Raw genomic sequence first — 56,679 nt, forward strand, 5'->3', positions numbered from 1 at the left:
CTATACCGCGTCGGCTGGTTTCTACCTCAGGTAATTCAGGCATCTCATCTCCTCAACGTAGCGCAGAAACAAAAAACCCGGCCGGAGCCGGGTTTTTCGCAAGAACACCAAAATTACTTAATTTTGGCTTCTTTGTAGATCACGTGCTGACGTACAACCGGATCGAACTTTTTCAGTTCCAGTTTCTCAGGTTTAGTACGTTTGTTCTTCGTGGTGGTATAGAAGTGACCTGTACCAGCAGAGGAAACCAGCTTGATCTTCTCACGAATACCTTTAGCCATGATTCAGTTCCTTAGTACTTCTCACCACGGGCGCGGATTTCGGCCAGAACCGTATCGATGCCCTTTTTATCAATAACACGCATACCTTTAGCAGATACACGCAGAGTAACGAAGCGCTTCTCGCTCTCAACCCAGAAACGGTGAGAGTGCAGGTTCGGCAGGAAACGGCGTTTCGTCGCGTTCATTGCGTGGGAACGGTTGTTACCGGTCACCGGACGCTTTCCAGTTACCTGGCAGACTCGTGACATTTCTATTCTCCAAAAATCAAATCAGCTCGAGCTTTAAAAACTAGGTTTTGGCCGCCTCGTCAGGCCTTAGCCCGCCCAGGCGAGTTCCATGTGAACCCGCTAAGCTGGCCCAAACGCCAAACCCGAGATTCTCAAAGGTGGCGTAGTATACGCCGCTAAGCCGAAGTGCTCAAGTCCCGAACAGATAAAGATCCCTCCGGATCGCGCAAAAACGCCGGATTTCTGCCCAGTTGACGCCGCGAATTACAGCCAGCCGCGCTCAGCGAAAGAGGTAAACTCGCCGTGACCAATCACCAGATGATCTAATAAGCGGATATTCAGCAGCGCGCAGGCCTGCGCCACCTTGCTGGTAATCTCACGATCGGCACGGCTCGGTTCCGCCATGCCGGACGGATGATTGTGCGCCAGTATCACCGCCGCCGCGTTGAGCTTTAGCGCCTCACGCACGATTTCACGCGGATGCACTTCCACGCTGGCAATGGAGCCGGAAAACATCTTCTGCGCCTGCAAAACGCGGTGCTGGTTATCCAGAAACAGCGCCATAAAGATTTCACGCTCCTGATGTGCCAGCACGCTTTGCAGGTAGTGGCGCGTGACCTGCGGATTCTCCATCACATTTTCGCGCGCCAGCTGGCTGGCAAAAAAGCGCCGCCCCAGTTCCGCAATGGCGTGCAGTTGCGTCATTTTGGCGCTGCCGACGCCCTTTATCTGCCCCAGCTCCTCTTTACTGGCGGTCATGATGCGATACAGCGAACCGAATTCATTCAGCATCAGCCGCGCCAGCCCCATGACGCTGTTGCCGCGCGTGCCGGTGCGTAAAAAGATCGCCAGCAGTTCGGCATCGCTTAGCGCCTCGGCGCCCAGCAGCGTCAGTTTTTCCCGTGGTGCCAGTTCCGTCATCGTTCCGCCCTCCCTGCAATGCCGCCATTTTGCGCCGGTGCATTGCAGGCCACCAGCGGCGCGTGACAAATTCCAGAGCCGGCTCGCAAAGGGCGCAGGCAGTGAAAAGGCGGGTCGCCGATTTTGTGATAAAGTTGCCTGCATCTGTCGCGCCAGGCGCGGCACTCTGCGTTGAAGTGAGGCAAACAACATGATGGGATTAGCCGGAAAAAAAATTCTGCTGGGCGTCAGTGGCGGCATCGCGGCCTATAAAGCACCGGAACTGGTGCGCCGTCTGCGCGATCGCGGCGCGGATGTCCGCGTGATGATGACCGATGCGGCCAAAGCCTTTATTACGCCGCTCAGCCTGCAGGCGGTTTCCGGCTATCCGGTGTTTGATGACCTGCTCGACCCGGCGGCCGAAGCGGCAATGGGCCATATCGAACTGGCAAAATGGGCCGATTTGATTGTGCTTGCGCCCGCAACCGCCGATCTGATTGCACGCATTACCGCTGGCATGGCAAACGACCTGGTCACCACCGCCTGCCTGGCCAGCGCGGCACCGGTCGCCATCGTGCCGGCCATGAACCAGCAGATGTACCGCGCGGCAGTAACGCAGGAGAATCTGCAGCGTCTGGCGCAGCGCGGCGTGCTGGTGTGGGGACCGGACAGCGGCAGTCAGGCGTGCGGTGATATCGGCCCGGGCCGTATGCTGGACCCGCTGGCCATCGTTGCGCATGCGCTGGAGTGGGCCGCGCCCGTCAACGATCTGCAACATCTCAACATTATGATCACCGCCGGTCCGACGCGTGAAGCGCTGGATCCGGTGCGCTATATCAGCAATCACAGCTCCGGCAAGATGGGCTATGCGGTTGCCGCGGCAGCGGCGAAGCGCGGCGCAAACGTGACGCTGGTTTCCGGTCCGGTGAACTTAGCCACGCCCGCCGGCGTGACGCGCATTGATGTTAACAGCGCCCTGGAGATGGAAGCGGCGGTGATGGCGCAAATCAGCCAACAAGATATTTTCATTGCCAGCGCAGCCGTGGCAGACTACCGGGCGGCAAACATTGCCGCAGAGAAAATTAAAAAACAGGGTGGCGATGATAACGTCACGCTGCAGCTGGTGAAGAACCCGGATATTGTCGCAGGTGTCGCGGCACTCAAAGTGCAGCGCCCTTTCGTGGTGGGATTTGCTGCCGAAACCCAGAATGTGGAAGAATACGCGCGGCAAAAACGGGTGCGGAAAAACCTGGACCTGATTTGCGCCAATGATGTGGCGCAGGCCGGGCAGGGCTTCAATAGCGACACCAATGCTCTTCACCTTTTTTGGCAGGAGGGAGAGAAAGTCTTACCGCTCAGTGATAAGACGCTCCTTGGCCAACAATTAATAGACGAGATTGTCAGCCGTTATGATGAAAAAAATCGACGTAAAAATACTTGATGCGCGCGTAGGCAAGGAATTTCCACTACCCACCTATGCGACCTCTGGCTCCGCGGGTCTCGATCTGCGCGCCTGCCTTGATGACGCAGTGGAAATCGCACAAGGCATGACCACGCTGGTGCCAACCGGCCTGGCGATTCACATTGCCGATCCGTCACTGGCCGCCGTCATCCTGCCGCGCTCCGGTCTCGGTCACAAACACGGCATCGTACTGGGTAACCTGGTGGGGCTGATTGACTCCGACTATCAGGGCCAGCTGATGGTTTCAGTGTGGAACCGTGGCCAGGATAGCTTCACGCTGCAGCCTGGCGATCGCCTGGCCCAGCTGGTGTTTGTACCGGTGGTGCAGGCCGAATTTAACCTGGTGGAAGATTTTGACGCCAGCGATCGCGGCGCAGGCGGTTTCGGTCACTCTGGCCGTCAGTAATACGTTCACTTTTCGCATAGCCATCTTTTTATTTCTTGTCGCCACAGGCCGCTTTATCTGTGGCAGATAAGGCAGTATTGCCTGTTTTTGGTGAATTTCAGGGGTGTTGAAGGTCATGGCAGAAAAAAAAGTCGCGAAACGGAATCGTCGCGAAGAGATTTTGCAGGCGCTGGCGCAAATGCTGGAGTCGGGCGATGGCAGTCAGCGTATCACCACCGCCAAGCTGGCCGCCAATGTCGGCGTTTCGGAAGCGGCGTTATATCGCCACTTTCCCAGCAAAACGCGCATGTTTGATAGCCTGATTGAATTTATTGAAGACAGTCTGATTACCCGCATCAATCTGATCCTGAAAGATGAAAAAGAGACGATGGCGCGTCTGCGTCTGATCGTGCAATTGCTGCTGGGATTTGGTGAGCGTAATCCAGGGCTGACGCGCATCCTGACCGGCCACGCGCTGATGTTCGAACAGGACCGCCTGCAGGGGCGCATTAATCAGCTGTTTGAGCGTATCGAAGTTCAGCTGCGCCAGGTGATGAAAGAGAAGAAGATGCGCGACGGCGAAGGTTTCCAGACTGATGAGACGCTGCTCGCCAGCCAGCTGCTGGCGTTCTGCGAAGGTTTGCTGTCACGCTATGTGCGCTCGGAGTTCCGTTATCGTCCGACCGCCGATTTCGACAGCCGCTGGCCGCTGATTGCCGCACAGCTGGTTTAATACGCACAGCGGATTTATCGCGCAATAAATTGCGCCGCTACGCTATCGTGCGGCGCTGACTATCGCGGCAAAAACTCAAGACCTGACTTTTTGCGATACGCCCCGTCCTTCGCCACCTGGTGCGCATCAATGCGCACCCTACGCCCAGGCATCCTGCGACTGTGGGGCGCCATTCATGGCGACCGCGGCAAACCTTAAATACCGTACTCTTTGCGATACGCCTTCACCTTCGCCAGATGGTCGGCCATCTCTGGCTTCTCCGCCAGGTAATCAATCAGCTCGCTCAGCGTGATGATCGCGGTGACCTTGCACTGATAATCGCGCTCCACTTCCTGAATCGCGGAAATCTCGCCACGGCCACGCTCCTGGCGGTCGAGCGAAATCAGCACGCCGGCCAGCGTGGCGTTATGGGCGCTAATGATGTCCATCGATTCACGAATTGCCGTGCCGGCGGTGATCACATCATCGACCAGCATCACTTTGCCCTGCAGCGGACTGCCCACCAGTAAACCGCCTTCGCCGTGATCTTTGGCCTCTTTACGGTTAAAACAGTACGGCACATCGCGGTCATGATGATCGGCCAGCGCCACGGCGGTAGTGGTCGCAATCGGAATGCCTTTGTAGGCCGGGCCAAACAGCAGGTCGAAATCGACGCCGCCATCCACCAGCGCCTGCGCATAGAAACGGCCCAGCAGCGCTAAATCGCGCCCGGTATTGAACAGACCGGCATTAAAGAAATAGGGACTTTTGCGGCCGGACTTCAGGGTGAACTCACCAAACTTTAATACCCCTTTGTTCAGGGCGAACTCAATAAACTGACGCTGCCAGGCTTTCATTTCTCACTCCTCAAATAAAGAAAAGGCGACTCTGTGGTCGCCTGTTACATCAATCAATTAACGCCGCTTTCTGCGCCTGAATCAGCTGCTCAATGCCGCCGCGCGCCAGCGCCAGCAGCTGCAACAATTCGTCATGGCTGAACGGCTCGCCTTCTGCGGTGCCCTGCACCTCAATCATGCGGCCATCTTCGGTCATCACCACATTCATATCCGTTTCAGCGGCAGAGTCTTCGACATACTCTAAATCACACACCGCTTCACCGGCCACGATGCCGACCGAGATCGCCGCCACCATGCCTTTCAGCGGGCTGGCTTTCAGTTTACCGGCTGCCACCAGCGCGTTCAGCGCATCCGCCAGCGCAACGCAGGCACCGGTGATTGCCGCGGTGCGCGTGCCGCCGTCGGCCTGAATTACGTCGCAGTCCAGCGTGATGGTGAATTCACCCAGCGCCTGCAGATCAACCGCCGCACGCAGCGAGCGGGCGATAAGGCGCTGGATTTCCAGCGTACGTCCGCCCTGCTTGCCTTTGGCGGCTTCACGCGCCATGCGGCTGTGCGTCGAACGCGGCAGCATGCCATATTCTGCGGTTACCCAGCCCTGACCTTTGCCTTTGAGAAAACGCGGCACGCCCTCTTCAACGGTCGCGGTGCACAGGACTTTGGTTTCGCCGAACTCGACAAGAACCGAGCCTTCCGCATGTTTGGTAAAGTGACGAGTGAGGGTGACGGGACGCACTTCAGAAGTGCTACGGCCTGCTGGACGCATGGTTTCTCTCCGGCTTGCTTGGGTTTGGCTGCGCATTATACGGACTTCACAGGCGGCTGTCCTGCCCGCGTGCAGGCAGCGCGTGTTACAGCGCCGCGCACACCAGCGAGTCGATACGCGTCACCGGTTGTGTCGCAAAACGATGTTTAAACTTGTCGCGCAGCGCGTTAATGCTTTCGGAGCTGGCCCGATCCGCCGGATGAAGCAGTACCAGTACCTTGCGATTGCCCTGCGGGCTGCGGCCATCGTAAATCGTCAGCGGCGAGGGAAAGTGCGGCGTGATGTCGCGTTCAGCAAACTGCGACCAGCCCGCTGCGCCAGCGGAGGACGGCAGATCAAACCACAGCGTGGTTTGCATCATCATCTCGCCGGCCCCGCACACGGCTACGGGCGCGGTATGCGGCGGAATAACCTGCGGGGTGGGCGGAGAAGTCTGACATCCGCTTAACATCATGGCGAAGCCCAGCGGCCTCATCCATTTATTCAACATCTTAGCCTCAGAAGTTGCCTGTCTCATCTGTCACAGCATAGGCCGCCGATGACCATTCCGTCATCATTTTTGCTTTCAGCTGCAGCAGGCTTTCATCTGTCGGATAGAGAGTCAGCGCCTGACGCAGCAGCCTGCGCGAGCGCTGATAGTGACGCAGATGCCACTCAATCATCACCGCATTCCGGAACACGTTGAGATCGTTATGGCGCTCCAGCCACAGCGATGACTGCTGCACAAAGCGCGCCAGCAGGCGCTCATCCCGCGTCTGGTTGTAGCGCATCAGGCAATGCACCATTTCGCCAAACTCATAGCGCTCGCCCTGAATCCACGGATTCCACAGCTGATCGCGTGAAGGATACGAGAGAAACTGACCGCGCTCCGCCTGGGTGAGCAGCGCGTTGGTCTGCAGGCCGCTGAAGAAAAACAGCATCAGCGCAATCGCGCCGCCGGCCATGTTCAGGCGCAGCATGCGCGACGGCAGCCCCGGCGTCGCAGGTTCAATCATTGATCGATCTTCGGGCTGACGTAACGCCAGATGGGTAAGCAGCATCAGCAGCCACAGATGCGGCAGCGATTGATAGAGCGGAAACTCGACCATGGTGTGCAGCATGACGGGCAGCGTCAGACTCCACAGCATCAGGCGCTGCGGCTGACTGCGCCAGCGCCACAGCGGCGTCAGCCATGCCAGCAACACGGCGGTGAAGCCTACCATCGGCAAAACACCGCCTTCCACCCAGCTATACAGCCACTCGTTATGGGGATGGGTGGCGTTGAAATCTTTCAGGTGGATCGCGTCCACCATGCGTATCCGCGAAAAATGATACTCAAACTGACCAAAGCCCCAGCCGCTGAACGGTTTTTCCATAATCATGCGCAGCGTGTATTCCAGCAGCTGCTGGCGCGCCAGGTCGGACGACGCAAATTCACGCATGCCCGGCGCTAATTCATTGCGCAGCAGCAGGGCGCACAGCACGGCCAGCGCCATCACCATGACAATCCTGATGATTACCGCGCGCTGGCGACGATCGCACACCAGCAGCATCACCAGCAGCGCCAGCGCAAAGCCAAACGCACCGGTACGCGACTGCGTCAGAAGCAGCGCCAGGCTGTTGATCAGCACTGCCGGCAGTAGTAAGAAACGGTGCCTGATGTCAGATTGCAGACAGAGCCAGACCGTTGCCGCCAGACCGGTCGCCAGAAAGCTGGCCAGCAAATTGAACTGCTGAAAAATACCGTAAGGGCGAATCTGGCCGGCGTGATAACGAAACTCCATCAGCGTTTGCAGCTGGGCCGGAAAACAGGTTTGCGCAATCGCCAGCAGCGCCTGCAAGGTGCTGAGCAATACGATGCCGGCAATGATTTGCTGACGCTGCTGCCAGAGCTGCGGCATCAGGCCGAGCAGCAGCCACATAATGAGTATGGCGCTGAGCCCCAGTAGCCGGATAACGCCGGTCAGCAGTCCGTTATCGTTCTCCTGCAGGATCACCGCCAGCGCAAAGCAAAACAGCATCAGCAACAGCGCATGCGTCATGACGTTGTCATCAATTAAATCGCGCGGCTGGCGCCAGTTCTTCAACAGCAGCGTGGCCGCCAGCAGCGCGAGGCAGCCTGCAGTGAGCAAATTCAGCGGCAGATCAAAGCCATTGCCACCACTGTTGGGCAGATAAATCAGCGTGGGGAGGAAACAGATTAGACAGGCCAGCGAAGCGAAAGGGAAAGAAGCGACTTTCTCACCGCACTGTCCCCAACGCCGCCGCTGCAGAAATTGCTGCATCAGCAAAGGCGGCGTGACGCGCGGGTCTCGTCCGGACAGATACCACGACATAAAACAGAGAAAGAGCATAGCAAACCCAATTGCCGAAACAGGCCAAAAACTGTCTCGTTGAATAATGGTTGATAGACTTTGGCTACAGAAAATGTACGGCCAAAAAGCTGTGAATGGTGTGAAAACCCCCGTGAATCATGGTGATTCACACAGCTGTGATGATGAAAAATATTTTCAAACACCGTTAATCTGTATCGCTGCAGGTTAAGCCGATCTCCCTCTGATAAGTGTTTAACTTTAACCATCATAAAAAGATTAATTAACATTAATATCAATAACGCGGATTAAAGCATCATCAAGGCAGGCTGATCAGCAATGTTGCTGAAGCATTGAATTCACCACCGCTCAGCGGTTGTCCTTTCTTTTTCACCGGGAACACGGTGATGACCTCTGAAGCCATGCCGTTGATTAACCGGACAGCAGAAGTGCCCATCGGTTTGAGCAATTGTCCTTTATGTTTAACCGCAATGCCCAGATCAGGATAGTTGGTGGCGATGAGTTCATTCGAGAAAGAGGGGGTTCCGGCGACTAAGCGTAAATTGACTTCCTGATTTAATGCAGAACTGCATTTAACTTCTAACGGCACATCTTTGTAGTTGGCGGTATTGGACACTGATTCAGAAACGGAGCTTACCGCGATGCGGTCAAATTCAACGTTAATATCCGTGCCGTTATTGATATCGCAGACAATGGGTACCGGGATGATAATGCCGTGAGGTCCGATAACGATTTTTAGCAAGGGTTTTTCGGGTCTCGGAGGATAAGGCGGGCTCATATAACCAATCGTATAAATGGTCACCATCTCTACATCAGGCGGGACAAAAATCGCTCCACCGATAATATCTTTTTTTATAATAAAATCAGTTAAAAGAAATGAAGAAGCCGAAAAAACATCATGAATCATTCCCAGCCCAGGCTTTATTGTCCCACGACCAGGATTTTTATATCTACGGTCCTCGAAAGTCATTGGATAAGGATACCAGCTTGGAGCATAGCCTTGCACCTTCACATCAACATCATCAGTGAGTTTATAATAACCGATATTTGTAGATGAAGGGATAAAATGTGCACCCAGATCAGCCTCAATAAGTAAGTTATACCATTCATATTTACCGGGATTATTACATATGCCAGAAACCCCCCCTAATGATTCATCAAAGAATAACCTGCCGTGTACTCCTTTTACAGGAGATATGCTGTGGCTAGCCAAACGGCCAGATGTCAACACCATTACCGCTAAGGGGTCGGTCCAGCAGGCATAATCAAGACCAGCATGAGCCTGACCGGAGAAGGTGCTCATAAAAATAAATTTTATAATAAATAACACGCATTTTCTTCGCGACAATTTGGTTTTCATAACATAAATACGCATATCCAGTTAAAATAATAAAGACACTTAGCAATTAACAATTGGCTTTGAATTTACTCAGGACACATCCAGCCGTACTAGTCTTCATAAATTCGGCCCATCTTCTTTTTAATTTATTACATTACTGTGACAATTACCGTGGCTGAAGCAGTAAACTCACCACCGGAAAGTTTCGCACCTTTCCTTTTAACCGGCGAGAGTGTAATAGTTTCCAGGGCTTCGCCATTAACCAGCTTTACAGGTGAAGGTTGGTAAGGTTTCATTAGCTGCCCACGGTGAAACACTGCCACACCTAAATCCTTATTACTGGTAGCAATCAGGTCGCTGGAGAAATCGGTTACCCCAGTCGCTAACTGGATTGCTGCGTCCTGATTAAGGAGAGAGTTGCACTTTATGTGCAGGGGTACGTCCTGGCTATATTTGTCATTTACTGGTGCATCAGGAATTTCACTAACCACCATACGACCAAACTCAACATTTAAAGCATTACCTTCATTAATATTACAAACTATCGGCACAGGAATAACAACCCCAAGAGGATCGGTAATAATATGAGCCAAAGGCTTGTCTGGCCGCGGAGGAAGCGGCACAAAAAATCTGTCAACGGAATATAAAGTTGCTACAACTATATTACCTGGTATCACTACTGCCCCACCGATAACATCACGTCGCAATTTAAAATATATAGTTTCGCTCGAAAAGTCTGGACTTTGTGATGAGACATTTCTGCCAACAGGAACGAATGCATCTATAACTCGCATTATATCGTCATTAAAAGTTACGGGAAGATATTTACGACGAGTGCCCGCATTTGTTAAAATCAAGACAGCCACATCAATATCATCAGTTAATTTATAATACCTATTGTTCTGATCAGAAGGAGTTAGCAATGGACCCATGTCACCTTCCAACCAAAGAACATCTGAAAGATTACCCGGAGGCCGCGTGATTTTGCTCTTATTACAAATAACAGGGAATATGCGGGGTAATAAAGTCCTATTGCCCAGGGAGCTTTCTGCACCTTTCTTATAACTATTGAATTTTAACGCCTTAGTATCAAGAACCATTAATTGAGTCGGTTCAGTCCAGCAAGATTCTTCTAACCCTGCTATAGCACTATTCATTCTTATCAAAATAAAACATAAGAAACCGAAAAATATAATTTTACTCATTTGTATAACCATAAGTTATTTTTTACAAATCACCGACGGATTCGCATTATTGCCAATCACATAACGCACATTCTGCAGACGATAAATCCAGCCGTAATTGACATGGCCGGGCGCCAGGCCGGCGGAGATATAGCGTTCAATATTCTGTGGTGAGGCACGATTAGCGAGGTTGTAGGAGATAGCAGTGGTTTCGCTGCGCAGCGCGGCGCCGGAGAAGCTGTGGCGCAGCTCAAAAGAGACGTCTACCGGTTCGCGGCGCTGCAGTTGCTGTTGTGGCGAGTAATAACTGATCATGCCGCTGTAATTGCCGGTGGCCTGAAACAGACTGTTTTGCACTTTCCACTGCCCATGCGACACCACCAGCTGTCCCGCCTCTCTGGAAATCAGAATCGAATCTGCTTCACAATGAGGGATACGGCGCGACAGCTGATAAATCAGGATAGCCGCCAGTACCAGCGCCAGCATCAGTAATCCCCCCTGCAACACCCAGGTTACTCGGCGACGAAATATATGGCTGACCGACATAACGCATCCTTCTGCTCGATGGGGTTTTGACAGATAAACCAGCTGTAACGGTCAGCCAGCTTGGTGCGGTTGATATAGATGTGGCGTTCCTCTTCGGCCAGCTGGATAAAGCGCGCCATGCTGTCACTCACCAGCTGCAGGTTTTGATCGATCTCTTCACGCTCGGTGGCGCTGAAGTCGTCCTGGATATACCACTGCCGGCCCTGCACGTGGCGATAGGGTGCATAGGTCACAGTCACCACGTCGCGAATCTCCAGCACCTTAATACCGAGTAAGGCCAGCACCAGTAACAACACCGCGCTGATCAACATGCCGATTAACACCAGCCCGGAACGGCTGCGTGGTGCCGCAGCGGTCGTTTCCTCCTCCACGGTGGCGGTGGCTGGCGGCTGCACCATCACCGGCAGCGGCGCCGTGTGCACATGAGTGGTCACCAGCGGCTGAATACGTGCTTCCGACGCAATGCGCGCTTCTTCTACGGCTTCAGCCAGCGGTAAACAGGCTTCCACCCGCACCGACTCATGCAGCCGGTAGCCCTGACGATGAACGGTGACAAAGGTTTCTCCTTCAACCCGCAGTTGCAGAAACTGCTTGCGCAGCATCGATAGCATCTGGCGCAGCGAGTTTTCCGTCACGTGCACCCCCTGGCTACGCCAGCCTTCATCCAGCAGCGTTTCGTGGCTAATGACCTCACCCGGCTTTTGCAGAAACAGCGCCAGGCAGCGTGCGCTGCTCTGGTTGAGCAGCAGCTCGTTATCATGCCGATCGCGCAACAGGCGCCGATCCGGGTCAAACGTGATATGTTGATTTATCAACCACATAACAGGCACTCAGGGATAGTTCAGATAAAAAGTAGCAATCGCCGATACGTTGCCAGGCTCAATGGTGCGCTCGGCAATCGCGCTCGCCGAAGCCTGCAGCCAGGCACTGAACTGCAGCTGGTTGTCGCCCTGCTGCAGCGGAAAATGCATCACGCCGCGGTTAATGGGCACCAGCTTTCCGTCCGCATCACTCAGGCCAATGGCCACGCCTTTGGCACCGGCATCACCGGCCAGCGCCAGCAGATCGGGCTGCTCGGCATCGGCAATACCGTTGAACACCAGCTCGACGTCTTTACCCAGTTCGGTATCACAACTGCTCAGACGCATCACCAGCGGACGCGCCGGCGTGCGCGGATTCTGATACAGCGATTTCGCAACGATATCGCCAAAGTTGAGCTCCAGCTGCTGCTGATCCGGCTCCAGAGAACAGGGTTCCGCCACCAGCGTGCCGTGCAGCTGCATCTCTATCGCCTGTGCCTGTGACACCAGCAGCCATCCCAGTACCAGCATTACTCCCGCTCTCATCGCCTCTCCTTACTGATATTCCAGCAGCAGCGCCGCGCTGGCGGTGAACTCCCCACCCTCCAGCGTCACGCCCGGCTGCTGTACCGGCACCGCGCCGAGATCGAGTGTGCCGGGGAAAACAATCGGCAACGTGCTGTTGACCGCCAGCGGCTTGCTGGCCAGATAAAAGCGAATACCCAGCGCACTCACACTGCTGAGCAGCGCACTGCTGTCGAATCCGGAAGCGGTACCGGTCAGACGCACCTGCAATGCCGCACCCGGATCCTCGGTGCACTTGACCGGTATCGCCTTACGCTGCAGATAGTTGACGCCATCGATCTTTTTCACGCTCAGCGCATCGCCAAACTCAATCATCAGGCTCTGGTTGTCATTCAGCGTGCAGGGCGGATTCTCAATCAGCGTACCGTGCAGGCGCAGCTCCACCGCATGCAGCGGCCAGCAGATGCACAGCAGCAGGCTACCGATCAGCAGCCTGCTGTAATACTTCATCAACGGAACAAGTCGATGCTTAGTCATAGTTCACCTGTAACTGACCGCTGGCTGACCAGGCACCCGGCTGCAGCGGCAGCGCGGTGCGTTCCTCTACCGTCAGCCAGCTCAGCACATTGCTACCGGCGCTGAGCGGCACGCGCAGATTGCGGAAGGTGGGCGGCAGCGGCTGATGGTTCTCATCAAACAATTGCAGGCCCACGCCGTCAGAGCCCTGTACGCGAATCAGCTGCGGGTCGGCCAGACTTTGCGGGGCAAAAAAGTCGATGCTGATGGACGGCACATGTTGCAGCCATAGCGGATCGGCGACATTGCGGATACTGTACGGACAGTCCTGCAAATGCAGCGTTAACGCCTGCTTCATCACCTGCTCGCCGACCTGTTGCAGCGCGGCGGTCGGCGTGGTATCGAGGCCAGCCGCCTGATCATTGTTACCGACGTCAAGCCAGCATGGACTCTCCTGCAGCGCGCCATACACATGCACCACGCCGTTGGTTGCTGCCTGCAAAGTCAGGCTCAACAGCGTCAGCACCAGCAACAGCACACGCATCGCTTACTGCTCCACCTTGTTACTGACGACGCTGCAGCTGTCGCCGGCACACTTCAGCGCCAGCGTTGGACGGCCGCCGTAGTCGTTGATGTAGGTTAATAGCGGCGCGCTGCCCAGTTCTGCTGCGTTCACGCCCAGATCGATACTGGTTTTTGGCGCGACCATGACCGGTTCAAAGCTCTTCTTCAGCGACTGGCCTTTCGCTGGCTGTGCATCCACCAGCGTAATGAAGTAAGGCGTGGGATTATTCAGCTGGTAGCGTGCACCCTTGCGCGTCAGCGTCAGTTTTTCCTGCCATGGCGTCACCACTGACGGATTGCTCACCACGATCGCTTCCGGGCGATAGAACAGCTTGATACGCGTCTGCAACGCGATTTGCAGCACGTTGCTCTTCTCGCTGCGCGGCGGGATTTCACGCATGCTGAAATAGAACACCGATTCACGATCCTGTGGCAGCGCCTTGATGGCGGGCAGCGCCTGCACTTTCACCACGCTGCGTTCGCCCGGTTCGACGCGCTGCACCGGCGGCAGCAGCACCAGCGGTGACGTAATTTTTTTACCGCTGCTGTCTTCAATCCAGCCCTGCGCCAGATAAGGCAGCTGCTTGTTTTCATTGCTGATATTCAGTGAGACGTTTTTTTCGTTACCGTTAAAAATGACCCGGGTGCGATCAAGCGCAATCGCCGCGTGAGCCTGCAGCGATAGCGTCAGCGTGGAGAGCAGCAAGGCGCTGCTCAGCGTTTTTACCAGCATGATTAACTCTTTCCTTACGTTGAAGAAGCAGGCGCTGCGCGGCGCGTGCAAAGTAATAACAAGTTCTGTCCTTCGTCGAGCAACTGCTGCGGCAGAGGATCGGGCAATGCCAGCTGACACTGGGTTTCGCCGTTCCAGCGCACATCCATGCTGGCACCGGCCTCAATGCCACTCAGCCATACCAGGCCGTCATCATCCAGAATGCCCACTTCGCGTCCGTTACTCTGGACGCTGGCACCAAAGGGCGGCCAGCTACCATCTTCCAGCCGGATGGCGGCCATGGCTTTGATACCTTTAATCACACCAAAACGCCGGTAACCGATGGCACCTTCGGTCAGGGTGATCTGGGTTACCGGGCGCGACGCTTCCACGTTGTCGGCCAGTCCGGTGACATCGATACTGGCGGTGTTGCGGTAGTAGCTGTTCACATCCGAAATCACCGCTTTGCCAAAGAAATTGGTATACGTGTTACTGCCACCACCGTTGACCGGCACGCCGGAGACGCCATCGGTATCGACCATCAGACGCGTGCTGCCGGGCATGCCCAGCCGGTGCAGCGCCGCGCCCTGCGGCGTGAGCGTTAAACCGCCCTGCAGTGACAGGCTGGCGCTGCGGTACTGTCCCTGCTGCGCGCTGGCGCTGGCCGTCATGCTGGTCAGACTGCCCTGATGACTGTAAAACCCGCTGAACGACTGACGGCGATCGTTATTGAGGCCGGCGCTCAGGCTGTAGCTGTTATTACTGTCCAGCCGGTCATAAAAACTGGCCGAGTGGGTGGTTTGCTTACCGCTGGTTTGCTGGCTGTAGCTCAGGCTACTGTCACCGCCAATCGGCATACTGAAGTTGAGGTAAACGCTGTCATCGTTTTTGCCGTTATATTGCGTCCGGTTGAGCGACAGACTTAAACTCAGATTCTTAAACCGGCCGACATCAAAGTAGCGCGAAGTGGAAAAGCTCCAGCGATCCAGCGGGGCACGATCCCAATAGGTCTGATGGCTGTAGCTGAGGTAACTACTCAGGTTCAGGCTGCGAAAGTGCTTGTTGAGCGTAATGGTGTAGAGCTCTTTACTGTTAGAAACCTGCTGGTTGCGATAACGCGCGTCGAGATACTGCGGCAGACTCATAAAGTTGCGCTGCGAAAAGCGGTAGCCGGCAAACGTCACCTGACCATCAAGTTCCTCGAAGCGTTTGGAATAGCTCAGGCGATAAGAGCCGCCGCTTTTGTTGCCCTGCTGCGGTAAGCCAGCCTGTGACTGGGTGGCATCAAACGAAATGGCGCCCAGCAACAGCAGATCGCGTCCCAGACCCATCGATAACGCTTTGTAATTGCCTGCGGCCAGCCCGCCGCCGTACATCGACCAGCCGTTACTGATCCCCCAGGAGAATTCGCCGGTGGCAAATGTGGGGCCCTGCGTTTTGTGCTCTTCGCTGCCCGGTTTGCCGCTGGCGAATTTGTAACGCACGCGGCCCGGACGTGTCAGATACGGGATGGTGGCGGTATCGACGCTAAAGGTCTGCACGCTGCCGTCCTGCTCCTCGACGCGCACGTCAAGCTGGCCGGAGACGGCATCATTGAGATCCTGAATCCGAAATGGACCGGCAGCCACCTGCGATTCATAAATCACCCGTCCCTGCTGGCTAATGGTGACTTTGGCGTTGGTTTTGGCGATACCGGTTACTTCCGGCGCATAGCCACGCAGGTTGGGCGGCAGCATGTTGTCATCGCTGGTGATCGCCGCACCAAGATAGCGAAAGCTGTCAAACATGCCGGAATCGAGATAGTTCTCGCCCAGCGTGGCTTTCGCCTGGAGAGAAGGCAGCGGCCGATAGGCGTAAAAGCGTGTCCAGGTGAATTCCTGGCGATGGCTGCCCGTGCCACGATTTTGCTGCATCTGCCAGTCCGCACGCAGGCGCCAGGCACCGGCGTTAACGCCACCGGTGCCGTTGCCGCTCACACTCTGGCTTTTAGCGCCGTATTGCGCACGCGTAGTGGAGGCAAACAGGTTGTAATCCATTAACAGGCCCGGGACGCCGTTATCCCAGCGAGACGGCGGTTCCCAGTTGGCGGCGCTGTACTCCAGCCATGCTTGTGGAATGGTGATGTTGAGGCGAGATTCACCCAGATTGCCGCGCACCTGCATACCGGAGATGGAATCCACCGCCAGACACTGGCCATCCTGCAGCCACGACGCGTTTTTCAGCACTTCCGGTTTCAGCGCCAGTTTATCCACCATTTCGGGTGTCAGGCAGGGCAGACTTTCATTCGGCGCGTTTTCGGGCGCGTAGTAGCGCACCAGCATTTCCGGAATCTGCGTCTGGTTGACGCGCAGCTCCATCATGTATTCGCCCGGCATGATGTAGCCAGCCTGAGCAAACTGCGACAGATCGATGTTTTGCCGATCGTTGAGATCAAGGATATCGGTGTTGAATGACACTGCACCGGCAGCGAAGAGCGGAGCACTGTAGCCGAGGGCTAACATTAACGCCACGCTGAGCGGCGTCAGCCTGATACGCTGCCTGCGCACGCATGAGGCTGGCGCAGTTAATGAAGCCTTTTTCATGGCAAGCGGTGTCCGTAAACCGTGAAAGATCAGTTGTAATTAATGTGAAAACGAATCGCGGCGGCGTAACTCCCGCTGTGCAGTTGCTGCTGGTTGCTGACCAGCGTGAGCCGATAACGCAGGTCGTGCTGCTGCGTCAGATGCTGATCGATCGGCTGCGCCTCACCGGGAGCAATGGTGTTGCCCTGCGTATCCGTAATCATCAGCTCTACCCCTTTGGCATCGCCATACACAGCAAAACGCTGCTGACCCGGCGGGCCATCGTGGTCAAAGGTGATAGAAAAGGTGCGTGCCACGCCTCCCGACGCGCTGTACTCCACCGGACAATTCACCAGCTGGATAGAGAAGGGAAAACCCGGCCCTTTACCGTCACGTTGCAGGCGCGCCAGCGGCAGCACCCCCATCGCGATGGTTTGTTCAGCATCATCGACCTTAATGGCGCAGGCACCCTGATGAATGGCGCCGCGTAACGCAACGCGGCCGCGGTCGATCAACTGTTCGGCGCGGCAGTCATTGATGAAAAGCACCGATGCCGAAACTATCGCCGCAGGCATAAAACGACTCATCGCCGCAGTTCCTTAAGCGAAAAGATAGAGTGGCGGGCAAGGAAGCCCGCCAGTCTCTGACCATTACTGATAGTTCAGTGCGAAGTCAGCCACGCTCTGGAATTCGCCCGGGACGATAGTCTCAGAAGCGCCGCCACCCTGCAGGAAGGCTGCGAAGGAGAGCTGGTTGTTGCCGTCCATCAGTTTTTGCGCTGGTGTGGCGGTACCCAGTTCAATTTCGGTATCGCCGAAGTTGATGCCGATCGCCGCGCCTGATGCAGTACCGGTGATAGCCAGTTTGCCCGGGATAACCTGAGAGCCAGTACCGGCAAAGGTCACGGTCACTTCTTTCTTCGTTGCGGTGTCGCAGTTTTCCAGTTTGATCTGGAATGGACGCGGTGTAGAACGGCCACCGTCTTTCAGCGCCAGGTTGGAAATCTGACCCAGCTCAACCGTCTGATCGACTGAACCTGGTTCGATGGAGCATGGCGCATCAACAATCGCACCTTTAAACGTCACAGTACCGTTACCTTCACCTGCTGCCATCGCAGAACCCGCCACCAGAGACATAGACAGACCTAAAGCCACAACGATTTTGTTCATGTTCATTTGCTGATTTCCATTTAGGTGAATAAAACAAGGAGCGCGTTCTGCGTCGGTCTTATTCAATTTGCTGTGTATAGAAAAATTTAATTACTTATATTTTTCCTGATGGCCGTCCACATCATTTTTGTGGTTGTCGTCCTCAAGTGGTGCCAACGATAGAGATCAATTTTGCCCTGCGCAACGGTATTTTCGTTATATATGATCAAAAACAACACTCACAAATCCATTATGTTTTAACGGTTATTAAAGCCATTTAAATCAATGGATTGACACAATTCACAGCTTTGCATCAGTGTTTTAATGATTTTAATCAAGGGAAAAACCCTGCCCGTTCACAAGCTGGCGATAATTACCGCAGGTCAATTCACGCAGTAGCTATTTTTTCGCCAGATTAAAACGTTATTTATCTCTGCATTCACAACCTTGATATTTTTATCGCCTGAAAACATCGGTCAATAACAATAAACGCGATTGTTAAAGGCCTGGCACCCTGCTGTGCGTTTACGCCTATCATGCCGGGAGCACCCTCGCTATAATTCGAAGAACATTTCCTGAATGAGTAGAAGCTTATGATCCGCAGTATGACCGCATACGCCCGCCGTGAAGCCAAAGGCAGCTGGGGCAGCGCCGCCTGGGAACTGCGTTCCGTCAACCAGCGTTACCTCGAAACCTATATCCGCCTGCCGGAGCAGTTTCGCAGCCTGGAGCCGGTGATTCGCGAACGCATCCGCAACCGCCTGACGCGCGGCAAAATCGAGTGCAACCTGCGCTTCGACGCCGATGCCAGCGCCCAGGGTGAGCTGCAGCTGAATGAGTCGCTGGCTAAACAGCTGGTGCAGGCGGCGAACTGGGTGAAGATGCAGAGTGATGAAGGCGCAATTAACCCGCTGGATATTCTGCGCTGGCCGGGCGTGATGACCGCGCAGGAGCAGGATCTGGACGCCATCAACGCGGAACTGCTGGCGGCGCTGGATGGCGCGCTGGACGATTTCATCATTGCGCGTGAAAGTGAAGGCAACGCGCTGAAAGCGCTGATCGAACAGCGGCTGCAGGGCGTGACCGAGCAGGTCAGTAAAGTACGTGCGCAGATGCCAGAAGTGCTGAAATGGCAGCGCGAGCGTCTGGTGAGCAAGCTGGAAGAAGCTGAGGTACAGCTGGAGAACAATCGCCTTGAGCAGGAACTGGTGATGATGGCCCAGCGTATTGATGTAGCCGAAGAGCTGGATCGCCTCGATGCGCACGTAAAAGAGACTTACAACATTCTGAAGAAGAAAGAAGCCGTCGGCCGTCGCCTCGACTTTATGATGCAGGAGTTCAATCGCGAGTCGAACACCTTGGCATCGAAATCGATTAATGCGGACATTACCGCCTCAGCGATTGAGCTTAAGGTGTTGATCGAGCAGATGCGCGAGCAGATTCAGAACATCGAGTAACGCTTATCTCTGTAAAGCCCTGCTCAGGGCTTTATCTTTCCTTGCTAACAGCAGCCATTACGCCGGTTTGTATAGCGCCTGGTTGCTGGATCGCACGGTTTTACGGCCTGCCGCAGGTATGCGGTGAGATTTTGCTGCACACCGTAGCCATAGGGTAAGCCTGATTGAGCTATAACGCTTCCATATAGACACAATAGTGTCTGAGCATGGCTTTTTTAGCGTCAAATGGACATTACTGTGTCTGGAACTGGCTTGCAGAAGCTACCAGTTGCAGTGGTAGACCAATATTTAATTTTCGCAATGTAAGGATTATTGCCTGAATGATGAACAACTGTGTCTGTTACTGACCGAAAATGACATATAAATCTGGCCAGCCAATCCACCAACCTATTGTTTTTAAGCAGTTTAAACCCAATCCGATTTCATTCTCACGCCAGTTAGTGCACGATCCATCAATCATCTGAATCCTGAAGATTGCAGAGTTTACATATCTTATACGGCACTATTTGCTAAAGTGCCGGTCGTAATAACTACAGTTGTACCGCACCGGGAACCATGGACCGACTTCTTCGCGCGTTACATTCACTCCTGACATGAAGGCGCTATGAAGAAAACCGGGCAGTTCTGTTCCAAACTTTTGCATCCCCGCTACTGGTTTACCTGGTTCGGGCTGGCAGTGCTCTGGCTGCTGGTGCAGCTCCCCTATCCTTTATTAATCCGGCTGGGTGCGACAGCGGGCCGGCTATCACGCCACTTCCTGAAGCGGCGCGAACGCATCACGCGGCGTAACATCGAACTCTGCTTCCCGCACATTAATGAAGCCGAGAAAGAGATGATGATTGCCGGCAATTTTGAGTCGCTGGGCATGGCGCTGGCGGAAACCGGCATCGCCTGGTTCTGGTCCGATGCGCGCGTGCGTCAACTTTTTCAGGTGCACGGCATCGCCAATCTTCAGCATGCGCAGAGCCAGCAGCGCGGCGTGATGGTGATTGGCGTGCACTTTATGTCGCTGGAGCTGGGTGGCCGTATCACCGGACTGTGCCAGCCGATGATGGCCATGTATCGCCCGCACAATAATCAGGCGATGGAGTGGGCGCAAACCAAAGGGCGCATGCGATCCAATAAAGCAATGATTGATCGACGCGATCTGCGCGGCATGGTTCAGGCGCTGAAACAGGGCGAAGCCGTCTGGTTCGCGCCGGATCAGGACTACGGCCCGAAAGGCAGCGTGTTTGCTCCACTGTTCGCGGTCGAGAAAGCGGCCACCACCAATGGCACCTTTGTGCTGTCGCGGCTGGCGAAACCGGCGATGCTGACCATCGTGCTGATTCGTAATGCGCGCAAAGACGGCTATCAGCTGATCATTCAGCCGCAGCTGGAAAACTACCCGCATGATGATGAAGCGGCCGCCGCGGCGTACATGAATCGGGTGATTGAGAAAGAAATTCTGCGCGCGCCTGAGCAATATCTGTGGCTGCATCGCCGCTTTAAAACCCGTCCGCCAGGCGAAGCTTCACTTTACGTCTAACCAGCGCTCGTGAATGATAGTCCGCACCAAGACATAACCTGCGGACTATTATAATGGAACACACTGAGACAGCAGGCTGGCTGCGACCGCTGCACGCCGACCGGCTTACGCCCTACCTGGAAGTTGATGCTGCGCGCCTGCAGCGTAACCTGCAACGGATGCAACAGAAAGCCGATGCCGCCGGCGTCGCGCTGCGTCCCCATATTAAAACCCATAAAAGCGTCTGGATCGCTGAACAGCAGCGCCAGCTGGGTGCGCGCGGCATTACCGTGTCGAAACCGAGCGAAGGCGTGGCTTTTGTGCTCGGCGGGGCACGCGATGTGCTGCTGGCCTATCCCGTGGTGCACGCCGCCGCGCTGACCGAACTGCTGCAGCTGGCGGCACAGCATCAGGCACGCATTACCTGCATCGCAGATTGCGCGGCGGGCGTGAGCGCCATTGCCGCCGCCCATCAGCAGCAGCCGGACTGCGCGCTGGCGATCGCCATTAAAGTGGATGTGGGTCTGCATCGCGTTGGCGTCGATCCGCATAGCGATAGCGCGCTGACGCTGGCGCAGCAGATTGTCGCCAGCGGATTGCCCTTCGCCGGGCTGATCTCGCATGCGGGTCATGCGTACGCTGCGGGTCATGCCACGGCGATAGCTGAGGTGGCGCAGCAGGAGATCGCGCTGATGCGTGACCTGCAACGGCGGCTGCTGGATGCCGGCTTTGTTCCTTGTCCCATCTCGGTTGGCTCCACGCCCACGGCGCTGGCGGCACCGGTAGCCGCTGGCAGCGATGAAATTCGTCCCGGCAATTATGCCCTGCTGGATCTCACTGCCTGGCGTCTGGGCTTGTGTGAGGCGGATGCGCTGGCGTTAACGGTCGTGACGCGCGTGGTGGCCGTTAATCCTTATTACGCCATCATTGATGCCGGCTCCAAAATGCTGAGCTCGGACAAAGGCCCGCACGGCACCAATGCCAGCGGTTTCGGCATCGCGGTGGACGAGCATGGCCATCAGTATGAAGTGCAGAAGTTGTCGGAAGAGCACGGCTTTTTAACCTATGGCGAACATGCGCCTGCGGTTGGCGCCCTGTTGCGCATCTTCCCTAACCACAGCTGCGCGGTGGTGGCGCAATCCGATCGCTTCGTGCTGCGTCAGCCCGACGGCAGCGCCGGACTGCATGACATTCAGGGCCGCGGTCGTTTTATCTGACAGAAAACGCTGTTGCAGCACACTTCCGTCACCGGGCCATTTGCAGTCCGGTGACCTTCAGTTAAGGTGACAGGCGATGTTTCAGGTTTAATTTGTCGTTTACCTGCCCCGCGGAGGCTCCATGCTGCCATCTCAGACAGTGACGCTCACCATTCCCCGTAACTGGTTAGATCTGTACGAAACCATCTGGAAACCCGAATGTTTTGCGAAGTGGGCCAGCGGCCTGAGCAGCAGAACGCTGACGCAGGAAGGCCAGTACTGGAAAGCGAAAGGCCCGGAAGGCACAGTGAAGATTCGTTTCACTCCCTATAACCCGTTTGGCGTGATGGATCACTGGATCGACACCGGCAGCGGTAAAGAGATTTATATGCCGATGCGGGTCATTGCCAACGAGCAGGGTGCCGAAGTCGTCATGGTGGTTTATCGCCAGCCGCTGATGTCTGACGAGAAGTTCGCCGGGGATGTTGCCTGGGTAAAACGCGATCTTGAGCGCCTCCTTCATCTGTTAACCCATTAGAATCAATGCATTATCCCACCAGCCACCCTTTATCCTCCGCTGGACGTAATCGTTAAAAAGCAGCATTTTTTTCGCGCAGCGGTGTTTAACTGTTTCACCGCGCGCAAAGCGCATTTTCGCACCATTCACCAGTCTGGCTAAAGCGTCGTAACCGGGAAAATTCCTGGTCGTGCCGGACTGGCGAGAGCTGAGTGCTTCTGATTTATCTCTGTTTTTTCCTGTGCGCTGACTTGTTCAACTTTGCAGCGCCATTAAAGGTGGAAAAAAACTAATAAATTGTAAAGATCAGAATTTATATATTCACATCCATATTCTGAAACCATTTATTCCTGCAGTCGATTTATAGGAGTTTTCTTATGGTGTTAATTTAAATAAAACACGGTATAACTCCTTCACACACAGCAGCACTTAATAATAAAAACAGCAGGGACATAACATGGATCGATCAACCTATCCTTTGTTATCTGAAAAAGAATTTGTTGAGATTGCCAGACGGATACTGGCCGGGAAATATAATAATGCAAAAGGATTTTATAACGATCTCGCGGATTTCCTCCTGACCGGAGGAGATACCGCGCAGACGCCACAACAATTACGCGCCAGGGGCATCATTTTATTATCAGAGCATCACTTAATTAACAGCATCGCGACGTGGCCGGTACTGAAAGGTATCTCAGGACTGCGACAGGAAGCGCTGCATTGATGTGATCTGTACTCTGGGCCGCCGCCCGGGTGAACCCTTAATTGCACTGGTACATGTACCATAATGAGCAGAGTATGGCGATACGCGAAAGAAATCTGGCCAGCGCCAAATGGTCAGTGTTGTCATCCATAAAAATCGTTGGCATTGGGGTATTACAGCTTTCACTGCTGGCGCAAATCCTGCAGGCAAATGAGCTCAATTTGCTCGCGATTGCCGTAGTGATATTATTAGTGATTGATACACTAGCCGATCGCGGCTTCGGTAACGCACTTATTCGCTATCAAAGTTTAAATAACAGCGAACTCTCGACGCTTTACTGGGGTAATGTATTAAGCGGTTTATTTATTTTTGCCGTGCTGTTTATCGGCAGTGATATTTACAGCCGAGTAATGGGACAGCCGGAACTGGCAATTATGCTGGAGATGATTTCCGTCATCTTTATTATTATTCCGCAGGGGCAGCACTATCGCGCCATCCTGCAACGGGAAAAACAATTTACGCGCATTGCCTTTACGGAAACGTCTTCCGTGCTGGCAGGGCTGGCGGTCACGCTGTTTACCGTGTGGCTGACGCCGTCAGTGCTGTGCGCCATCTGGGGTTACCTGGCGATGGTTTCCATCAGAATGCTGATCTACTGCTACTACGGACGTCCCTGGTTCCAGCCGGAGTACCGTTTTAGCCTGAAAGCTTTCGCCGCAGTGCGAGCAAGAAACGGATAATAACAACAAGTCTGTATGGTGGGCTCTGGGCATCTGCAAGATGCGTTCGCGTGCTGGTTACCAGCACGCTTTTTTCTTTTTATGCTTCCAGTAACTCTTCCAGCGAATGATAAGCCAGCTCGCTCAGCTTGCCATTGCGGTGCAGGCGCAGCCATCCCACCAGCATGCGCAGCTCGTCAATCACCATAAACAGATCGGCCATGTCGTTTTTGCTTTTCACCTGCAGGCGGGTTAGCGCATTCAGCTTGTGTGCATTGACCGTTTTATGGCTGATACCGAGCCGGTTACCAATCTGCTCCGTGTTATAGCCCCACGCCAACATCAGCAGCACCCGTAGCTGCCGGTCCGGTAGCAGAATGTCAGCCCCCTCCTGCAACTGCGGTATCCCGCCGGCGATACAGGCCAGCAGGCAACGACACAGCGCGGTGTGTGAGGACTTTAAATCGAGAACACTGAGTCCGGGCAGATAACGACTGAGAGCGTGCATCATCGGCAACAGACGTCGGGTCAGCACCAGCATCTGCATGGCCGGAAACTGCTGCTGCAGCGCATACAGCACTTTGAAGGTGCCACTCAGCGGCATATTTTCGTGAAAGATAAACACCAGCAAGCGGGGTCGCAGCTTTTCACACTGCGAGATGACGGTACTGAGCGACCAGAGCTCATGCACCCGGCAGCCTACCGGTAAGGCCGTCAGCAGGCTTTCCAGCCCGAGTGCCGCCAGCTTATCGGAGGAGTAATAGAGGATGTCTTCGCTGTGTTTTTTCATGCCTGTCCAGAGTTGCTGCACGTCGCGCCCGTAAATGATGAGCCTGAATGAGCAGGCATTAATCAGGTACGACACATCATCGGCGAAACTTAAATCAGGGTCGTTCCGCCGTCTCGCATCATTTTTATTGATGCGAAAACACCGGCTGATAACCGCAGTTCCTCTTTAACAAGCCCATCAGCAGGCTCACCATCAGGATGGCTAATCCGAAAACATTTTTTTAGAAAATCTCAGTGGTCTACACTCTGGGAAATCTTTAGCCTTGCCGCCAGTTTACTGGAGTGCTCTATGTTATTAACCGTCCTGTACATCATTGGTATTACCGCCGAAGCAATGACCGGTGCGCTGGCGGCAGGCCGACGCAAAATGGACCTGTTCGGCGTCATTATTATTGCGTCGGTCACGGCGATTGGCGGCGGCTCGGTGCGCGATATTCTGCTGGGCCACTATCCGCTCGGCTGGGTGAAACACCCGGAATACATCATGATCGTCGCGGCGGCGGCCGTGGTCACCACCTTTGTCGCGCCGCTGATGAATCATCTGCGTAAAGTGTTTCTGGTGCTGGATGCGCTGGGTCTGGTGGTGTTCTCGATTATCGGCGCACAGGTTGCGCTGGATTCCGGCCATGCGGCGATCATCGCCGCCATCGCCGCAGTCATCACCGGCGTTTTTGGCGGCGTGCTGCGCGATATGTTCTGCAACCGCATTCCGCTGGTATTCCAGAAAGAGCTGTATGCCGGTATCGCTTTTGCCTCCGGCTGGATGTATATCCTACTGCTGAAAACACCGCTGGCGCATGAAGTGGTGGTGATCATCACGCTACTGTTCGGCTTCTTCGCCCGCCTGCTGGCGCTGCGCTTCCGTCTCGGTCTGCCGATTTTCAACTACCCCCACCCCGAGCACTGACGGCTGCGCCGGGATATTCTGCTGCTGCAGAAAGTGAATCAGCGACTGCAGGCGCGCATCCTGCAGCATCGTCACCAGCCGCTGTGCCAGGACGTTGCCGATACCCGGCAGCTGCTGCCAGCTGTCGGCTGAACGCGCCAGCAGCTGCGACCACTGCGTATCGGGCAACGCCTGGAGTGCCGTGCGCGGCAGCGGTAAGCCCAGCGCGCTGATCCAGCGGCGCAGCGGCTGCTGGCGCGTCAGGTTAAAACGATGCCAGATCTGCCGGGCGCGTACGGTGGAGATGCCCTGTGCCTGCGCAATCTGCTCTGGCGTGAGCGTCAGCCAGGAGAACAGGTGGCTGACGCTGCCGCCGTCCAGCAGGCGCTGCCAGCTACTGCGCTGCATGCCAGCAATATCCAGTACCGACTTATGACTTAGCCAGCTGAGACGCGACAGAAACTGCGCGCGACACCCTGCGCTGAAGTGCAGGCAGCTCAGCGGATTGAATGCGTCGTCCTGCGGCGGCGACGGATAGTCGCGCTGCGCCACGCGCCAAATCACTCGTTCCAGCCGCGGAATACCCAGCCCGGCCAGCGACAGCGTGACCTGATCGCCGGCGATCACATCCCACTGCTTCCAGCGACGCAGCGAGCCCAGATTGACCCGCCGGACGGTTTTATCCTCCAGCTGCACCGGCTGCAGGTTCAGCACCACGGCAATTTTTCCGGTGCGTCCGACGTTGAAATCCACCGACAGCACCTCGCTGCTGACTTCGGCAGGCTGATATTTCCACGCGGCCGACCAGCTGCCCTGTCCGGGCTGCCAGTCGCGCCCGACGCGCTGCGGTGACTGGTGAATCACCACACCATCGGTGACAAAAGGCAGCGGCTGGCGATACCAGCGCTCACGCCAGGCCGCGACCTCCTCTTCATTACTGACCTGGCGGCTCCACTGCTGCGTCAGGGCAAAGCCCCACTGCGTAAGCTGTGCCAGCCGCGCCTGCATCATCGGCGGCCCATCCGGCCATGCCCAGATAAACACGCCAATGCGCGACAGCAGCGGACTGGCTTCGCGCCGCATCATGGCGCCCGCCACCTGGGCGCGCGCATTCTGACCGCCATCGCGCACCTGCTGGTGATCGGTCATCGTCAGGAACAGCTCACCCTGCAATACCACTTCCGCACGGTCGGTCGTGATATGCTGCGGGATCGCCGCAATGTGCGGCGCTTTCGCCAGCCACTGTTCACCGCGCAGTCCGTCGCCCCGGCTGATCAGGCCAGCCAGTTCGCCGTGGCGATACATCAGCGTCACCGCCACGCCATCGACTTTTGGCTGCACCCACAGCGCCGGTTTATCCTGCATCCAGTAGGCCACCGCCAGCTTGTCACGCAGCTTGCGTACGCCGGTATGCGCCACCGGGTGCAGCGTGCTGCCGTCGGTGCTGAGCTGTGCTGCATAGCCGGGCAACGCCGGCGTGAAGCAGCGCTGCCACTGCTGTAAGCGCTGCTGCAGGCTGTCGTAATCGGCATCGCTTACCGGGCTTTGCCCCTGACGGTAGTAGGCATCATCCCAGTGGCGCAGCTGGTTGTGCAGCACGCCCATCTCCTGTTCAGCGCGCACCGGTGACCAGTTGGGACAAACCGCCATCCCATTCGCACATCCCGCCAGCAACATCGCACCCAGCCATATCCATCCTTTCATCGTCGCCTCCTTTTTTGCTGATTGCAGCGTGCCGCGGTGAGTGACACCAGCGTTAAAAAGCCGATTGTGGAGCGAGGCTGACGGATTTTTGTGCGAATTGCAGAAAGTTGCGCTGCCGCTGGAGGGCGCGCACAGAAAAAGAATTGCCGCGTGCGGGCGGCAAACGCTGCGTGCTGCGCTTAAGCCGTGTATACTGTGCAGGAAATCGACTCCGCTCTTTACTCAATTCAAGATAACCATGGCTCAAGGCACGCTCTATATTGTTTCCGCCCCCAGCGGCGCAGGTAAATCCAGCCTGATTCAGGCGCTGTTAAAGACACAACCGCTGTACGATACGCAGGTGTCTGTTTCTCATACCACCCGCGGCGTGCGCCCCGGCGAAGCGCATGGTGAACACTACTTTTTCGTCTCAAAGCCTGAATTCGAACGCATGATCGCCGAGGATGCTTTCCTTGAGCATGCGGAAGTGTTTGGCAATTATTACGGCACCTCACGCGCGGCGATTGAGCAGGTGCTGGCGACCGGCGTTGACGTGTTTCTCGACATTGACTGGCAGGGCGCACAGCAGATTCGCCAGAGAATGCCGGCCGCCCGCAGTATCTTTGTTCTGCCGCCGTCCACCGAAGAGCTGGATCGCCGCCTGCGCGGCCGCGGTCAGGACAGCGAAGAGGTGATCGCCCGCCGCATGGCGCAGGCAGTGGCAGAAATGAGCCACTATGCCGAATACGATTATTTGATTGTTAATGATGATTTCGATCTGGCGCTGTCGGATCTGAAAACCATTATTCGCGCAGAACGTCTGCGTATGGGTCGCCAGAAAGCGCGACATGATGCTTTAATCAGCAAACTATTGGCAGTCTGAAGTCACTTTCAGTATTATGCCCAGTCATTTCTTCATCATCTGTGGAGTAGCACACCTATGGCACGCGTAACCGTTCAGGACGCAGTAGAGAAAGTTGGTAACCGTTTTGACCTGGTGTTGGTCGCTGCACGTCGTGCACGTCAGATGCAGGTAGGCGGCAAAGATCCGCTGGTTCCGGAAGAGAACGATAAAGCCACCGTTATCGCCCTGCGCGAAATCGAAGAAGGCCTGATCACCAACCAGATTCTGGATGTCCGTGATCGTCAGGAACAGCAAGAGCAGGAAGCCGCTGAGTTACAAGCCGTTACCGCTATCGCTGAAGGTCGTCGTTAACAGCACTCTGCAGGTCAACCTTGTATCTGTTTGAAAGCCTCAATCAGCTGATTGAAAAATACTTGCCTGAGGAGCAAATCAAGCGCCTCAAGCAAGCTTACCTTGTCGCACGTGATGCCCACGAGGGCCAGACACGCTCCAGCGGCGAACCCTATATCACCCATCCCGTTGCGGTTGCCTGCATTCTGGCCGAGATGAAGCTCGACCACGAAACGCTGATGGCGGCGCTGCTGCATGATGTGATTGAGGATACGCCCGCCACCTATCAGGACATGGAACAGCTGTTCGGAAAAAGCGTGGCCGAGCTGGTGGAAGGCGTTTCCAAGCTCGATAAGCTGAAATTCCGCGATAAGAAAGAAGCGCAGGCTGAAAACTTCCGCAAAATGATCATGGCGATGGTGCAGGACATTCGCGTCATCCTGATCAAACTGGCTGACCGCACGCACAACATGCGCACGCTGGGCGCGCTGCGTCCGGATAAAAAACGGCGCATCGCGCTGGAAACGCTGGAAATTTACAGTCCTCTGGCGCACCGCCTAGGTATTCATCACCTGAAAACGGAACTGGAAGAGCTCGGCTTTGAAGCGCTCTATCCAAACCGTTTCCGCGTGATTAAAGAGGTAGTGAAAGCGGCGCGCGGTAACCGTAAAGAGATGATTCAGAAGATCCTGTCGGAAATCGACGGGCGTCTGCAGGAAGCCGGCATTCCGTGCCGCGTCAGCGGACGCGAAAAGCATCTCTATTCGATCTACCGCAAAATGCACCTGAAAGAGCAGCGATTTCACTCGATCATGGATATTTATGCCTTTCGCGTCATCGTGAAAGACCTTGATACCTGCTATCGCGTGCTCGGTCAGATGCACAGCCTGTACAAACCGCGTCCCGGACGCGTGAAAGATTACATCGCCATTCCCAAAGCCAACGGCTATCAGTCACTGCACACCTCGATGATCGGCCCGCACGGCGTGCCGGTTGAGGTACAAATCCGTACCGAAGATATGGATCAGATGGCGGAGATGGGGGTGGCGGCCCACTGGGCTTATAAAGAAGCTGGCGAAAGCGGTACTACCGCGCAAATTCGCGCCCAGCGCTGGCTGCAAAGCCTGCTGGAGCTGCAGCAGAGCGCTGGCAGCTCGTTTGAATTCATCGAGAGCGTAAAATCCGATCTGTTCCCGGATGAGATCTACGTGTTTACGCCGGAAGGCCGCATCGTCGAACTGCCCGCGGGCGCCACGCCGGTGGATTTCGCCTATGCGGTGCACACCGATATCGGCCACGCCTGCGTCGGTGCGCGCGTTGATCGCCAGCCGTATCCGCTGTCGCAGGCGCTGACCAGCGGCCAGACGATTGAAATCATTACCGCCCCTGGCGCCCGGCCAAATGCCGCGTGGCTCAACTTTGTGGTCAGCTCAAAAGCGCGTGCCAAAATTCGCCAGCTGCTGAAAAACCTCAAGCGCGAAGATTCCGTTAACCTCGGCCGTCGTCTGCTGAGCCATGCGCTCGGCGGCAGTAAAAAGCTGGCCGAAATTCCGGCGGAGAATATTCAGCAGGAGCTGGAGCGTATGAAGCTCTCCAGCATCGACGATCTGCTGGCGGAGATTGGCCTCGGCAATGCCATGAGCGTGGTGGTGGCGAAGAACCTGCTGCAATCCGGTAGCGAACCGTCATCTGGCAGCAGTAAGCGCAGCAAAAAGCTGCCAATCAAGGGCGCTGATGGCGTGCTGATTACCTTCGCCAAGTGCTGCCGTCCCATCCCTGGCGACCCGATTGTCGCGCATGTCAGCCCCGGTAAAGGGCTGGTGGTTCATCACGAATCCTGCCGTAACATTCGCGGCTACCAGAAAGAACCGGAAAAATTCATGCCGGTTGAATGGGATAAAGTGACCGATCAGGAGTTTGTCGCCGAGATTAAGGTGGATATGTTTAACCACCAGGGCGCGCTGGCCAACCTGACCGCGGCAATCAATACCGCAGGTTCGAATATTCAAAGCCTCAATACCGAAGAGCGTGACGGTCGCGTTTACAGCGCCTTCATCCGCCTCACCGCGAACGATCGCGTCCATCTGGCCAATATCATGCGTAAAATCCGCGTGATGCCGGACGTGATTAAAGTTCACCGTAACCGTAATTAGTGCATGAACGCTCAACGTTTTGCTCGTATCCAGGAGATGCTGGCCATGCGCCAGCACGATCTCACCGTCTGCATGGAGCAGGTGCATAAGCCGCACAATGTCTCTGCGGTGATCCGCACCGCCGACGCCGTCGGCATCCACGAAGTGCACGCCGTATGGCCCAGCGTGCGTATGCGCACCATGGTGTCCGCGTCGGCGGGCAGTAACAGTTGGGTGAAGGTGAAAACCCATCGCCACATTGCTGATGCGGTGCGCCATCTGAAAGATCGCGGCATGCAGGTGCTGGCGACCCATCTGTCAGACAAAGCGGTCGATTTCCGCGAGATCGATTACACCAAACCGACCTGTATTTTGATGGGCCAGGAGAAAACCGGCATCACCGCTGAAGCGCTGGCGCTGGCCGACCGCGATATCATCATTCCGATGGTCGGTATGGTGCAGTCGCTGAATGTCTCCGTGGCCTCCGCGCTGATTCTGTATGAAGCCCAGCGTCAGCGGCAAAACGCCGGCATGTATCGCCGCCAGCACAGCCTGCTGGACGAGGATGAGCAGCAGCGCCTGCTGTTTGAGGGCGGTTATCCGGTGCTGGCGCGCGTAGCGAAGCAGAAAGGCCTGCCCTATCCGCACATCAACGCGCAGGGCGAAGTCGAAGCCGATGCCGCCTGGTGGTCCACCATGCAAGCGACGGGTAAAAAATGAAAGGCCGTCTGCTGGATGCCATTCCGCTCAGTACCCTGACCGGCGTCGGCGCCAGCCAGGCGGGTAAGCTGGCGAAACTCGGCCTGTTTACCATTCAGGATCTGCTGCTGCACCTGCCGCTGCGCTACGAAGACCGCACCCAGCTGTACAAAATTAACGATCTGCTGCCCGGCATCTGGGCAACGGTGGAAGGTGAAGTGCTGCACAGCGAAATCACCTTTGGCCGCCGTCGCATGCTGGTATGCCAGATCAGCGACGGCAGCGGCGTGCTGACGATGCGCTTCTTCAATTTCAACGCCGGCATGAAAAACAGCCTGGCGCCGGGCCGTCGCGTCACCGCTTATGGCGAGATCAAACGCGGCCAGCGCGGCGCTGAAATCATTCATCCGGAGTATCGCGTCCAGGGCGAGTTGGGTGGCGTTGAGCTGCAGGAAACCCTGACGCCGGTCTATCCCACCACCGAAGGGATTCGCCAGGCCACGCTGCGTAATCTCACCGATCAGGCACTGACGCTGCTGGAGAGCTGCCCGATTGCCGAGCTGCTGCCGCCGGAATTGAGCGGCGGTCTGATCAGTCTGCCGGAGGCGCTGCGCACCCTGCACCGGCCGCCGCCGGACCTGCGCCTGAGCGAGCTGGAAACCGGCCGTCATCCGGCGCAGAAGCGTCTGATTCTCGAAGAGCTGCTGGCGCACAATCTCAGCATGCTGGCAGTACGCGCCGGCGCTCAGCGCCATCACGCCCTGCCCATGCCGGCACGCCATGAACTGGTGGATAAACTGCTGGCCGCGCTGCCATTCTCGCCCACCGCGGCGCAGCGGCGCGTTGTCGCAGAGATTGAGCGCGATCTGGCGCACGACTTCCCGATGATGCGCCTGGTGCAGGGTGATGTCGGCTCCGGTAAAACGCTGGTGGCTGCGCTGGCGGCGCTGAATGTGATCGCCCACGGCAAGCAGGTAGCGCTGATGGCGCCGACCGAGCTACTGGCTGAACAGCACGCCAGTAATTTCCGCCAGTGGTTTGCGCCGCTTGGCATAGAGGTTGGCTGGCTGGCCGGAAAGCAGAAAGGCAAAGCGCGCGAAGCGCAGCAGGAGGCGATTGCCAGCGGTCAGGTGGCGATGGTGGTGGGCACGCATGCGCTGTTCCAGGAACAGGTGAAATTCAACGGCATGGCGCTGGTGATCATTGATGAGCAGCACCGTTTCGGCGTGCATCAGCGGCTGGCGCTGTGGGAAAAAGGCGAAGAGCAGGGTTTCCATCCGCATCAGCTGATCATGACCGCCACCCCGATTCCGCGCACCCTGGCGATGACGGCCTACGCCGATCTCGATACCTCAACCATTGACGAACTGCCGCCGGGCCGTACGCCGGTGACCACGGTGGCAATTCCCGATACCCGCCGCAGCGACATCATCACCCGGGTGCAAAGCGCCTGCCATGAAGGCCGTCAGGCCTATTGGGTGTGTACGCTGATCGATGAATCCGACGTGCTGGAAGCGCAGGCGGCGGAAGCCACCTGGCAGGAGCTGAAAGTGGCGCTGCCGGACCTGCAGGTCGGTCTGGTACACGGGCGTATGAAGCCGGCGGAGAAACAGGCGGTAATGGCGGCGTTCAAGGCCAACGAAATCCAGCTGCTGGTGGCTACCACGGTGATTGAGGTTGGCGTGGATGTGCCCAACGCCAGCCTGATGATCATCGAAAACCCGGAACGGCTTGGTCTGGCGCAGCTGCATCAGCTGCGCGGACGCGTTGGCCGCGGTGCCGTCGCCTCACACTGCGTGCTGCTGTATAAAGCGCCGCTGAGTAAAACCGCGCAGAAACGCCTGCAGGTGCTGCGCGACAGCAACGACGGTTTTGTCATCGCCCAGCACGATCTGGAAATTCGCGGTCCGGGTGAACTGCTCGGCACGCGCCAGACCGGCAACGCCGAGTTTAAAGTCGCCGATTTACTGCGCGATCAAAGCATGATTCCGGAAGTTCAGCGCGTGGCGCGCCATATCCACCAGCATTATCCCGAACAGGCTCAGGCGCTGATCGAGCGCTGGCTGCCGGAAACCGAGCGCTACAGCCACGCTTAATCCAGCTGCGGCTGTCGATCCACTGCCATAAAATCCCCGACGAAGCGCTGTAACAGGCGCGTTAACTCAGCGCGCTCTTCAGCTGGCCAGCCAGCGAACAGCTGCTGATAGATCTGGGTGCGCGCCACGTCGACTTTATCCGTCATCGCTTTTCCCGCCGCCGTGATCACCGCCTCATTGATCCGCTTGTCTCTGGCATTTTTCTGCCGCTGCGCCAGCCCCAGCTCTTCCAGCTTCGCCACCTGGCGGCTGACAGTGGTGTAATCGCGCCCGGCGCGATCGGCCAGCTCGACCACGCCGAGGGGACCAAAGCGGCCAATCTGGATCAGCAACGGAAACAGGGCGCGATCCAGCTGGATACCGGACTCTTTTATTAATAATTCATCGCGTTGCGGACGATTAAAGGTGCCGACGATCATCAGCAGCGCGTTGTGCAAATCATCGAAGCCGGCATTATTATGTGTATTTTGCACGCTTTTCATTGACGTCATCCCAGAGCAGGCCTAATGTGTGCATATTACACATATTATCCGATGAACTGAAGGTGAAACATGAAAGCAGCTATTGTCAGTGCCGCAGGTGAGAAACCGGTATGGGGCGATTTCCCGGCACCGCAGGCCGATGAACAGCATGTGGTGGTAACGGTGAAGGCCGCCGCCATCAGCCAGCTGGCGAAAGCGCGAGCTGCCGGCGCCCATTACAGCGCCGATAGCCACTATCCGTTTATCGCCGGTATTGATGGCACCGGCACGCTGAGCAACGGCGATCCGGTCTATTTTCTCGCCTTTAGCGCACCGTGGGGCAGTATGGCGCAGCAGACCCGGGTGCCGGCTGCGGCGGTGGTTGCGCTGCCGCCGACGCTTGATCCGCTGCTGGCTGCGGCAATCGCCAATCCCGGCATGTCCTCGTGGGCCGCACTGACGCGTCGCGCGCAGTTTCAGGCGGGTGAAACCGTGCTGATCAACGGTGCAACCGGCACCTCCGGCGGGCTGGCGGTGCGCATTGCGCGTCACCTCGGTGCCGGGAAAATCATCGCCACCGGCCGTAACCGCGCGGTGCTGGAGCAGCTGCGCACGCAGGGTGCGGATATCATCCTGACGCTGGATGAACTGCCCGGCGCGCTGCCAGCGCTGATGCAGCAGGGCATTGATGTGGTGCTGGATTATCTGTGGGGCCAGAGTGCGCTCGACATCATGCACGCGGCGGTGGCCGGCGGTGAGAAAACGGTGCGCTTCGTGCAGATTGGCTCGCTCAGCGGGCAGGAGATCGCGCTGCACAGTAAACTGCTGCGCTCATCCGGGCTGACGCTGATGGGCAGCGGACTGGGCAGCGTCTCTGACAGCGAACTGATCGCCTGCATTGGTGAGATGCTGAACGCCGCCGCTGAAAGTGACTTCTCCATCGCTTTTCAGCAGCGTCCGCTGAGTGAGGTAGAGCAGGCGTGGCAGCAGGATGACAGCCGCTGCCGCACGGTGTTTACGCTCTAGATCAATCGCAACTAAAAGGGGCATTGCAAACGATTGCTTTCACAACGCAACCGTTTAAAATCGCCCCTTTGTTGTTATTGAGAAGCCACCATGTCCGTCAATACTGCTGAATCCCGCCAGCCTGCCACTGCGCCAGGCGAGAGCAAAAGTGAACTGATTTACCGTCTTGAAGATCGTCCGCCGCTGCCGCAAACGCTGTTTGCCGCCTGCCAGCATCTGCTGGCGATGTTTGTGGCGGTGATTACCCCGGCACTGCTGATCTGCCAGGCGCTCGGCTTACCGGCGCAGGACACGCAGCACATCATCAGCATGTCGCTGTTTGCTTCGGGCGTGGCGTCCATTCTGCAAATCAAAACCTGGGGACCGGTGGGTTCTGGCCTGCTGTCGATTCAGGGCACCAGCTTTAACTTTGTCACGCCGCTGATCATGGGCGGTATGGCGCTGAAAAACGGCGGTGCCGATGTACCGACCATGATGGCGGCGCTGTTTGGTACCCTGATGGTGGCTTCATGTACCGAGATGTTGCTGTCACGCGTGCTGCACCTCGCACGGCGCATCATCACTCCGCTGGTGTCCGGCATTGTGGTGATGATTATCGGTCTGTCGCTGATTCAGGTCGGCCTGACCTCGATTGGCGGTGGCTTCGCCGCCATGAACGATCACAGCTTTGGGGCGCCGAAAAATCTGCTGCTGGCCGGTGCCGTGCTGGTGGTTATCATCCTGCTCAACCGCCAGCGCAACCCTTATCTGCGCGTCGCGTCGCTGGTGATCGCCATGGTAGTGGGTTATGCGCTGGCCTGGGCGCTGGATATGCTGCCCGCTACCTCAGCACCAACCAACCAGGGGCTGCTGACCGTGCCGTCGCCGCTCTATTACGGCCTGGGTTTTGACTGGAATCTGCTGATCCCGCTGATGCTGGTGTTTATGGTGACCTCGCTGGAAACCATCGGCGATATTACCGCCACCTCCGATGTCTCCGAACAGCCGGTCAGCGGTCCGCTGTATATGAAGCGTCTGAAAGGCGGCGTACTGGCCAATGGTCTCAACTCGTTTGTGTCGGCGCTGTTCAACACCTTCCCTAACTCCTGCTTTGGTCAGAACAACGGGGTGATTCAGCTGACCGGCGTGGCCAGCCGCTACGTGGGCTTTGTGGTGGCGCTGATGCTGATCGTACTCGGCCTGTTCCCGGCGGTGAGCGGCTTTGTGCAGCATATTCCGGAACCGGTACTGGGCGGTGCCACCATCGTGATGTTTGGTACCATTGCCGCTTCCGGCGTGCGCATTGTTTCGCGCGAGCCGCTCAATCGCCGTGCCATTATGATCATCGCGCTGTCGCTGGCGGTGGGCCTTGGCGTATCGCAACAGCCGCTGATTCTGCAATTTGCCCCGGACTGGCTGAAAACCCTGCTGTCATCCGGCATCGCCGCCGGGGGTATCACCGCTATCGTGCTTAACCTCGTCTTTCCGCAGGAAAAGTAATGCTGCTGGCAGGCTACGGCCTGCCTGTTATTTATCCGCTTTTTCATCCAGGCTGTTGAGCTGTAACGGTAATTCAGGCATAACAACCACTCACCGGATAAATATCGGGATGGATGGATGCGATGAAATTTTTAGGCAAGTTTTTCCTTACCTTGTTACTGCTGATTCTGCTGGCGCTGGTGGTTCTCTATGTGCTGCTGCAAACCCAGTGGGGCGCAGGCTGGTTTAGCCGTTGGGTAAGCGATAAAACCGCCTGGCATTTGTCGCTGAGTAAGATTGAGCACAACTTCTCCTCGCCTTCCCACATCATCCTGGATGACTTCAGCTTCGGCCACGACGGCCAGCCGGCGGTACTGGTGGCGAAGCGCGTCGATCTCGGTCTGGCACTGGTGCAGTTCAGCGATCCGCTGCATTTCGACAGCATTGAAGTGCGCGACGGCGACATCAACCTCGCTAACCAGTCACCACAAACCACGCTGCCGATTCAGGCCAACCGGCTGCAGCTCAATAATGTGCAGATCGAAAGCCCGCACAGCGCCCTGCCGCTGGCGGCGCAGCGGGTCAACGGCGGCATTGTGCCGTGGAAGCCCACGCCTGACGATATGCTGGGCAGCGATGCGCAGTTCCAGATGAGCGCAGGTGCCATGACGCTGGACGGCGTCGCCGGTAACAACGTGCTGCTGCAGGGCAATATCGCCAAACGCCGGCTGGTGCTGAGCAATATCGGCGCCGATCTGGCGCGCGGCTCAATGACCGGACGGGCCGAGCGCGACGCGCAGGGTAACTGGCAAATCAACCAGCTGCGTCTTAACGATATTCGCCTGCAAACCCAGCAGAGCCTGAGCGAGTTCCTCAGTCCGCTGCGTGACGTGCCTTCGGTGAGCATTAACCGGCTGGATATGACCGATGCGCGCCTGCAGGGCCCGGACTGGGCGGTGACCGATCTCGATCTGACCCTGAAGAACATTACGCTGCGCGGCGATGACTGGCAGAGCGACGACGGTTCGCTGGCCATGAACGCCGGCAACTTTATTAACGGCAGCTTTGAACTCAACGATCCGATCGTCAACGCCGAATTCTCACCGCAGGGCATTCAGCTGACGCAGTTCAGCTCCCGCTGGGTCAACGGCGTGATTCGCGCCAGCGGCAGCTGGACGCGCAGCGACAAGCGCCTGACGCTTGACGATTTAGCCATTGCCGGCCTGGAATACACGCTGCCGCAAAACTGGCGCGATCGCTGGCAGCAGACGCTGCCGGGCTGGCTGGATAGCGTGCTGGTGAAGCGTGCGACCGCTAACCGTAATCTGGTGATTGATATCAATCCGGCCTTCCCGTTCCAGATGACCGCGCTTGATGGTAATGCAGAGAATCTGCTGCTGGCGCGCCAGCATCAATGGGGCATCTGGGCGGGCAAAGCCAGCTTTAACGCGGCGGAAGCCACCTTTAACCGCACCGATTTGCGCCATCCGTCGATTAGCCTGAACGCCAGCGATCGGCAGATTGAGGTCAGCGAGATGAGCGCCTTCAACGGCAGCGGATTACTGGAAGGCACGGCAACCGCAGGGCAGGAAGCACAGCGTCCGTTTACGCTGAACCTGAAAGGCCAGGCGGTGCCGGCAAACGTGCTGCAAAACTGGGGCTGGCCTGCGCTGCCGCTGAGCGGTAGCAGTAATTTGCAGCTGCAGCTGAAGGGCTCGCTCAGCGCGGGCGCACCGTTGCGTGCCAGCGCAGAAGGTAGTTTGTCGGTGACCACGGATACGCAGTCGCTGCAGCAGACGATGCGTGGCGGGCAGGTGCAGTGATTGCATGATCGATCGCGCTAAAAAGCGCGATGCGGGCGAGTCAGGCCATCGCCAATCGCACAATTCTTGTAGCGGCGCGATTTATCGCGCAATAAATTGCGCCGCTACCAAAAATGCAACTGTTGTTGAATGCATTTGAATCTTAGCTGGCAAGCATTACGCCATGCAGAGTGACCCTGTGGTTTTGTTGCGCGCTGCGTGGTTAATTAATGCGCGCGCCTGAACCGCCCTCTTCCAGCGGCCCGTCGGGATCGGCGGGTAACACGATGTAGACACCTTCAAACACCGCGCCCAGTTCATCATCCCCAAACAGCTCCACCTCCATCTGTACGCGTGCTTTTCGTCCGCGCGCCAGCCGGTCGAGATCGCCGCTCAGCGAGCCGAGATCGGCGATGGCGCCGGGCCGTCCGCTGATGGGTTTGCTATAGCGTATATGTGCATCGGCCAGAATAATGGTGCCACCGAGATGGCGTTCGCGCAGCAGCAGCCAGATCAATCCCCAGCCGGTGAGCGTGGCGAGTGAAAACAGGCTGCCGGCAAACAGCGTATGGTGCGGGTTCTGGTTGCCGGCTTCCGGCATGGTGGTAACAAACTTCTGCCCGGTATACTGCAGAATGCGCACGCCCATCTTTTCGCTCAGCGGGATGTGTTCGTACCACGCCTGCTGCAGCTGTCCACACCAGTCGGCGCGATGCAGAATATCATCCAGCGTCACCACCGGTTTAATCATCAGGAAGTGACGCACCGGCGTGGTTTGCGGTGCGGTAATTTCGCCCTGATTGACAAAGCCGAGCTTGGCAAAGAACTCCACCGCATCCTCGCGCGCGCTACAGGTGACGCGTTTGGCCCCTTCCTGGCGCGCCACCGACTCCAGCGTCATCGCCACCAGCGTACCCAGCCCTTTGCCCTGCACCGACGGATGCACCGCCAGAAAGCGGATCGCCGCTTCATTTTCCGCATTGATATACAGCCGGCCCACCGCTACCGGTTTGCCGTGCTCATCCACCACCATCTGGTGATGCGCCAGCGCATCCCAGGCATCACGTTCTGAGCCCTGCGGCTGGCGCAGCGGCTTCCGTAACATTTCCCAGCGGAACTGGTAATACATATCCAGCTCTTCCGCCGTTTGCGGTACGCGAAGATGATACATAAAGTGATTCTCTCGTTCGGAGCTTGCGTGGCTGATCCCTTGCCGCTCGGCTAAAAATCTCACACCTGTAACCAGAAGGTCACCGGACCATCGTTAATCAGCGAAACCTGCATATTGGCGGCGAAGCGCCCGTTGGCGGTGGTGACGCCCAGCGCCCGGCAGCGATCGCTGAAGTCGTGATAGAGGCGCTCGGCTTCCGCCGGGTGCGCGCCGCCAGAGAAAGAGGGACGCATGCCTTTTTGCGTGTCGGCCGCCAGGGTGAATTGCGAAACCACCAGCACGCTACCGCCTGTCTGCTGTACGCTGAGATTCATTTTGTCGTTCTCATCGCCAAAGATGCGGTAGCCCAGCACTTTCTCCGCCAGGCGCTGTGATTTCTGCTCGTCATCGCCCTTTTCCACCCCCAGCAGCACCAGCAGACCGGCGCCAATTTCGCCCACCGTGGCGTTATCCACGCTGACGCTGGCGCGCGTCACACGCTGAATCAAAGCAATCATGTTTCCTCTCGTTCTTTATCGCGTTCCTGCTGTTTTAACTGGCGATAGTCATCCAGCGTGACGGTCACTTCCGCGCCTAACAACACGATACACCAGGTCCAGTAAACCCACAGAAACAGGATGGGGATCACCGCCAGCACGCCGTAAATTAACTGATACGAAGGAAACATCGTAACATAGAGCGCAAAGCCTTTTTTGCCCAGCTCGAACAGCAGACCCGCGACCACCGCACCTATCAACGCATCGCGTCCCGGCACACGCCGCGTCGGCACAATGCTGTATAGCAGCCAGAAGGCGAGAATCGACAAAACCAGCGGGAAGATGCGCAGCGCCTGATCGATCAGGCTGGTGACGCCGGTCACGTTCACCCAGCGCAGCGACAGCAGATAGGAGCTGATGGCCAGACTGGCACCGGCCAGCAGCGGTCCCAGCGTCAGGATCATCCAGTAGACCGCAAAGGAGTAGACCATCGGGCGCGGCTTGTCGCTGCGCCAGATGGCGTTGAGCGCGCTGTCGACCGAGTGCATCAGCAGCAGCGCAGTGACAATCAGCCCGACCGCCCCCACCGCCGTCATTTTGTTGACGTTGGCGACAAACTGATCGAGATAGCGCTGAATCACATCCCCGGCGGCCGGCATGAAGTTAGTGAAGATGAAGTTCTTCAGCTGCACGCTGATGTCGGAGAACACCGGGAAGGCGGCAAACAGCGCGAATACCACGGCAACCAGCGGCACCAGCGCCAGCAGCGACACGTAGGCCAGATTACCGGCCTGCGTGGTCATGTTGTCTTCATCGATGCGGCGCCACAGCAGTTTAATCCACAGGAAAAACGCATGCGCCGAGTGGCGCAGATGAGTTCGCATGGTCACTCAGCGACGGCTCGCAAACCAGTCAGGCACGGTTTTCGCATCTTCGACCAGCACGCTCTCAATGCCCAGCGCGCGCGCCGCATCAACATTGGCCTGGTTGTCATCAAAGAATACCGCCTGATCGGCGGTGAAGCCTTCATGCTCCAGTACATAGTGCCAGATGCGCGCTTCCGGTTTGCGCATGCCGATATCCTGCGACATATAGATGTGGTCGGCAGCCTGTTGCACTTCCGGATACTGCGTTGGCCAGAACTCGAAATGCAGCTGGTTGGTGTTAGACAGAATCACCACGCGCTCGCCGCTGGCGCGCAGCTGGTTCATGATCGCCAGCGTTTCCGGACGCACGCCGACAAACACCGCCTGCCAGCCAGCGGTGAACTGCGGATAGCTCAGGGCAATATCGAGCTGGTCACACAGCCGGGCGGCAAACTCCGGGTCGCTGATTTCGCCCCGCTCGTGCTGCTCGAAGGTCTCGTCCATGCGAAAACGGCTCTGCAGCGTGGCAAGCGGCACGCGTCCCAGATCGCTCCAGACGCCGAGTACCCGATTGAAATCGATATCAACAATCACATTGCCTAAATCAAAGATGTACAGCATGACACCTCTCCTCTACGTTCCCTGGATCATTCACTCTAGCGGTAAAAGGCAAGCCTGAACAGGTACGCTTAGGGGAAATCCGCATTCCGCAAGCGGGGTCTGATTTCGTGCGGGTCGCGCTGCCTCAGACGGCAGGCAAAAAAAAGCCCCGCGGGTGCGGGGCTTATTATCAGACGATTTCGCTTACTCTTTGCTGCCGCGAGACGCGCGTTTGCGATCGTTCTCGGTCAGGTGGCGTTTACGAATACGTACTGACTGCGGCGTCACTTCTACCAGTTCGTCATCATCGATGAACTCGATAGCCTGCTCCAGCGTCATTTTCTGCGGTGGTACCAGGGTGGTAGCTTCGTCAGTACCTGACGCACGCATGTTGGTCAGTTTCTTACCGGTCAGGCAGTTTACGGTCAGGTCGTTAGAACGGCTGTGAATACCGATGATCTGGCCTTCATACACTTCCGCACCGTGACCGAGGAACAGCTTACCGCGATCCTGCAGGCCGAACAGGGCGAAGGCAACCGCTTTACCCTGACCGTTGGAGATCAGCACGCCGTTCTGACGCTGGCCCACTTCGCCCGGACGCACGTCGTCGTAGTGGCTGAAGGTGGAGTACAGCAGACCGGTACCGGAAGTCATAGTCATGAATTCGTTACGGAAGCCGATCAGACCACGGCTTGGGATCACGTAGTCGAGACGTACGCGGCCTTTACCATCCGGATCCATGTTTTTCAGGTCGCCTTTACGCTCACCCATCGCCTGCATCACTGAACCCTGGTGGGTTTCTTCGATGTCGAGGGTAACGTTTTCGAATGGCTCCTGCTTGCGGCCTTCGAATTCACGGTAGATAACTTTCGGACGGGATACCGCCAGCTCGTAGCCTTCACGACGCATATTCTCGATCAGAACTGACAGGTGCAGCTCACCACGACCGGATACGCGGAATGCATCAGCATCTTCAGTTTCTTCTACGCGCAGCGCTACGTTGTGCACCAGCTCTTTGTTCAGACGCTCAAGGATCTGACGCGACGTCACAAACTTACCTTCTTTACCACAGAACGGTGAGGTGTTGACGTTGAAGAACATGGTTACGGTTGGCTCATCCACGCTCAGCGCTGGCAGCGCTTCCACATTCTGCGTGTCGCAGATGGTGTCGGAGATGTTCAGCTCGCCCAGACCGGTGATAGCGATGATGTCGCCCGCTTCAGCCAGATCGGATTCAATACGCTCCAGACCCAGATGGCCCAGCACTTTACCGACTTTCGCGTTACGGGTTTTCCCTTCGCTGTCGATTACAGTAACCTGCTGGTTTGGCTTCACTTTACCGCGCTTGATGCGGCCGATACCGATTACGCCGAGGTAGTTGTTGTAGTCCAGCTGCGAGATCTGCATCTGCAGTGGGGCTTCAACTTCAACCTGCGGTGGAGAAACGTGGTCGACGATGGCCTGATACAGCGGGGTCATGTCGTCAGCCATGTCGGTGTGATCCAGACCGGCGATACCATTCAGCGCAGACGCATAAATGATCGGGAAATCGAGCTGCTCGTCAGTCGCGTCGAGGTTGACGAACAGGTCAAATACCTGGTCAACAACCCAGTCCGGACGCGCGCCAGGACGGTCAACTTTGTTGATGACTACAATCGGCTTCAAACCGTGGGCAAAGGCTTTCTTGGTTACGAAGCGGGTTTGCGGCATAGGGCCATCCATCGCGTCTACAACCAGCAGCACCGAATCCACCATGGACATGACGCGCTCAACTTCACCACCGAAGTCGGCGTGTCCCGGGGTATCAACGATGTTGATACGGTAGTCGTTCCATTTGATGGCGGTGTTTTTCGCGAGGATGGTAATCCCACGCTCTTTCTCCAAATCGTTGGAGTCCATCACGCGCTCAGTCGCTTCGGTACGGGCATCAAAAGTACCGGACTGTTGCAGCAGTTTGTCAACCAGGGTGGTCTTACCATGGTCAACGTGCGCGATGATGGCGATGTTACGCAAATTTTCGATCACAGCTTTGCCTCAGGCATTATAGAAATAACGCGGTATTGTACACGGATTAAGCGAAAGACTGAACATGATCACAGTTTTCGCCGAAAGATTCTCGCAGTGCGCGTTTTTAGCACCAATAACGGTGCATTAAGCTGCACTTTGATGGCGCTTTGCACCATTTGAGTGCTTACCCCTAAACTGACGGCACTATTTTGGTGCATTCCATCCACGCTGGTGCAGCCGTCGTCTCACCGCAGGGCGCATCACAGCGCCATTTTCACCATTGTAATAAAGTTGGCACAGAATTCGCTTTATATCTTTTAAGCGAAAACGACAGTTGCACAACGGTTGAAGAGCTTGCCGAGATCTTGGTCAGGGGTGGTCAGTAGTCGTGACACATTCCCGGCAACAGAAGTTCTCTCACCACGACGACAAAATGACCATTTCCAGGAGAGTTGAGTATGTCCGCTGAACACGTTCTCTCGATGATGAACGAGCACGAAGTTAAGTTTGTTGACCTGCGTTTTACCGATACCAAAGGTAAAGAACAGCACGTTACTATCCCTGCTCACCAGGTTAACGCTGACTTCTTCGAAGAAGGCAAAATGTTCGATGGCTCTTCCATCGGCGGCTGGAAAGGCATTAACGAATCAGACATGGTGCTGATGCCGGATGCAACAACTGCCGTGATGGATCCGTTCTTCGAAGATCCAACGCTCATCATCCGCTGTGACATTCTCGAGCCAGGCACGCTGCAGGGCTACGATCGCGACCCGCGCTCCATTGCCAAGCGCGCAGAAGAGTTCCTGCGTTCTTCCGGCATCGCCGACACCGTACTGTTCGGACCTGAGCCAGAGTTCTTCCTGTTTGACGACATCCGTTTCGGCTCTTCAACTTCCGGCTCACACGTGGCTATCGACGACATCGAAGCAGCCTGGAACACCGGTAAAGAGTACGAAGGCGGTAACAAAGGTCACCGTCCAGGTCTGAAAGGCGGCTACTTCCCGGTGCCACCGGTTGACTCATCACAGGACATCCGTTCTGCCATGTGTCTGACCATGGAGCAGATGGGTTTGGTGGTTGAAGCGCATCACCACGAAGTGGCTACTGCTGGTCAGAACGAAGTGGCTACCCGCTTCAACACCATGACCAAGAAAGCTGACGAAATTCAGATCTACAAATATGTCGTGCACAACGTCGCGCACGCCTACGGCAAAACGGCTACCTTTATGCCGAAGCCGATGTTTGGCGATAACGGTTCCGGTATGCACTGCCACATGTCACTGTCTAAAGGCGGCGTAAACCTGTTCTCTGGCGACAAATACGGCGGCCTGTCTGAAACTGCCCTGTTCTACATCGGCGGTATCATCAAGCACGCTAAAGCCATCAACGCCCTGGCAAACCCGACCACCAACTCATACAAGCGTCTGGTCCCAGGCTACGAAGCACCGGTCATGCTGGCTTACTCAGCGCGTAACCGTTCTGCCTCTATCCGTATCCCGGTGGTGGCCAGCCCGAAAGCACGTCGTATCGAAGCGCGCTTCCCGGATCCAGCGGCTAACCCATACCTGGCGTTCACCGCACTGCTGATGGCCGGCCTCGACGGCGTGATCAACAAGATCCACCCTGGCGATGCGATGGACAAAAACCTGTACGACCTGCCGCCGGAAGAAGAAGCTGAGATTCCAAAAGTGGCCGGTTCACTGGAAGAAGCGCTGAACGCACTGAACGAAGACCGCGAGTTCCTGACCCGTGGCGGCGTGTTCACCGACGACGCTATCGATGCTTACATCGAACTGCGTAAAGCTGACAACGACCGCGTACGCATGACGCCGCACCCGGTTGAGTTCGAACTGTACTACAGCGTTTAATCCTTAAAAGATTCGCGCAGATGCACCGTAGCCGCCAGCGCCGCGACGGTGCTAATCCTGGCGCTGAAGATTTTTTGTTGCCGTGGAAACTTTAGCCCATCTCCGGATGGGCTTTTTTCACCGCGAATTCATCGTTCGACGAATAGATTTGCGTCCCCAAAGGCTATAATGCACTAATTTAGTGCAGAGGAACGCTGTATGGCAACTGGCACGCTGCCCGACGCGGGGCAGATTCTCAACTCCCTGATCAACAGTATTTTGCTGGTCGATAACGATCTGGTTATCCACTACGCCAACCCGGCGGCCCAGCAATTACTGGCGCAAAGCTCACGAAAATTGTTCGGCACGCCCTTACCGGAACTTACCGGCTATTTTTCGCTGAACATTGAGGTAATGAGCGAGAGTTTAGGGGCAGGCCAGGGCTTTACCGATAGCGAAGTCACGTTAGTGGTGGATGGCCGCGCGCACATTATGTCGCTCACGGCACAGCGTCTACCCGACGGATTTATTCTGCTGGAAATGGCGCCGATGGATAATCAGCGTCGTCTCAGCCAGGAGCAAATTCAGCATGCCCAGCAGGTTGCCGCGCGCGATCTGGTACGCGGCCTGGCGCACGAAATTAAAAACCCGCTCGGCGGATTGCGCGGCGCGGCGCAGCTGTTATCGCGCGCCCTGCCCGATCCGGCGCTGAATGAATATACCAAAGTGATTATTGAGCAGGCCGACCGGCTGCGTAACCTGGTCGACCGCCTGCTGGGTCCGCAGCAGCCCGGACTGCACGTGACCCAGAGCATCCATCAGGTGGCTGAACGTGTGGTTAACCTGGTGTCGATGGAGCTGCCGGAAAACGTCTCGCTGGTGCGTGATTATGACCCCAGCCTGCCGGAGCTGCCGCACGATCCGGACCAGATTGAGCAGGTGCTGCTCAACGTGGTGCGTAACGCGCTGCAGGCGCTGGGCGAAGCGGGCGGCACCATTGTCATCCGCACCCGTACCGCGTTTCAGCTGACGTTACACGGCACGCGTTACCGGCTGGTGGCGCGTATCGACATTGAAGATGATGGCCCGGGCATTCCGGCCCAGCTGCAGGATACGCTGTTCTATCCGATGGTCAGCGGACGCGAAGGCGGCACCGGTTTAGGTCTCTCTATCGCCCGCAGCCTGATCGATCAGCATTCGGGAAAAATTGAATTTAACAGTTGGCCAGGCCACACCGAATTCTCGGTTTACCTGCCTATTCGCCAGTGAGGTTTCTATGCAACGAGGGATAGTCTGGATCGTCGATGACGATAGCTCCATCCGCTGGGTGCTTGAACGTGCGCTCACTGGAGCCGGTTTAAGCTGCGCCACCTTTGACAGCGGCAACGAGGTGCTGGATGCGCTCTCGACCAAAACCCCGGACGTATTATTGTCGGATATTCGTATGCCAGGCATGGATGGTCTGGCGCTGCTGAAGCAGATCAAACAGCGTCATCCGATGCTGCCGGTCATCATTATGACCGCGCATTCGGACCTCGACGCGGCGGTCAGCGCTTATCAGCAGGGCGCATTTGATTACCTGCCTAAGCCGTTTGATATTGATGAAGCGGTCGCGCTGGTAGAGCGTGCCATCAGTCACTATCAGGAGCAGCAGCAGCCGCGCAATCAGCCGGTAAGCGGCCCGACCACCGATATCATCGGCGAAGCGCCGGCGATGCAGGATGTCTTCCGCATCATCGGCCGTCTGTCGCGTTCGTCGATCAGCGTGCTGATCAACGGCGAGTCCGGTACCGGTAAAGAGCTGGTCGCGCATGCGCTGCATCGCCACAGCCCGCGCGCCAAATCCCCGTTTATCGCGCTGAATATGGCGGCGATCCCGAAGGATTTGATCGAATCGGAGCTGTTTGGCCACGAGAAAGGCGCGTTTACCGGCGCGAACCAGATTCGTCAGGGCCGCTTTGAGCAGGCCGATGGCGGCACGCTGTTTCTCGACGAAATCGGCGATATGCCGCTTGATGTGCAGACGCGCCTGCTGCGCGTGCTGGCCGATGGCCAGTTCTATCGTGTTGGTGGCTATGCGCCGGTCAAAGTGGATGTGCGCATCATCGCCGCTACCCACCAGAATCTGGAGCTGCGCGTGCAGGAAGGCAAATTCCGTGAGGACCTGTTCCATCGCCTCAACGTGATTCGCGTGCATCTGCCGCCGCTGCGTGAACGTCGTGAGGATATCCCGCGTCTGGCGCGCTACTTCCTGCAGGTCGCAGCGCGTGAGCTGGGCGTGGAAGCGAAAATTCTGCATCCGGAGACTGAAGCCGCGCTGACGCGACTGCACTGGTCGGGTAACGTGCGCCAGCTGGAGAACACCTGCCGCTGGCTGACGGTGATGGCCGCGGGCCAGGAAGTGCTGATTCAGGATCTGCCGCCGGAGCTGTTTGAGTCGAGTACGCCGGAAAATCCGGTGCAGTCGCTGCCGGACAGCTGGGCAACGCTGCTGGCGCAGTGGGCAGACCGCGCGCTGCGTTCCGGTCATCAGAACCTGCTGTCAGAAGCACAGCCGGAGATGGAGCGTACGCTGCTGACCACTGCGCTGCGTCATACGCAGGGCCACAAGCAGGAAGCGGCACGTTTACTGGGCTGGGGCCGCAATACGCTCACGCGTAAACTGAAAGAACTGGGCATGGAATAACGCGGAAAAGTGTAAAAGGGTTATTTATTGCACACTTTCTGCGCGTAACATCTGTACAGACCGGTGCCGTTCAGTATCATACTGGCGGCAATCGGGAGAGGCTAACATGTTGCAATCTGTCATCCAGCTGATCGCGCATAACGTGGCGGCAATCGGTAATGCTGTGACTCACTCACCGCAAACCGCGCTGGCCGCCGTGGTCTGCGCCATCAGCGTCAGTCTGTTCAGTTAACATAAAGGGAGCGCTGGCTCCCTTTATGCTTAAATTACCCGCGAAAATTGCTGCATCCGTGCTTTCTGCCGCAGATAGCGGTCAAAGCACATGCAGATGTTGCGAATCAGCAGACGGCCAATGCCGGTGACCTGCAGCCGGCGCTCACCGATCTCAAGCAAGCCGTCCGCCACCAGCGGCGCCAGCAGCGCTAAATCCTCAGCAAAATAGCGTTCAAACACCACTGGCCACCGGGCTTCGATGTCGGCAAAATCCAGCGCAAAGTTACAGATCAGCGCTTTAATCACATCCCGCCGCAGACAATCATCCTCGCTCAGGGTTAAACCGCGCCACAGCGCATGGCCCTGCTGCTCAACGCTGGCATACCAGGCTTTTAACTCTTTCTGATTCTGCGCATAGCTGTCGCCCAGCATGCTGATGGCCGAAACGCCCAGTCCGAGCAGTTCGGTTTCGCCCTGCGTGGTGTAACCCTGGAAATTGCGATGCAGTACGCCGGCGCGCTGTGCCACCGCCAGTTCATCATCCGGTTTGGCAAAGTGGTCCATGCCAATAAACTGGTAACCCGCACCGGTCAGCGTCGCAATGGTTTGCTGCAGGATTTGCAGCTTCTGCGCCGCCGTCGGCAGCTCCTCATCTTTGATTTTGCGCTGAGCGGCAAACAGCGCAGGCATGTGCGCATAGTTGAAGACGCTGAGGCGATCCGGATTGAGCGCAATCACCCGCTGCAGCGTAAAGGCAAAGCTCTCTGGCGTCTGCAGCGGCAGGCCGTAGATTAAATCCAGACTGACTGAGCGGAATCCCTGCGCGCGGGCACGCTGCACCAGGGCGAAAATGGTCTCTTCATCCTGAACGCGGTTGACCCGCTCCTGCACCGCCTTGTTGAAATCCTGCACGCCCATGCTCAGGCGATTAAAGCCCTCCGCACGCAGGTGATCGATCATCTCCAGCTCAATTTCACGCGGATCGACCTCGATCGACATCTCCACATCGTCGGTAATATCAAAATGGCTGCGCAGCAGCGCCACCAGCCGGCTGACCTGCTGTTGATTGAGGAAGGTTGGCGTGCCGCCGCCCCAGTGCAGCTGCGTAACGCGACGGCCAGCAAACAGCGGCGCGCGCTGACGAATCTCCTGCGCCAGCACGTCAAGATAGCGATCGGCCTTGTGCAGCTGGCGCGTCACGATTTTATTGCAGCCGCAGAAGTAGCACAGACGATGGCAGAACGGGATGTGCACGTACAGCGACAGCGCGCGCTCGGGATAGCGCTCAACCGCGCGCTGAAAATCGCTCGCGCCAAAGCTTTCACTGAATTCCAGCGCGGTGGGATAGGAGGTATAACGCGGACCGGCGTAATTGTATTTTTCGATGAGCCGCTGATCCCACTCAATCTGCTGCGATGACATGCTCACTCCTTACGGTGACGTCGTCTGAGGGCGGGTCGCGTGGCAGAAGAGGAGACGAAGCGCTGGGCGGAACGCCGCCGTAAGCGCGATTTCAGCCGCGACAGGCGGCGTAGTTTAAACAATAACCACAGCAGATAACATGTCAGCAGCAGCGCTAAAATTGATCCAGGCCAAAACATAGGTGAATACCTGTTTAGCGCGGCATGCGCAAAGCCGCATGCCGATCAAAAATGGCGGTTAGTGGCCCTTAAGCAGGCGCATCATATCCTCTTCTGCCTGCTCATCTTCGGCGTCGTCGTCCAGCGCAATGCCCAGCGTTTCCATCAGCTCGTCGATGCGATCCAGCGTCTCATCCAGCCACGCCTGATCTTCTGCGCTCAGGGTTTCGCCGCTCTCAAGGCGATCGAGCAGCGTGTCGAGACGCTCATCGTTCTCCAGCTTCGCCAGCTCTTCCTGCGGCGTCAGACGCACTTTTTCGGCTTTGGGCTTTGGCTTCGCCACTTTCTTCTCGGGCAGGGTTTTGCCGTCCGCCACCAGCGCGACCGGCTTTTTGCTGCCCACGCGCGGATCGGCGCTCTTTTTGCTGTGCCCTTTACCGGCGCTTTGCGTTTCCGGGTTGGCGCGGCTGCCGGATTTGTGGCCGCTGTGCTTTTTATCGCGCTTGCGATCGCGGGCTTCCTGGTTCAGTTCTTCACGCGATTTGCGTTTCGCTTTAGCAGCAGGTTTGCCACGCTGGGCTGGTGCAGGTTGCTTCATGTGTTCGGTCTCGGCGATGCCTGGTGAGTTCAGTATAGAATTGCGGCGAAATCTAGCAGAAAGATGACAAAGAAAAAAGGCGATAGCCTGTGCTATCGCCTTATTTCGCACCTTCATATGAAGGAAACACGCGTCAAATCCTTTACGGCTCACAACGTCCCGGTTGCTCCATCGCCACATCGCTCCTGCGAGTAATCCCTGTCCCTGTCCGATTCCTGCCTGAATCGCTCTCCTGCCATGCTCGCGGTCATCCCCGACGCTCCTGAGCTCATCATCCTGATGGGTGCTGCCGTGCACTGACAACAAATGTAGACCAAACAGTAAATTGAACAAGTGAGACTTGTCTCTAATTTAGAGCGGTCTTTTTCATATTTAGCGTAAGACCATGAAAATAAACAGTAATATAATGAATGAATGTTGCATGAATCCGTCATCACTGGTAGCAGTTAGCGGCGATCTCTTACAAAATGGCGCGTTAAGACGCCTGTCGGGCACTTTTGCGCCATAACAGGTATAATCAGCGCCATTGCCCGATCATTCTGCTGGAGTTTTACATTGTCTGCTTTGAACTATCACGTCACCCATTTCATGCTCAGCGCGCCGGATATTCGTCATCTACCGGCGGATACGGGCATTGAAGTTGCCTTTGCCGGGCGCTCAAATGCAGGCAAATCCAGCGCGCTGAATACCCTGACCAACCAGAAAAGCCTGGCGCGTACCAGTAAAACACCAGGCCGCACGCAGCTGATTAACCTGTTTGAAGTGGTGGAAGGCAAACGCCTGGTGGATTTACCAGGTTACGGTTATGCGGAAGTCCCGGAAGAGATGAAGCGTAAATGGCAGCGCGCGTTGGGTGAATATTTGCAGAAACGTCAGGCCCTGAAAGGACTGGTGGTACTGATGGATATCCGCCATCCGCTTAAAGATCTCGATCAGCAAATGGTTGAATGGGCGGTGCAGAGCGGTATTCCGGTTATGATTCTGCTGACTAAAGCCGACAAGCTGGCTTCCGGTGCCCGTAAAGCGCAGCTGAACATGGTGCGTGAGGCATCGCTGGCATTTATGGGCGATGTCCAGGTCGAGATGTTCTCATCGCTGAAAAAACTGGGCGTCGATAAGCTGCGTCAGAAACTTGATACCTGGTTTAGCGAGCTGACTCCGGCGCAGGAAGGCGACGGTGAAGCGCTGTCAGAGTAGCGCCTGAGCGGACCTTTGCGTCCGCTTTTTTTCAGAAAAAGCCCAATAAAAAACGCCCCAGTCATAAATGACTGGGGCGGCTAATATTCAGCCAAATCCGATTACGTGAAGTAAAAGGTCTGAAAGATAGAACATCTTACCTCTGTACCCTACGCGATGAACTTTACCCGATTTTTTCTGACCAACAAAGGGTTTTTTGTTGTTAAGTTTCAGAATTCGACATCTTTTTTACCAGCTTCGTCACATTTTCGTGCAGGGCATGTAGTTTAATTACCAAAAAAATGCTTAGCCGATAAGCAGTTACTTAACCTGTATTTTACCGGCAGTTTTGATGACCGGCTGAACCGATTAAGTAAACTTTTTTCTTATGACGCTGCCCGCCACCAGCATCTGTGGCGGGCAGCAGGCCCTTAGTGCGCCTGATCCCAGTTATCGCCGGTTCCCACTTCAACCTGCAGCGGTACATCCAGCTTCATGCTGTTCTCCATCAGTTCGCGGATCGTCTGGCTGGCACCTGCGACGGCGTCTTTGTGGATCTCAAATACCAGTTCATCGTGTACCTGCATGATCATTTTCACCTCATCACTGTTCTGCTGCAGCAGCCAGCCGTCAACGGCGATCATGGCACGTTTGATGATGTCCGCCGCGGTGCCCTGCATCGGTGCGTTGATCGCCGCACGTTCGGCAGCTTTACGGCGAATGGCATTGCTGGAGTTGATGTCCGGCAGCCACAGACGACGACCATCCAGCGTCTCGACGTATCCCTTATCCGCGGCTTGCGCGCGCGTCGCTTCCATATAACGCAGCACGCCCGGATAGCGCTCAAAGTAGAGATCCATGTACTTCTTCGCTTCGCCGGCACCAATGTTCAGCTGACGCGACAAACCAAATGCGCTCATGCCATAAATCAGTCCGAAGTTGATTGCTTTCGCACTGCGGCGCTGCTCACCGGAAACCTTGCTCAGCGCCACACCAAACACTTCAGACGCCGTGGCGCGGTGGATATCCTCACCCTGCGCAAACGCATCCAGCAGGCCTTTGTCCTGCGACAGGTGCGCCATAATTCGCAGCTCAATCTGCGAATAGTCGGCAGCCACGATGCGCTTATCCGCGCCCGCAATAAACGCCTGACGGATGCGCCGTCCTTCTTCGTTGCGCACCGGAATGTTTTGCAGGTTCGGGTCGGTCGAGGAGAGTCGTCCGGTGGCCGTCACCGCCTGGTGATAAGAGGTGTGTACCCGGCCGGTGATCGGATTGATCATCTGCGGCAGCTTATCGGTGTAAGTGGATTTCAGCTTCGACAGGCCGCGATGCTCAAGAATCACTTTCGGCAGCGGATAGTCGAGCGCCAGCTCAGCCAGCACTTCTTCACTGGTCGACGGCGCGCCGCCCGGCGTTTTCTTCGTCGGCTTAATCCCCTGCTTCTCAAACAGAATGGTTTGCAGCTGTTTGGTGGAGGAGAGGTTGAAAGGCTCGCCGGCCAGCTCATGCGCCTTCTGCTCCAGCTCGGCCAGACGCGTGGTCAGCTCCTGCGAATGTTTCGCGAGGATGTTCTGATCGATCAGCACACCGTTGCGCTCTACGCGGGAAATGACCGTCACCAGCGGCATTTCAATCGCCTCGAATACCTGTTTCGGACCAGCTTCCTGCTCCAGCTTCGGCCACATCTGCAAGTGCAGCTGCAGCGTGACGTCAGCGTCTTCTGCCGCATAGTGCGCCGCCTGCTCAAGCGCGATCTGATTGAAGGTGAGCTGATTTTTACCTTTACCGGCGATTTCTTCGAAAGTGACGGTTTTGTGGTTAAGCCAGCGGGCCGCCAGGCTGTCCATATCATGCTTGCCGCCGACGCTGTTCAGGCAGTAAGACTCCAGCATGGTGTCGAATTTGATGCCGTTCAGCTCAATATCGTAATTTTTCAGTACGCCACGATCGTACTTCAGATTCTGCCCGACCTTCGCTGCTTTACTGTCCTCCAGTAGCGGTTTCAGCTGCTTCAGCACCGCGGCGCGGTCCAGCTGCGGTGGTGCGTCAAGATAGTCATGCGCCACCGGCAGGTAAGCGGCCTCGCCCGGTGCTACGGCGAAGGCAATGCCGACAATATTGGCGCTCAGGGTATCCAGCGAATCGGTTTCCAGGTCAAAAGCAAACACGTCGGCGCTTTGCAGTTTTTTCAGCCAGTTGACAAAGGTCGCCTCGTCGAGGATGGTGACATAGCCGTCGGAGGACAGCACGCTGACCGTTTCCGCTGCGGCCACGGCGGGTTCATCCGGCAGCGATTTCTGCGCCTGACTATTGCTCTTTTTACCCTGCAGCCATTTTCCTTCCTGCAGATCGGCTAGCCAGCGTTTGAATTCATAGCGGCTGAACAGCGTCTGCAATGCTTCGACGTCAGGCTCGTTAACCGTCAGCTGCTCGCAGGCCAGCTCCAGTTCCACATCGGTTTTGATGGTCGCCAGCTGGTAGGAGAGAAACGCCACGTCGCGATTCTGCTCCAGCTTCGCCGCCATGGTTTTTGCTCCACGGAAGGAGAGCCCGGCCACTTTATCAAGGTTGTCGTAGATGGATTGCATGCCGCCCAGCCCCTGCAGCAGCGCCTGTGCGGTTTTCTCGCCCACGCCCGGAACGCCCGGGATGTTGTCCGAGCTGTCGCCCATCATGGCGAGGAAATCGATAATCAGCGAAGGCGGTACTCCGTATTTCTGCTCGACTTCTTCCGGACCGAGCACGGTGTTGGTCATGGTGTTAATCAGGGTAATGCCCGGCGTCACCAGCTGCGCCATATCTTTATCGCCGGTGCTGATCAGCACCGCACGCCCCTGCTTTTCCGCTTCCAGCGCCAGCGTGCCGATCACGTCATCGGCTTCCACGCCGGACACCGCCAGCAGCGGCAGCCCCATGGCTTTTACCATCTCGTGCAGCGGCGCGATTTGCGCGCGTAAATCGTCCGGCATCGGTGGACGATGCGATTTGTAATTTTCAAACAGCTCATCGCGGAACGTTTTGCCTTTGGCATCGAAGACCACAGCCACATGGCTGGGTTGATACTGCATCAGCAGGCTTTTCAGCATGTTGAGCACACCATACATGGCGCCGGTTGGCTCACCCGCACTGTTGGTCAGCGGCGGAAAGGCATGATATGCACGGTAGAGGTAGGAAGAGCCATCTACCAGAATCAGGGGATTTTCTGCAATTTGCGCCATAGGTTTGTATTTTCTTCGTTGCGATAATCAGGGTTATAAGGATGCCACAACCAGCGAACAATGTTGAAGTAACAGCAGAAAGTGAGGATCTTTTTCGCGGTTACGCGGCGCGGATCGCAAGGATCATCTTGTGGATAACTTTGTGCGTAAAATTCATAACGTATTGTTATTTACGTTAATTGCAATCATTTTACGATTAAAATGTTTTTACAATCAGTCAGTTATAATCTTGCCGTGATACGAAACACCTTTTTAAAAAGGCGATCGTCTATGTGGATATTAAGCGAAAGGGTAATCAAAAAACGCTGGCGGTAAGGGATGTATGGCTTCGTGAATTAAGGATGTGGTGTGGGTTGGTTTCACTGTAGCGGCGGGTGATAACCGCGCCGCTACAGCATAAGCCATCGCGTTTTCAGCGCTTAATTACTTTTTCTCAACCAGGAATTTCACGACGTTGGCATAATCCGCCACGAAGTTATCCATTGAGCTGGTGTCCAGGCCGCCGTTGTTAACCATGTATTTGCCGTTAACGAAAATCGCCGGTACGCCCTGCAGATTAACATCCGAAGCCGCTTTCTGCTGCTGTGCAACCAGCGCCTTCACGGCGAAGCTGTTCCACGCTGCATCGTAATCTTCAGAGGTGATACCCGCTGCTTTAATAAAGGTTTCTTTCAGGCTGGCTGCGTCGGTAATGGTCTGGGTCTTCTGGATGCCGTCGAAAATCGGTGCGGTCACTTTATCTTCCACACCCAGCGCCATTGCCACTGCCCACGCATGCGTGACCACCGGACCGAAGTCGCCGCCGAGGAAATCAACGTGATATTTGGTCACTTTGGTGTCCGCTGGCAGATTCTTTCTCACCGCATCGCTGACGTGGTAAATGCGTTCAAACTGGTAGCAGTGCGGGCAGAAGAAGGAGAAGAATTCCATAACCTGCGGCTCACCGGCGACCGGTTTTGGCAGCGTAACGTACTGTTTGCCGTCGTTGAACTGTGCCGCTGAGGCGCTAAATGCCAGCATCAAACCTACCAGCGCAAACCAAATCTTTTTCATCGTGAGAACATCTCCTGAGTACTTCATTAAAATTGCGGGCTAAGCTGTAACGGCGGTTCGTGTAACAGCCTTTCCTGCTCGATAAATAGTGCAATCTGCCGGCGCCAGAAGTCCTCATCGGTCATCCAGGGGAAGGCGCGCGGAAAAGCGGGATCCTGCCAGCGGCGTACCACCCAGGCCAGATAATAAACCATGCGCATGGCGCGTAAAGACTCAATCAGTGTCAATTCGTGTAAATCGAAATCACCAAATTCGTTATACGCTTCCAGCAAAATATCCCACTGGATCAATTGCTCCTGACGGCTGCCGTTCACCAGCATCCACAAATCCTGCACAGCCGGACCGGTGCGCGCGTCATCGAGATCGACAAACATCGGCCCATCGCACCACAGAATATTGCCGGGATGGCAGTCACCGTGCAGCCGGAGCGGTTGCCACTGGCTGTGCCAGCTCTGCTGCAGCGTGGCGCTGAGTTTATCTAACGCATTCAGTAGCGCATCCTTCAGCGAGGCGGGCACCAGCGCGCTCTGTTCCAGCTGCAGACGTGGCTCAACCACATACTCCTGCAGGCCCAGAGTGGGCCGCTGGCGGAACGGGCTGTGGCGTCCGGTTTGATGGATACGGCCAAGGAAACGTCCCACCCATTCCATCTGCTCTTCATTGTCAGTTTCATACTGCCGGCCACCGAGGCTGGGAAACACCGCGAACATAAAGCCAGCGTGCTGATTGAGCGTATTGCCCTGCAGCGCCAGCGGCGCGGCAACCGGCACTTCATCGTCCAGCAGATCCTGAGCAAAGCGATGCTCTTCAGCGATCTGCGCGGCGCTCCAGCGTTGCGGACGATAGAACTTAGCGACATAGCGTCGCTTATCCTCATCGCTGAACTGATAGACGCGGTTTTCGTAGCTGTTCAGGGCGGTTAAGCCGGACTCGACCCGCAGACCGGCATCCCAGAGCGCATCGAGGATGACGTCGGGATTCAGCGTCTGAAAATTAAAAGCGGCTTCGCTCATCATTGTGCCTGTGTGTTACCTGTGCGTTGAACGCGCAAGGATAACACTA

57 protein-coding genes (2 of these 57 cut by a window edge) are annotated in these 56,679 nt (G+C 56.4%); 23 read left to right on the top strand and 34 right to left on the bottom strand.

Translation table 11 applies throughout. From position 1 onward, the window contains the following. From mutM to radC, 4 genes are all read right to left on the bottom strand, one after another. Positions 1-43, bottom strand: the start of a protein-coding gene (gene mutM / locus AC6I79_RS19675) for a bifunctional DNA-formamidopyrimidine glycosylase/DNA-(apurinic or apyrimidinic site) lyase (RefSeq protein ID WP_159377806.1). The gene continues 767 nt to the left of window position 1, outside the view; the window shows 43 of its 810 coding nt (coding positions 1-43); its start codon is at positions 41-43; its stop codon lies off the left edge, out of view. 70 nt (positions 44-113) lie between these two features. Then, positions 114-281, bottom strand: a complete 168-nt coding sequence (gene rpmG / locus AC6I79_RS19680) for a 50S ribosomal protein L33 (protein ID WP_001051798.1) — start codon at positions 279-281, stop codon at positions 114-116. Between the two features lie 11 nt (positions 282-292). After that, positions 293-529, bottom strand: coding sequence for a 50S ribosomal protein L28 (rpmB, locus tag AC6I79_RS19685; protein WP_010616494.1), 237 nt, complete (start codon positions 527-529; stop codon positions 293-295). Between the two features lie 243 nt (positions 530-772). After that, the gene (gene radC / locus AC6I79_RS19690; RefSeq protein ID WP_021507076.1) at positions 773-1,429 is read right to left on the bottom strand and encodes a RadC family protein; all 657 of its coding nucleotides are present in this window, start codon (positions 1,427-1,429) and stop codon (positions 773-775) included. Between the two features lie 190 nt (positions 1,430-1,619). Between radC and coaBC the strand changes: the two genes are divergently transcribed. From coaBC to slmA, 3 genes are all read left to right on the top strand, one after another. Then, positions 1,620-2,849 (top strand): bifunctional phosphopantothenoylcysteine decarboxylase/phosphopantothenate--cysteine ligase CoaBC, encoded by a 1,230-nt coding sequence (gene coaBC / locus AC6I79_RS19695; RefSeq protein WP_058775471.1) that lies wholly within the window; start codon positions 1,620-1,622, stop codon positions 2,847-2,849. After that, complete coding sequence (gene dut, locus AC6I79_RS19700; protein ID WP_498027488.1) at positions 2,818-3,276, top strand: dUTP diphosphatase; 459 nt, start codon at positions 2,818-2,820, stop codon at positions 3,274-3,276. Before coaBC ends, dut begins: the two co-directional genes overlap by 32 nt. 115 nt (positions 3,277-3,391) lie before the next feature. Continuing rightward, positions 3,392-3,988: a nucleoid occlusion factor SlmA gene (gene slmA, locus AC6I79_RS19705; RefSeq protein WP_021507079.1), complete on the top strand. Its 597-nt coding sequence runs from the start codon at positions 3,392-3,394 to the stop codon at positions 3,986-3,988. 194 nt (positions 3,989-4,182) lie between these two features. Here slmA and pyrE read toward each other — a convergent pair whose 3' ends face one another. From pyrE to AC6I79_RS19780, 15 genes are all read right to left on the bottom strand, one after another. Further along, the gene (gene pyrE, locus AC6I79_RS19710) at positions 4,183-4,824 is read right to left on the bottom strand and encodes an orotate phosphoribosyltransferase (protein ID WP_125311719.1); all 642 of its coding nucleotides are present in this window, start codon (positions 4,822-4,824) and stop codon (positions 4,183-4,185) included. A gap of 49 nt (positions 4,825-4,873) precedes the next feature. Then, entirely contained in the window at positions 4,874-5,590 is a 717-nt protein-coding gene (gene rph / locus AC6I79_RS19715) for a ribonuclease PH (RefSeq protein WP_021507082.1), read from the bottom strand. A gap of 85 nt (positions 5,591-5,675) precedes the next feature. Beyond that, positions 5,676-6,080 carry a DUF3574 domain-containing protein gene (locus tag AC6I79_RS19720; RefSeq protein ID WP_031279632.1) on the bottom strand — a complete coding sequence of 135 codons (405 nt, stop codon included), beginning with the start codon at positions 6,078-6,080 and terminating at the stop codon, positions 5,676-5,678. Between the two features lie 7 nt (positions 6,081-6,087). Then, entirely contained in the window at positions 6,088-7,923 is a 1,836-nt protein-coding gene (locus tag AC6I79_RS19725) for a PglL family O-oligosaccharyltransferase (RefSeq protein WP_081316028.1), read from the bottom strand. Positions 7,924-8,200: 277 nt separating this feature from the next. Further along, positions 8,201-9,262 (bottom strand): fimbrial protein, encoded by a 1,062-nt coding sequence (locus tag AC6I79_RS19730; RefSeq protein WP_498027489.1) that lies wholly within the window; start codon positions 9,260-9,262, stop codon positions 8,201-8,203. A 128-nt stretch (positions 9,263-9,390) separates the two neighbouring features. After that, on the bottom strand, positions 9,391-10,446 hold the full coding sequence (locus AC6I79_RS19735) for a fimbrial protein (protein WP_158251412.1): 1,056 nt from the start codon (positions 10,444-10,446) through the stop codon (positions 9,391-9,393). A 15-nt stretch (positions 10,447-10,461) separates the two neighbouring features. Beyond that, positions 10,462-10,971 carry a hypothetical protein gene (locus AC6I79_RS19740; protein ID WP_127833493.1) on the bottom strand — a complete coding sequence of 170 codons (510 nt, stop codon included), beginning with the start codon at positions 10,969-10,971 and terminating at the stop codon, positions 10,462-10,464. Next, a complete protein-coding gene (locus tag AC6I79_RS19745) occupies positions 10,938-11,792 on the bottom strand; it encodes a winged helix-turn-helix domain-containing protein (protein ID WP_021507088.1) in 855 nt (284 codons plus the stop codon). Before AC6I79_RS19745 ends, AC6I79_RS19740 begins: the two co-directional genes overlap by 34 nt. A 9-nt stretch (positions 11,793-11,801) precedes the next feature. After that, positions 11,802-12,317: a fimbrial protein gene (locus tag AC6I79_RS19750; protein ID WP_031279633.1), complete on the bottom strand. Its 516-nt coding sequence runs from the start codon at positions 12,315-12,317 to the stop codon at positions 11,802-11,804. A 9-nt stretch (positions 12,318-12,326) separates the two neighbouring features. Continuing rightward, the gene (locus AC6I79_RS19755; RefSeq protein ID WP_081035969.1) at positions 12,327-12,833 is read right to left on the bottom strand and encodes a fimbrial protein; all 507 of its coding nucleotides are present in this window, start codon (positions 12,831-12,833) and stop codon (positions 12,327-12,329) included. Beyond that, positions 12,826-13,356, bottom strand: a complete 531-nt coding sequence (locus AC6I79_RS19760) for a fimbrial protein (RefSeq protein WP_132466155.1) — start codon at positions 13,354-13,356, stop codon at positions 12,826-12,828. The genes AC6I79_RS19755 and AC6I79_RS19760 overlap by 8 nt, the downstream gene beginning before the upstream one ends. Before the next feature lie 3 nt (positions 13,357-13,359). After that, entirely contained in the window at positions 13,360-14,109 is a 750-nt protein-coding gene (locus AC6I79_RS19765; protein WP_021507092.1) for a fimbria/pilus periplasmic chaperone, read from the bottom strand. A 14-nt stretch (positions 14,110-14,123) separates the two neighbouring features. Continuing rightward, positions 14,124-16,670: an outer membrane usher protein gene (locus tag AC6I79_RS19770; RefSeq protein ID WP_132466158.1), complete on the bottom strand. Its 2,547-nt coding sequence runs from the start codon at positions 16,668-16,670 to the stop codon at positions 14,124-14,126. Positions 16,671-16,699: 29 nt separating this feature from the next. Further along, a complete protein-coding gene (locus AC6I79_RS19775) occupies positions 16,700-17,236 on the bottom strand; it encodes a fimbrial protein (RefSeq protein ID WP_021507094.1) in 537 nt (178 codons plus the stop codon). A 63-nt stretch (positions 17,237-17,299) separates the two neighbouring features. After that, positions 17,300-17,824, bottom strand: coding sequence for a fimbrial protein (locus tag AC6I79_RS19780; protein WP_021507095.1), 525 nt, complete (start codon positions 17,822-17,824; stop codon positions 17,300-17,302). Positions 17,825-18,390: 566 nt separating this feature from the next. Here AC6I79_RS19780 and AC6I79_RS19785 point away from each other — a divergent pair. The 6 genes from AC6I79_RS19785 (at position 18,391) to AC6I79_RS19810 (ending at position 23,917) form a co-directional block, all read left to right on the top strand. Then, complete coding sequence (locus AC6I79_RS19785) at positions 18,391-19,254, top strand: YicC/YloC family endoribonuclease (RefSeq protein WP_021507096.1); 864 nt, start codon at positions 18,391-18,393, stop codon at positions 19,252-19,254. Between the two features lie 604 nt (positions 19,255-19,858). After that, positions 19,859-20,782, top strand: coding sequence for a kdo(2)-lipid IV(A) palmitoleoyltransferase (lpxP, locus tag AC6I79_RS19790; RefSeq protein WP_058780491.1), 924 nt, complete (start codon positions 19,859-19,861; stop codon positions 20,780-20,782). 53 nt (positions 20,783-20,835) lie between these two features. Further along, positions 20,836-21,978, top strand: a complete 1,143-nt coding sequence (locus AC6I79_RS19795) for an alanine racemase (RefSeq protein WP_104094262.1) — start codon at positions 20,836-20,838, stop codon at positions 21,976-21,978. Between the two features lie 121 nt (positions 21,979-22,099). Next, positions 22,100-22,495, top strand: coding sequence for a hypothetical protein (locus AC6I79_RS19800; protein ID WP_058771009.1), 396 nt, complete (start codon positions 22,100-22,102; stop codon positions 22,493-22,495). 436 nt (positions 22,496-22,931) lie between these two features. Beyond that, positions 22,932-23,198 carry a hypothetical protein gene (locus AC6I79_RS19805; protein WP_058771008.1) on the top strand — a complete coding sequence of 89 codons (267 nt, stop codon included), beginning with the start codon at positions 22,932-22,934 and terminating at the stop codon, positions 23,196-23,198. Between the two features lie 74 nt (positions 23,199-23,272). Further along, complete coding sequence (locus tag AC6I79_RS19810) at positions 23,273-23,917, top strand: oligosaccharide flippase family protein (RefSeq protein WP_058771007.1); 645 nt, start codon at positions 23,273-23,275, stop codon at positions 23,915-23,917. Between the two features lie 79 nt (positions 23,918-23,996). Here AC6I79_RS19810 and AC6I79_RS19815 read toward each other — a convergent pair whose 3' ends face one another. Continuing rightward, entirely contained in the window at positions 23,997-24,686 is a 690-nt protein-coding gene (locus AC6I79_RS19815) for a response regulator transcription factor (RefSeq protein ID WP_498027490.1), read from the bottom strand. 288 nt (positions 24,687-24,974) lie between these two features. Here AC6I79_RS19815 and AC6I79_RS19820 point away from each other — a divergent pair, with 288 nt between their 5' ends. Then, on the top strand, positions 24,975-25,592 hold the full coding sequence (locus AC6I79_RS19820) for a trimeric intracellular cation channel family protein (protein WP_031279636.1): 618 nt from the start codon (positions 24,975-24,977) through the stop codon (positions 25,590-25,592). Here AC6I79_RS19820 and ligB read toward each other — a convergent pair. Beyond that, complete coding sequence (ligB, locus tag AC6I79_RS19825) at positions 25,506-27,275, bottom strand: NAD-dependent DNA ligase LigB (RefSeq protein WP_498027491.1); 1,770 nt, start codon at positions 27,273-27,275, stop codon at positions 25,506-25,508. The genes AC6I79_RS19820 and ligB overlap by 87 nt on opposite strands. Positions 27,276-27,513: 238 nt before the next feature. Here ligB and gmk point away from each other — a divergent pair, with 238 nt between their 5' ends. From gmk to recG, 5 genes are read left to right on the top strand one after another with little or no spacing between them, the layout of a single operon-like run. Next, positions 27,514-28,137, top strand: a complete 624-nt coding sequence (gene gmk / locus AC6I79_RS19830; protein WP_021507104.1) for a guanylate kinase — start codon at positions 27,514-27,516, stop codon at positions 28,135-28,137. A gap of 57 nt (positions 28,138-28,194) precedes the next feature. Continuing rightward, a complete protein-coding gene (gene rpoZ, locus AC6I79_RS19835) occupies positions 28,195-28,470 on the top strand; it encodes a DNA-directed RNA polymerase subunit omega (RefSeq protein ID WP_021314198.1) in 276 nt (91 codons plus the stop codon). 20 nt (positions 28,471-28,490) lie between these two features. Further along, positions 28,491-30,602, top strand: coding sequence for a bifunctional GTP diphosphokinase/guanosine-3',5'-bis pyrophosphate 3'-pyrophosphohydrolase (spoT, locus tag AC6I79_RS19840; protein WP_021507105.1), 2,112 nt, complete (start codon positions 28,491-28,493; stop codon positions 30,600-30,602). A 3-nt stretch (positions 30,603-30,605) separates the two neighbouring features. After that, a complete protein-coding gene (trmH, locus tag AC6I79_RS19845) occupies positions 30,606-31,301 on the top strand; it encodes a tRNA (guanosine(18)-2'-O)-methyltransferase TrmH (protein WP_031279638.1) in 696 nt (231 codons plus the stop codon). Continuing rightward, on the top strand, positions 31,298-33,376 hold the full coding sequence (recG, locus tag AC6I79_RS19850; RefSeq protein ID WP_459746163.1) for an ATP-dependent DNA helicase RecG: 2,079 nt from the start codon (positions 31,298-31,300) through the stop codon (positions 33,374-33,376). Before trmH ends, recG begins: the two co-directional genes overlap by 4 nt. Here the strand turns inward: recG and AC6I79_RS19855 are convergent. Further along, positions 33,373-33,858 (bottom strand): MarR family winged helix-turn-helix transcriptional regulator, encoded by a 486-nt coding sequence (locus AC6I79_RS19855; protein ID WP_127833485.1) that lies wholly within the window; start codon positions 33,856-33,858, stop codon positions 33,373-33,375. The two genes, recG and AC6I79_RS19855, sit on opposite strands and share 4 nt — an antisense overlap. 69 nt (positions 33,859-33,927) lie before the next feature. On the opposite strand from AC6I79_RS19855, the gene AC6I79_RS19860 reads away from it, so the two are divergent. The 3 genes from AC6I79_RS19860 (at position 33,928) to AC6I79_RS19870 (ending at position 38,144) form a co-directional block, all read left to right on the top strand. Then, positions 33,928-34,863, top strand: a complete 936-nt coding sequence (locus AC6I79_RS19860; RefSeq protein WP_021507109.1) for a quinone oxidoreductase family protein — start codon at positions 33,928-33,930, stop codon at positions 34,861-34,863. A gap of 90 nt (positions 34,864-34,953) precedes the next feature. Next, positions 34,954-36,342, top strand: a complete 1,389-nt coding sequence (locus AC6I79_RS19865) for a nucleobase:cation symporter-2 family protein (RefSeq protein ID WP_498027492.1) — start codon at positions 34,954-34,956, stop codon at positions 36,340-36,342. Positions 36,343-36,464: 122 nt separating this feature from the next. Beyond that, positions 36,465-38,144: an AsmA family protein gene (locus tag AC6I79_RS19870; protein WP_058780493.1), complete on the top strand. Its 1,680-nt coding sequence runs from the start codon at positions 36,465-36,467 to the stop codon at positions 38,142-38,144. 202 nt (positions 38,145-38,346) lie between these two features. Here AC6I79_RS19870 and fabY read toward each other — a convergent pair whose 3' ends face one another. The 5 genes from fabY to typA all read right to left on the bottom strand — a co-directional run bounded on the left by fabY (position 38,347) and on the right by typA (position 43,261). Continuing rightward, positions 38,347-39,294 (bottom strand): fatty acid biosynthesis protein FabY, encoded by a 948-nt coding sequence (fabY, locus tag AC6I79_RS19875; protein ID WP_021507112.1) that lies wholly within the window; start codon positions 39,292-39,294, stop codon positions 38,347-38,349. A gap of 59 nt (positions 39,295-39,353) precedes the next feature. Beyond that, entirely contained in the window at positions 39,354-39,791 is a 438-nt protein-coding gene (gene dtd / locus AC6I79_RS19880) for a D-aminoacyl-tRNA deacylase (RefSeq protein ID WP_021507113.1), read from the bottom strand. Next, positions 39,788-40,654 carry a virulence factor BrkB family protein gene (locus AC6I79_RS19885; RefSeq protein ID WP_238561347.1) on the bottom strand — a complete coding sequence of 289 codons (867 nt, stop codon included), beginning with the start codon at positions 40,652-40,654 and terminating at the stop codon, positions 39,788-39,790. Before AC6I79_RS19885 ends, dtd begins: the two co-directional genes overlap by 4 nt. A 6-nt stretch (positions 40,655-40,660) precedes the next feature. After that, the gene (gene yihX, locus AC6I79_RS19890; protein ID WP_021507115.1) at positions 40,661-41,257 is read right to left on the bottom strand and encodes a glucose-1-phosphatase; all 597 of its coding nucleotides are present in this window, start codon (positions 41,255-41,257) and stop codon (positions 40,661-40,663) included. 183 nt (positions 41,258-41,440) lie between these two features. Beyond that, positions 41,441-43,261: a ribosome-dependent GTPase TypA gene (gene typA, locus AC6I79_RS19895; protein ID WP_058771001.1), complete on the bottom strand. Its 1,821-nt coding sequence runs from the start codon at positions 43,259-43,261 to the stop codon at positions 41,441-41,443. Positions 43,262-43,701: 440 nt separating this feature from the next. Here typA and glnA point away from each other — a divergent pair, with 440 nt between their 5' ends. The 4 genes from glnA (at position 43,702) to AC6I79_RS19915 (ending at position 48,008) form a co-directional block, all read left to right on the top strand. Next, positions 43,702-45,111: a glutamate--ammonia ligase gene (gene glnA, locus AC6I79_RS19900; RefSeq protein ID WP_031279641.1), complete on the top strand. Its 1,410-nt coding sequence runs from the start codon at positions 43,702-43,704 to the stop codon at positions 45,109-45,111. Between the two features lie 198 nt (positions 45,112-45,309). Beyond that, positions 45,310-46,359 (top strand): nitrogen regulation protein NR(II), encoded by a 1,050-nt coding sequence (gene glnL, locus AC6I79_RS19905; protein WP_021507118.1) that lies wholly within the window; start codon positions 45,310-45,312, stop codon positions 46,357-46,359. Between the two features lie 7 nt (positions 46,360-46,366). Further along, on the top strand, positions 46,367-47,776 hold the full coding sequence (glnG, locus tag AC6I79_RS19910) for a nitrogen regulation protein NR(I) (protein ID WP_031279642.1): 1,410 nt from the start codon (positions 46,367-46,369) through the stop codon (positions 47,774-47,776). 106 nt (positions 47,777-47,882) lie between these two features. Next, positions 47,883-48,008 carry a YshB family small membrane protein gene (locus AC6I79_RS19915; RefSeq protein WP_021507120.1) on the top strand — a complete coding sequence of 42 codons (126 nt, stop codon included), beginning with the start codon at positions 47,883-47,885 and terminating at the stop codon, positions 48,006-48,008. A gap of 29 nt (positions 48,009-48,037) precedes the next feature. On the opposite strand, the gene hemN is transcribed toward AC6I79_RS19915, so the two are convergent. Then, entirely contained in the window at positions 48,038-49,411 is a 1,374-nt protein-coding gene (hemN, locus tag AC6I79_RS19920; protein ID WP_159377814.1) for an oxygen-independent coproporphyrinogen III oxidase, read from the bottom strand. A gap of 237 nt (positions 49,412-49,648) precedes the next feature. Further along, positions 49,649-50,167, bottom strand: a complete 519-nt coding sequence (yihI, locus tag AC6I79_RS19925; protein ID WP_058770999.1) for a Der GTPase-activating protein YihI — start codon at positions 50,165-50,167, stop codon at positions 49,649-49,651. Positions 50,168-50,722: 555 nt separating this feature from the next. Between yihI and yihA the strand changes: the two genes are divergently transcribed. Then, positions 50,723-51,364, top strand: coding sequence for a ribosome biogenesis GTP-binding protein YihA/YsxC (gene yihA, locus AC6I79_RS19930; RefSeq protein WP_031279643.1), 642 nt, complete (start codon positions 50,723-50,725; stop codon positions 51,362-51,364). Positions 51,365-51,451: 87 nt separating this feature from the next. Here the strand turns inward: yihA and spfP are convergent, their stop codons facing one another. From spfP to AC6I79_RS19955, 5 genes are all read right to left on the bottom strand, one after another. Then, positions 51,452-51,499, bottom strand: a complete 48-nt coding sequence (gene spfP, locus AC6I79_RS19935; RefSeq protein WP_071892919.1) for a small protein SpfP — start codon at positions 51,497-51,499, stop codon at positions 51,452-51,454. 275 nt (positions 51,500-51,774) lie between these two features. After that, the gene (gene polA / locus AC6I79_RS19940) at positions 51,775-54,564 is read right to left on the bottom strand and encodes a DNA polymerase I (RefSeq protein WP_159377815.1); all 2,790 of its coding nucleotides are present in this window, start codon (positions 54,562-54,564) and stop codon (positions 51,775-51,777) included. 423 nt (positions 54,565-54,987) lie between these two features. Continuing rightward, the gene (gene dsbA / locus AC6I79_RS19945; RefSeq protein ID WP_021507125.1) at positions 54,988-55,617 is read right to left on the bottom strand and encodes a thiol:disulfide interchange protein DsbA; all 630 of its coding nucleotides are present in this window, start codon (positions 55,615-55,617) and stop codon (positions 54,988-54,990) included. Positions 55,618-55,643: 26 nt separating this feature from the next. Further along, on the bottom strand, positions 55,644-56,630 hold the full coding sequence (locus AC6I79_RS19950; protein ID WP_241798956.1) for a serine/threonine protein kinase: 987 nt from the start codon (positions 56,628-56,630) through the stop codon (positions 55,644-55,646). A 46-nt stretch (positions 56,631-56,676) separates the two neighbouring features. Continuing rightward, on the bottom strand, positions 56,677-56,679 hold the 3' portion of the coding sequence (locus AC6I79_RS19955; protein WP_021313943.1) for a YihD family protein. 273 nt of this gene lie beyond the right edge of the window; the window shows 3 of its 276 coding nt (coding positions 274-276); its start codon lies beyond the right edge, outside the window — the gene reads right to left on this strand; the stop codon is at positions 56,677-56,679.

The organism is gamma proteobacterium symbiont of Scutellera amethystina (assembly GCF_059730845.1).

Bases quoted from the DNA above. Each gene is read 5' to 3' on its own strand.
- rpmG (WP_001051798.1), bottom strand. From the start codon at position 281: ATGGCTAAAGGTATTCGTGAGAAGATCAAGCTGGTTTCCTCTGCTGGT.
- rpmB (WP_010616494.1), bottom strand. From the start codon at position 529: ATGTCACGAGTCTGCCAGGTAACTGGAAAGCGTCCGGTGACCGGTAAC.
- radC (WP_021507076.1), bottom strand. From the start codon at position 1,429: ATGACGGAACTGGCACCACGGGAAAAACTGACGCTGCTGGGCGCCGAG.
- coaBC (WP_058775471.1), top strand. From the start codon at position 1,620: ATGATGGGATTAGCCGGAAAAAAAATTCTGCTGGGCGTCAGTGGCGGC.
- dut (WP_498027488.1), top strand. From the start codon at position 2,818: ATGATGAAAAAAATCGACGTAAAAATACTTGATGCGCGCGTAGGCAAG.
- slmA (WP_021507079.1), top strand. From the start codon at position 3,392: ATGGCAGAAAAAAAAGTCGCGAAACGGAATCGTCGCGAAGAGATTTTG.
- pyrE (WP_125311719.1), bottom strand. From the start codon at position 4,824: ATGAAAGCCTGGCAGCGTCAGTTTATTGAGTTCGCCCTGAACAAAGGG.
- rph (WP_021507082.1), bottom strand. From the start codon at position 5,590: ATGCGTCCAGCAGGCCGTAGCACTTCTGAAGTGCGTCCCGTCACCCTC.
- AC6I79_RS19720 (WP_031279632.1), bottom strand. From the start codon at position 6,080: ATGTTGAATAAATGGATGAGGCCGCTGGGCTTCGCCATGATGTTAAGC.
- AC6I79_RS19725 (WP_081316028.1), bottom strand. From the start codon at position 7,923: ATGCTCTTTCTCTGTTTTATGTCGTGGTATCTGTCCGGACGAGACCCG.
- AC6I79_RS19730 (WP_498027489.1), bottom strand. From the start codon at position 9,262: ATGAAAACCAAATTGTCGCGAAGAAAATGCGTGTTATTTATTATAAAA.
- AC6I79_RS19735 (WP_158251412.1), bottom strand. From the start codon at position 10,446: ATGAGTAAAATTATATTTTTCGGTTTCTTATGTTTTATTTTGATAAGA.
- AC6I79_RS19740 (WP_127833493.1), bottom strand. From the start codon at position 10,971: ATGTCGGTCAGCCATATATTTCGTCGCCGAGTAACCTGGGTGTTGCAG.
- AC6I79_RS19745 (WP_021507088.1), bottom strand. From the start codon at position 11,792: ATGTGGTTGATAAATCAACATATCACGTTTGACCCGGATCGGCGCCTG.
- AC6I79_RS19750 (WP_031279633.1), bottom strand. From the start codon at position 12,317: ATGAGAGCGGGAGTAATGCTGGTACTGGGATGGCTGCTGGTGTCACAG.
- AC6I79_RS19755 (WP_081035969.1), bottom strand. From the start codon at position 12,833: ATGACTAAGCATCGACTTGTTCCGTTGATGAAGTATTACAGCAGGCTG.
- AC6I79_RS19760 (WP_132466155.1), bottom strand. From the start codon at position 13,356: ATGCGTGTGCTGTTGCTGGTGCTGACGCTGTTGAGCCTGACTTTGCAG.
- AC6I79_RS19765 (WP_021507092.1), bottom strand. From the start codon at position 14,109: ATGCTGGTAAAAACGCTGAGCAGCGCCTTGCTGCTCTCCACGCTGACG.
- AC6I79_RS19770 (WP_132466158.1), bottom strand. From the start codon at position 16,670: ATGAAAAAGGCTTCATTAACTGCGCCAGCCTCATGCGTGCGCAGGCAG.
- AC6I79_RS19775 (WP_021507094.1), bottom strand. From the start codon at position 17,236: ATGAGTCGTTTTATGCCTGCGGCGATAGTTTCGGCATCGGTGCTTTTC.
- AC6I79_RS19780 (WP_021507095.1), bottom strand. From the start codon at position 17,824: ATGAACATGAACAAAATCGTTGTGGCTTTAGGTCTGTCTATGTCTCTG.
- AC6I79_RS19785 (WP_021507096.1), top strand. From the start codon at position 18,391: ATGATCCGCAGTATGACCGCATACGCCCGCCGTGAAGCCAAAGGCAGC.
- lpxP (WP_058780491.1), top strand. From the start codon at position 19,859: ATGAAGAAAACCGGGCAGTTCTGTTCCAAACTTTTGCATCCCCGCTAC.
- AC6I79_RS19795 (WP_104094262.1), top strand. From the start codon at position 20,836: ATGGAACACACTGAGACAGCAGGCTGGCTGCGACCGCTGCACGCCGAC.
- AC6I79_RS19800 (WP_058771009.1), top strand. From the start codon at position 22,100: ATGCTGCCATCTCAGACAGTGACGCTCACCATTCCCCGTAACTGGTTA.
- AC6I79_RS19805 (WP_058771008.1), top strand. From the start codon at position 22,932: ATGGATCGATCAACCTATCCTTTGTTATCTGAAAAAGAATTTGTTGAG.
- AC6I79_RS19810 (WP_058771007.1), top strand. From the start codon at position 23,273: ATGGCGATACGCGAAAGAAATCTGGCCAGCGCCAAATGGTCAGTGTTG.
- AC6I79_RS19815 (WP_498027490.1), bottom strand. From the start codon at position 24,686: ATGAAAAAACACAGCGAAGACATCCTCTATTACTCCTCCGATAAGCTG.
- AC6I79_RS19820 (WP_031279636.1), top strand. From the start codon at position 24,975: ATGTTATTAACCGTCCTGTACATCATTGGTATTACCGCCGAAGCAATG.
- ligB (WP_498027491.1), bottom strand. From the start codon at position 27,275: ATGAAAGGATGGATATGGCTGGGTGCGATGTTGCTGGCGGGATGTGCG.
- gmk (WP_021507104.1), top strand. From the start codon at position 27,514: ATGGCTCAAGGCACGCTCTATATTGTTTCCGCCCCCAGCGGCGCAGGT.
- rpoZ (WP_021314198.1), top strand. From the start codon at position 28,195: ATGGCACGCGTAACCGTTCAGGACGCAGTAGAGAAAGTTGGTAACCGT.
- trmH (WP_031279638.1), top strand. From the start codon at position 30,606: ATGAACGCTCAACGTTTTGCTCGTATCCAGGAGATGCTGGCCATGCGC.
- recG (WP_459746163.1), top strand. From the start codon at position 31,298: ATGAAAGGCCGTCTGCTGGATGCCATTCCGCTCAGTACCCTGACCGGC.
- AC6I79_RS19855 (WP_127833485.1), bottom strand. From the start codon at position 33,858: ATGAAAAGCGTGCAAAATACACATAATAATGCCGGCTTCGATGATTTG.
- AC6I79_RS19860 (WP_021507109.1), top strand. From the start codon at position 33,928: ATGAAAGCAGCTATTGTCAGTGCCGCAGGTGAGAAACCGGTATGGGGC.
- AC6I79_RS19865 (WP_498027492.1), top strand. From the start codon at position 34,954: ATGTCCGTCAATACTGCTGAATCCCGCCAGCCTGCCACTGCGCCAGGC.
- AC6I79_RS19870 (WP_058780493.1), top strand. From the start codon at position 36,465: ATGAAATTTTTAGGCAAGTTTTTCCTTACCTTGTTACTGCTGATTCTG.
- fabY (WP_021507112.1), bottom strand. From the start codon at position 39,294: ATGTATCATCTTCGCGTACCGCAAACGGCGGAAGAGCTGGATATGTAT.
- dtd (WP_021507113.1), bottom strand. From the start codon at position 39,791: ATGATTGCTTTGATTCAGCGTGTGACGCGCGCCAGCGTCAGCGTGGAT.
- AC6I79_RS19885 (WP_238561347.1), bottom strand. From the start codon at position 40,654: ATGCGAACTCATCTGCGCCACTCGGCGCATGCGTTTTTCCTGTGGATT.
- yihX (WP_021507115.1), bottom strand. From the start codon at position 41,257: ATGCTGTACATCTTTGATTTAGGCAATGTGATTGTTGATATCGATTTC.
- glnA (WP_031279641.1), top strand. From the start codon at position 43,702: ATGTCCGCTGAACACGTTCTCTCGATGATGAACGAGCACGAAGTTAAG.
- glnL (WP_021507118.1), top strand. From the start codon at position 45,310: ATGGCAACTGGCACGCTGCCCGACGCGGGGCAGATTCTCAACTCCCTG.
- glnG (WP_031279642.1), top strand. From the start codon at position 46,367: ATGCAACGAGGGATAGTCTGGATCGTCGATGACGATAGCTCCATCCGC.
- AC6I79_RS19915 (WP_021507120.1), top strand. From the start codon at position 47,883: ATGTTGCAATCTGTCATCCAGCTGATCGCGCATAACGTGGCGGCAATC.
- hemN (WP_159377814.1), bottom strand. From the start codon at position 49,411: ATGTCATCGCAGCAGATTGAGTGGGATCAGCGGCTCATCGAAAAATAC.
- yihI (WP_058770999.1), bottom strand. From the start codon at position 50,167: ATGAAGCAACCTGCACCAGCCCAGCGTGGCAAACCTGCTGCTAAAGCG.
- polA (WP_159377815.1), bottom strand. From the start codon at position 54,564: ATGGCGCAAATTGCAGAAAATCCCCTGATTCTGGTAGATGGCTCTTCC.
- dsbA (WP_021507125.1), bottom strand. From the start codon at position 55,617: ATGAAAAAGATTTGGTTTGCGCTGGTAGGTTTGATGCTGGCATTTAGC.
- AC6I79_RS19950 (WP_241798956.1), bottom strand. From the start codon at position 56,630: ATGAGCGAAGCCGCTTTTAATTTTCAGACGCTGAATCCCGACGTCATC.